Origin of the sequence: Streptomyces profundus, from assembly GCF_020740535.1 — a bacterium.
In the GTDB taxonomy this organism is placed as follows: Bacteria; Actinomycetota; Actinomycetes; order Streptomycetales; family Streptomycetaceae; genus Streptomyces; species Streptomyces profundus.
This window is the reverse complement of the sequence record NZ_CP082362.1, coordinates 4215702-4272001: the sequence shown is the minus strand read 5'-3', so window position 1 is coordinate 4272001 and position 56300 is coordinate 4215702. Positions and strand designations below refer to the sequence as shown.

50 protein-coding genes and 2 tRNA genes (1 of these 52 only partly in view) are annotated in these 56300 nt (G+C 72.8%); 22 read left to right on the top strand and 30 right to left on the bottom strand.

Features of this window, described 5'->3' with window-relative positions:
- Positions 1–796, top strand: the 3' portion of a protein-coding gene (locus K4G22_RS18925) for an RNA polymerase sigma factor SigF (RefSeq protein ID WP_228081471.1). Its footprint begins 104 nt before the window's first position; only the last 796 of its 900 coding nucleotides appear in the window; the start codon falls outside the window, past its left edge; it ends in the stop codon at positions 794–796.
- Positions 797–1035: 239 nt separating this feature from the next.
- On the opposite strand, the gene K4G22_RS18920 is transcribed toward K4G22_RS18925, so the two are convergent.
- On the bottom strand, positions 1036–1674 hold the full coding sequence (locus tag K4G22_RS18920) for a TetR family transcriptional regulator (RefSeq protein ID WP_228081470.1): 639 nt from the start codon (positions 1672–1674) through the stop codon (positions 1036–1038).
- A 126-nt stretch (positions 1675–1800) separates the two neighbouring features.
- Here K4G22_RS18920 and K4G22_RS18915 point away from each other — a divergent pair, with 126 nt between their 5' ends.
- From K4G22_RS18915 to K4G22_RS18905, 3 genes are all read left to right on the top strand, one after another.
- Positions 1801–2751, top strand: a complete 951-nt coding sequence (locus K4G22_RS18915) for a zinc-binding dehydrogenase (protein WP_228081469.1) — start codon at positions 1801–1803, stop codon at positions 2749–2751.
- An 84-nt stretch (positions 2752–2835) separates the two neighbouring features.
- On the top strand, positions 2836–3540 hold the full coding sequence (locus tag K4G22_RS18910; protein ID WP_228081468.1) for an MOSC domain-containing protein: 705 nt from the start codon (positions 2836–2838) through the stop codon (positions 3538–3540).
- Positions 3541–4052: 512 nt separating this feature from the next.
- Complete coding sequence (locus tag K4G22_RS18905; RefSeq protein WP_228081467.1) at positions 4053–4529, top strand: hypothetical protein; 477 nt, start codon at positions 4053–4055, stop codon at positions 4527–4529.
- Between the two features lie 22 nt (positions 4530–4551).
- Here K4G22_RS18905 and hutI read toward each other — a convergent pair whose 3' ends face one another.
- The 4 genes from hutI to hutU all read right to left on the bottom strand — a co-directional run bounded on the left by hutI (position 4552) and on the right by hutU (position 10161).
- Positions 4552–5721 (bottom strand): imidazolonepropionase, encoded by a 1170-nt coding sequence (hutI, locus tag K4G22_RS18900; protein ID WP_228081466.1) that lies wholly within the window; start codon positions 5719–5721, stop codon positions 4552–4554.
- Between the two features lie 107 nt (positions 5722–5828).
- Positions 5829–7181, bottom strand: a complete 1353-nt coding sequence (locus K4G22_RS18895; protein WP_228081465.1) for a formimidoylglutamate deiminase — start codon at positions 7179–7181, stop codon at positions 5829–5831.
- On the bottom strand, positions 7172–8428 hold the full coding sequence (locus K4G22_RS18890; protein ID WP_228081464.1) for an allantoate amidohydrolase: 1257 nt from the start codon (positions 8426–8428) through the stop codon (positions 7172–7174). Before K4G22_RS18890 ends, K4G22_RS18895 begins: the two co-directional genes overlap by 10 nt.
- Positions 8425–10161: a urocanate hydratase gene (hutU, locus tag K4G22_RS18885; protein WP_228081463.1), complete on the bottom strand. Its 1737-nt coding sequence runs from the start codon at positions 10159–10161 to the stop codon at positions 8425–8427. The genes K4G22_RS18890 and hutU overlap by 4 nt, the downstream gene beginning before the upstream one ends.
- Positions 10162–10322: 161 nt before the next feature.
- Between hutU and K4G22_RS18880 the strand changes: the two genes are divergently transcribed.
- Positions 10323–11630 (top strand): type III PLP-dependent enzyme domain-containing protein, encoded by a 1308-nt coding sequence (locus K4G22_RS18880; RefSeq protein WP_228081462.1) that lies wholly within the window; start codon positions 10323–10325, stop codon positions 11628–11630.
- A gap of 24 nt (positions 11631–11654) precedes the next feature.
- Here the strand turns inward: K4G22_RS18880 and K4G22_RS18875 are convergent, their stop codons facing one another.
- Positions 11655–12500: a MurR/RpiR family transcriptional regulator gene (locus K4G22_RS18875; protein WP_228081461.1), complete on the bottom strand. Its 846-nt coding sequence runs from the start codon at positions 12498–12500 to the stop codon at positions 11655–11657.
- Positions 12501–12627: 127 nt separating this feature from the next.
- Here K4G22_RS18875 and K4G22_RS18870 point away from each other — a divergent pair, with 127 nt between their 5' ends.
- The gene (locus tag K4G22_RS18870) at positions 12628–13065 is read left to right on the top strand and encodes a hypothetical protein (RefSeq protein WP_228081460.1); all 438 of its coding nucleotides are present in this window, start codon (positions 12628–12630) and stop codon (positions 13063–13065) included.
- 331 nt (positions 13066–13396) lie between these two features.
- Here K4G22_RS18870 and K4G22_RS18865 read toward each other — a convergent pair whose 3' ends face one another.
- On the bottom strand, positions 13397–14779 hold the full coding sequence (locus tag K4G22_RS18865; RefSeq protein WP_228081459.1) for a cystathionine beta-synthase: 1383 nt from the start codon (positions 14777–14779) through the stop codon (positions 13397–13399).
- 133 nt (positions 14780–14912) lie between these two features.
- Between K4G22_RS18865 and K4G22_RS18860 the strand changes: the two genes are divergently transcribed.
- The 9 genes from K4G22_RS18860 to K4G22_RS18820 all read left to right on the top strand — a co-directional run bounded on the left by K4G22_RS18860 (position 14913) and on the right by K4G22_RS18820 (position 25003).
- Positions 14913–15995 carry an SGNH/GDSL hydrolase family protein gene (locus K4G22_RS18860; RefSeq protein WP_228081458.1) on the top strand — a complete coding sequence of 361 codons (1083 nt, stop codon included), beginning with the start codon at positions 14913–14915 and terminating at the stop codon, positions 15993–15995.
- Between the two features lie 105 nt (positions 15996–16100).
- Positions 16101–17309: an acetyl-CoA C-acetyltransferase gene (locus K4G22_RS18855; RefSeq protein ID WP_228081457.1), complete on the top strand. Its 1209-nt coding sequence runs from the start codon at positions 16101–16103 to the stop codon at positions 17307–17309.
- A 266-nt stretch (positions 17310–17575) separates the two neighbouring features.
- Positions 17576–18502 carry a hypothetical protein gene (locus tag K4G22_RS18850; RefSeq protein ID WP_228081456.1) on the top strand — a complete coding sequence of 309 codons (927 nt, stop codon included), beginning with the start codon at positions 17576–17578 and terminating at the stop codon, positions 18500–18502.
- A gap of 52 nt (positions 18503–18554) precedes the next feature.
- Positions 18555–18881, top strand: coding sequence for a hypothetical protein (locus K4G22_RS18845; RefSeq protein WP_228081455.1), 327 nt, complete (start codon positions 18555–18557; stop codon positions 18879–18881).
- Positions 18882–19034: 153 nt separating this feature from the next.
- Entirely contained in the window at positions 19035–20156 is a 1122-nt protein-coding gene (locus K4G22_RS18840; RefSeq protein ID WP_322785110.1) for a FecCD family ABC transporter permease, read from the top strand.
- 19 nt (positions 20157–20175) lie between these two features.
- Entirely contained in the window at positions 20176–21222 is a 1047-nt protein-coding gene (locus K4G22_RS18835) for a FecCD family ABC transporter permease (protein ID WP_228081453.1), read from the top strand.
- A gap of 1 nt (position 21223) precedes the next feature.
- Positions 21224–22057: an ABC transporter ATP-binding protein gene (locus K4G22_RS18830; protein WP_228081452.1), complete on the top strand. Its 834-nt coding sequence runs from the start codon at positions 21224–21226 to the stop codon at positions 22055–22057.
- 43 nt (positions 22058–22100) lie between these two features.
- The gene (locus K4G22_RS18825) at positions 22101–23144 is read left to right on the top strand and encodes an iron-siderophore ABC transporter substrate-binding protein (RefSeq protein ID WP_228081451.1); all 1044 of its coding nucleotides are present in this window, start codon (positions 22101–22103) and stop codon (positions 23142–23144) included.
- Positions 23145–23155: 11 nt separating this feature from the next.
- The gene (locus K4G22_RS18820; protein WP_228081450.1) at positions 23156–25003 is read left to right on the top strand and encodes a S9 family peptidase; all 1848 of its coding nucleotides are present in this window, start codon (positions 23156–23158) and stop codon (positions 25001–25003) included.
- Between the two features lie 95 nt (positions 25004–25098).
- Here K4G22_RS18820 and K4G22_RS18815 read toward each other — a convergent pair whose 3' ends face one another.
- Positions 25099–25962, bottom strand: a complete 864-nt coding sequence (locus K4G22_RS18815; protein ID WP_228081449.1) for a Bax inhibitor-1/YccA family protein — start codon at positions 25960–25962, stop codon at positions 25099–25101.
- A 205-nt stretch (positions 25963–26167) separates the two neighbouring features.
- A tRNA-Leu gene (locus K4G22_RS18810) sits at positions 26168–26249 on the bottom strand.
- Between the two features lie 384 nt (positions 26250–26633).
- Between K4G22_RS18810 and K4G22_RS18805 the strand changes: the two genes are divergently transcribed.
- Positions 26634–27392 carry an ABC transporter ATP-binding protein gene (locus K4G22_RS18805; protein ID WP_228084149.1) on the top strand — a complete coding sequence of 253 codons (759 nt, stop codon included), beginning with the start codon at positions 26634–26636 and terminating at the stop codon, positions 27390–27392.
- A gap of 89 nt (positions 27393–27481) precedes the next feature.
- Here the strand turns inward: K4G22_RS18805 and K4G22_RS18800 are convergent, their stop codons facing one another.
- The 12 genes from K4G22_RS18800 to K4G22_RS18740 form a co-directional block, all read right to left on the bottom strand.
- A complete protein-coding gene (locus K4G22_RS18800) occupies positions 27482–28774 on the bottom strand; it encodes an SAM-dependent methyltransferase (RefSeq protein ID WP_228081448.1) in 1293 nt (430 codons plus the stop codon).
- A 214-nt stretch (positions 28775–28988) separates the two neighbouring features.
- Positions 28989–30407 carry an NAD(P)/FAD-dependent oxidoreductase gene (locus K4G22_RS18795; protein ID WP_228081447.1) on the bottom strand — a complete coding sequence of 473 codons (1419 nt, stop codon included), beginning with the start codon at positions 30405–30407 and terminating at the stop codon, positions 28989–28991.
- Between the two features lie 379 nt (positions 30408–30786).
- Positions 30787–31749, bottom strand: a complete 963-nt coding sequence (locus K4G22_RS18790; RefSeq protein WP_228081446.1) for a Ppx/GppA phosphatase family protein — start codon at positions 31747–31749, stop codon at positions 30787–30789.
- Positions 31746–32288 carry a DUF501 domain-containing protein gene (locus tag K4G22_RS18785; RefSeq protein ID WP_228081445.1) on the bottom strand — a complete coding sequence of 181 codons (543 nt, stop codon included), beginning with the start codon at positions 32286–32288 and terminating at the stop codon, positions 31746–31748. Before K4G22_RS18785 ends, K4G22_RS18790 begins: the two co-directional genes overlap by 4 nt.
- A gap of 58 nt (positions 32289–32346) precedes the next feature.
- A complete protein-coding gene (locus K4G22_RS18780) occupies positions 32347–32853 on the bottom strand; it encodes an FtsB family cell division protein (protein WP_228081444.1) in 507 nt (168 codons plus the stop codon).
- A 155-nt stretch (positions 32854–33008) separates the two neighbouring features.
- Positions 33009–34289: a phosphopyruvate hydratase gene (gene eno, locus K4G22_RS18775; RefSeq protein WP_228081443.1), complete on the bottom strand. Its 1281-nt coding sequence runs from the start codon at positions 34287–34289 to the stop codon at positions 33009–33011.
- A gap of 285 nt (positions 34290–34574) precedes the next feature.
- Positions 34575–35225 (bottom strand): LysM peptidoglycan-binding domain-containing protein, encoded by a 651-nt coding sequence (locus tag K4G22_RS18770; protein WP_228081442.1) that lies wholly within the window; start codon positions 35223–35225, stop codon positions 34575–34577.
- A 502-nt stretch (positions 35226–35727) separates the two neighbouring features.
- Positions 35728–36660, bottom strand: coding sequence for a LysM peptidoglycan-binding domain-containing protein (locus K4G22_RS31845; RefSeq protein WP_322785109.1), 933 nt, complete (start codon positions 36658–36660; stop codon positions 35728–35730).
- A gap of 102 nt (positions 36661–36762) precedes the next feature.
- Positions 36763–38016 carry a cytochrome P450 family protein gene (locus K4G22_RS18755; protein WP_228081441.1) on the bottom strand — a complete coding sequence of 418 codons (1254 nt, stop codon included), beginning with the start codon at positions 38014–38016 and terminating at the stop codon, positions 36763–36765.
- Entirely contained in the window at positions 38009–39394 is a 1386-nt protein-coding gene (locus tag K4G22_RS18750; RefSeq protein ID WP_228081440.1) for a sensor histidine kinase, read from the bottom strand. The genes K4G22_RS18755 and K4G22_RS18750 overlap by 8 nt, the downstream gene beginning before the upstream one ends.
- Before the next feature lie 83 nt (positions 39395–39477).
- Positions 39478–39855, bottom strand: coding sequence for a fluoride efflux transporter CrcB (crcB, locus tag K4G22_RS18745; RefSeq protein WP_228081439.1), 378 nt, complete (start codon positions 39853–39855; stop codon positions 39478–39480).
- Positions 39852–40361, bottom strand: a complete 510-nt coding sequence (locus K4G22_RS18740; protein ID WP_228081438.1) for a fluoride efflux transporter FluC — start codon at positions 40359–40361, stop codon at positions 39852–39854. Before K4G22_RS18740 ends, crcB begins: the two co-directional genes overlap by 4 nt.
- A gap of 261 nt (positions 40362–40622) precedes the next feature.
- On the opposite strand from K4G22_RS18740, the gene K4G22_RS18735 reads away from it, so the two are divergent.
- Positions 40623–40694 (top strand) — tRNA-Gln (locus K4G22_RS18735).
- A gap of 31 nt (positions 40695–40725) precedes the next feature.
- Here the strand turns inward: K4G22_RS18735 and mfd are convergent.
- Both mfd and K4G22_RS18725 read right to left on the bottom strand, forming a co-directional pair.
- Positions 40726–44271 carry a transcription-repair coupling factor gene (gene mfd, locus K4G22_RS18730; RefSeq protein ID WP_228081437.1) on the bottom strand — a complete coding sequence of 1182 codons (3546 nt, stop codon included), beginning with the start codon at positions 44269–44271 and terminating at the stop codon, positions 40726–40728.
- A gap of 90 nt (positions 44272–44361) precedes the next feature.
- A complete protein-coding gene (locus K4G22_RS18725) occupies positions 44362–44841 on the bottom strand; it encodes an OsmC family protein (RefSeq protein ID WP_228081436.1) in 480 nt (159 codons plus the stop codon).
- Positions 44842–45151: 310 nt separating this feature from the next.
- Here K4G22_RS18725 and K4G22_RS18720 point away from each other — a divergent pair, with 310 nt between their 5' ends.
- Complete coding sequence (locus K4G22_RS18720) at positions 45152–45805, top strand: HNH endonuclease family protein (protein WP_228081435.1); 654 nt, start codon at positions 45152–45154, stop codon at positions 45803–45805.
- A 368-nt stretch (positions 45806–46173) separates the two neighbouring features.
- On the top strand, positions 46174–46614 hold the full coding sequence (locus K4G22_RS18715) for a VOC family protein (RefSeq protein ID WP_228081434.1): 441 nt from the start codon (positions 46174–46176) through the stop codon (positions 46612–46614).
- Positions 46615–46638: 24 nt separating this feature from the next.
- On the opposite strand, the gene K4G22_RS18710 is transcribed toward K4G22_RS18715, so the two are convergent.
- Positions 46639–47466, bottom strand: coding sequence for an NAD(P)-dependent oxidoreductase (locus K4G22_RS18710; protein WP_425336801.1), 828 nt, complete (start codon positions 47464–47466; stop codon positions 46639–46641).
- A gap of 260 nt (positions 47467–47726) precedes the next feature.
- Here K4G22_RS18710 and K4G22_RS18705 point away from each other — a divergent pair, with 260 nt between their 5' ends.
- Entirely contained in the window at positions 47727–48017 is a 291-nt protein-coding gene (locus tag K4G22_RS18705) for a winged helix-turn-helix transcriptional regulator (protein ID WP_228084148.1), read from the top strand.
- Positions 48018–48046: 29 nt separating this feature from the next.
- On the opposite strand, the gene K4G22_RS18700 is transcribed toward K4G22_RS18705, so the two are convergent.
- From K4G22_RS18700 to K4G22_RS18685, 4 genes are all read right to left on the bottom strand, one after another.
- Positions 48047–48187 carry a hypothetical protein gene (locus tag K4G22_RS18700; protein WP_228081432.1) on the bottom strand — a complete coding sequence of 47 codons (141 nt, stop codon included), beginning with the start codon at positions 48185–48187 and terminating at the stop codon, positions 48047–48049.
- Positions 48188–48421: 234 nt separating this feature from the next.
- Positions 48422–49459, bottom strand: coding sequence for an acetylserotonin O-methyltransferase (locus K4G22_RS18695; protein WP_228081431.1), 1038 nt, complete (start codon positions 49457–49459; stop codon positions 48422–48424).
- A 132-nt stretch (positions 49460–49591) separates the two neighbouring features.
- A complete protein-coding gene (gene manD / locus K4G22_RS18690) occupies positions 49592–50845 on the bottom strand; it encodes a D-mannonate dehydratase ManD (RefSeq protein ID WP_425336719.1) in 1254 nt (417 codons plus the stop codon).
- 35 nt (positions 50846–50880) lie between these two features.
- The gene (locus K4G22_RS18685) at positions 50881–52923 is read right to left on the bottom strand and encodes a cellulase family glycosylhydrolase (protein WP_228081430.1); all 2043 of its coding nucleotides are present in this window, start codon (positions 52921–52923) and stop codon (positions 50881–50883) included.
- A 148-nt stretch (positions 52924–53071) separates the two neighbouring features.
- Here K4G22_RS18685 and K4G22_RS18680 point away from each other — a divergent pair, with 148 nt between their 5' ends.
- Complete coding sequence (locus K4G22_RS18680) at positions 53072–54163, top strand: LacI family DNA-binding transcriptional regulator (protein ID WP_228081429.1); 1092 nt, start codon at positions 53072–53074, stop codon at positions 54161–54163.
- A 916-nt stretch (positions 54164–55079) separates the two neighbouring features.
- Entirely contained in the window at positions 55080–55409 is a 330-nt protein-coding gene (locus K4G22_RS18675) for a hypothetical protein (RefSeq protein WP_228081428.1), read from the top strand.
- A gap of 23 nt (positions 55410–55432) precedes the next feature.
- Here K4G22_RS18675 and K4G22_RS18670 read toward each other — a convergent pair whose 3' ends face one another.
- The gene (locus K4G22_RS18670; protein WP_228081427.1) at positions 55433–55552 is read right to left on the bottom strand and encodes a DUF6126 family protein; all 120 of its coding nucleotides are present in this window, start codon (positions 55550–55552) and stop codon (positions 55433–55435) included.
- A 33-nt stretch (positions 55553–55585) separates the two neighbouring features.
- The gene (locus tag K4G22_RS18665) at positions 55586–56221 is read right to left on the bottom strand and encodes a helix-turn-helix domain-containing protein (RefSeq protein WP_228081426.1); all 636 of its coding nucleotides are present in this window, start codon (positions 56219–56221) and stop codon (positions 55586–55588) included.
- Between the last annotated feature and the right edge of the window lie 79 nt (positions 56222–56300).

The window sequence follows — 56300 nt, the reverse complement described above, 5'->3', positions numbered from 1 at the left end:
CCTGCCCGAGATCCCGCCCTTCGACGAGGTGGCGCCGCTGGACGCGCGTGAGCTGTCCAAGAGCCTCTTCGCCCGCATGGGGGACCTCGAAGAGGGCAGCCACGAGTACGCGTATGTGCGTAACACGCTGGTGGAACTCAACCTGGCACTGGTGAAGTTCGCCGCGGCCCGGTTCCGCTCCCGCAGCGAACCCATGGAAGACATCATCCAGGTCGGCACCATCGGTCTGATCAAGGCGATCGACCGCTTCGAGACCGACCGTGGCGTGGAGTTTCCCACCTTCGCGATGCCGACCATCGTCGGCGAGATCAAGCGTTTCTTCCGGGACACCTCCTGGTCGGTCCGGGTGCCCCGCCGCCTCCAGGAACTGCGCCTCGACCTGGCCAAGGCCGGCGACGAGCTGGCGCAGAAGCTGGACCGCTCACCGACCGTGGCCGAGCTGGCGACCCGCCTCGGCCTCTCCGAGGACGAGATCGTGGAGGGCATGGCGGCGTCCAACGCGTACACCGCCAGCTCCCTGGACGCCCAACCGGAAGAGGACGACGCCGAGGGCGCGCTGGCCGACCGGATCGGCTACGAGGACCACGGCCTGGAGGGCATCGAGTACATCGAGTCCCTCAAGCCGCTGATCGCGGAGCTCACACCGCGTGATCGCAAGATCCTCTCGCTGCGCTTCGTCGCGAACATGACGCAGTCCGAGATCGGTGAGGAGCTGGGCATCTCCCAGATGCACGTCTCCCGCCTGCTCGCCAGAACCCTGCGAAAACTACGCCGCGGCCTGATGGTCGAGGAGTGACAACCGCCCCCGGGGGCGCCTTGGCGGGGTGGGCATGGCCCGCCCCGGGGCGCCGCCCCGGGCGGAGCGGGCCGCCGCCGGCGGGGAACGCGGCGCGCGGACAAAGCGGCGTCGGCGGCAGGCAGCGGCCGGCGCCGCCGGGCGGCTGCCCGTCCGCCTCCTCCGCGCCCGTCTCTCCGGCTGGCCCCGTGTGTCGGGAGCTCCCGCCGCGCCCCGCGCCGGCGGCGCACCGCCGGAGGTCACGCCGAGGCGAGGGCCGCGACCTCGGGTAGGAGGGCGAAGGCGTGGCGGGCGCGCTGGAGCAGCCCCTCCCGGTCGTCCGGCCCCGGTTCGGCGCGGAGCCAGTCGTGGACCGCCCAACGCCAGGCGGACAGCATCAGCTCCAGGAGCAGCCGTAGGCGCACCTCCGCGTCCGGCCCCTCCTCCGGCCCTCGCGCCGTGACGCCCAGGACCCGATCGGTGGCCTCGGCGCAGTTCCGGAGGCTGTGGCCGGCCAGCGCCGGGGTGCGTTCGGCCAGCGTCCGGCTGTCGCGGAACCGCGCGGCCCAGCCCTCGTCCATGCTCGCGACGGTCGCGAACAACGCCCGTTGGTAGTCGGCGAACGGGGCGTCCCCCGCGGGCTGTCGCGCGAACACGTCGACATAGGTCGCCCACAGCTCCTGTTCGGGCGCGAGCGCGACATCCTCCTTGGAAGCGAAGTTCCGGAAGAAGGTTCGCTGGGAGATCTCGACCGCCTCCACCAGCTCGTCCAGCGTGGTCTCGGCGAACCCCCGGGTCGTGAACCTGCGCAGCGCCTCCGTCACCAACGCCTGCCGGGTGCGCAGCTTCTTGCGTTCGCGCAGGGTCGGCCGCCTCCCCGAACTCTCGTGTTCCGTCACGCGGGCAGCTTACCCAGCGCACCCAGCACCGAAAGCCGGCAGCACGCAAAGGCCACCTGCTCGCAAATGCCGGTCACCGGCACTATGGTGGCGAGCAGCACTCCACCGAACCCGAGGAGCCCCGCCGTGCGCGCCTGGACCATCGACCACAACGCCCCCGGGCAGCTGTCCCTCGCCGAGGTGCCCGACCCCGAACCGGCCCCGGACCAGGCCCTGATCAGGGTGGCGGCCTTCTCGCTCAACCACGGCGAGGTGGTGCATCTGGTGCCGAACGCGGAGCAGGGCACGGTGCCGGGCTGGGACGCGGCGGGCGTGGTGGTGCGCGCGGCCGAGGACGGCTCGGGCCCGCCGGTCGGATCCCGGGTCGTGTCGGTGGACGCCGACGGCGCGTGGGCCGAGCTGCGCGCCGTGCGCACGGACGCGGTCGGGGTCGTCCCCGACGATGTGGATCTGGGCGCGGTCAGCACCCTGCCGGTGGCCGCCGGTTCGGCGTTGCGGGGGCTGCGGCGGGTGGGGCCGATCCTGGGGCGGCGCGTGCTGGTGGCCGGCGCCGGCAGCGGGGTGGGCCGGTACGCCCTGCAGTTGGCGGCCCGAGGCGGTGCCGAGGTGGTCGCGAGCACCACCGACCCCGCCAAGGCGGACGCGCTGCGTGCGCTGGGCGCCACCGAGGTGGTCGTGGGCGCAGACGGGATCGAGGGGTTGACGCGGCCCGTGCACGGCGTGATCGATCTGGTGGGCGGCGACCATATGGTCGCGGCCTACCGGGTGTTGGCGCCCGGCGGGGTGCTGGTGGCCCTGGGGCACACGGCGGGGCGCGGCGAGTCGTTCCGGGTCGGGGACTTCGACGGGCCGCTCGGGCACGACCGGATGATCACCTCCTTCTTCCTGCTGGACGACAGGGTGGGTATCGCTGACGACCTCAGCTGGCTGGCCGGTCTGCTGGGGCGCGGCGAGCTCTCCGCCGGCATCGGGTGGCGCGGCGGCTGGGCGGAACTGGTCGAGGGAGCCGCCGCGTTGGCGGCGGGCAGGGTCCCCGGCAAGGCCGTGCTGGACATCGGCGCGGCTCCCACCGTCTGAGGTGCGGGGGCATCGGCCGAGCGGGGCGTCGAGCTCGGGAAATTCCGTGTGCGGGACGTCCAAGCGCGCGGTTAGGGTGCCGACATGCCCCTCCTGCTGAGCGTCAACCTGGGCCGTGCCGCGGCCGTCGCCGCGACGGACGCGCCGAGCGGCCTGACCGGCATCGACAAGCGGCCCACCGACGCCCCCGTGGCGGTGCGCGCGCCCGGGCCGAAGGGCACGGGCGGCAGTGGCCTCGACGGGGACGCGATCGCCGATCTGCGGCATCACGGCGGGGACGACCAGGCGGTGTACGCCTATGCCAGGGAGGACCTGGACCGCTGGGCCGCCGAGCTCGACCGCCCGCTCACCAACGGCGTCTTCGGCGAGAACCTGACCACCTCGGGCCTGGACGTGAACGACGCCCGGATCGGTGAACGCTGGCTCATCGGCGACACGTTGCTGATCGAGGCCACCGCCCCCCGCATCCCGTGTGCCACCTTCGCCGACTGGCTGGGCGAGCGGGGCTGGATCAAACGCTTCGCGGCCTCGGCCACGCCCGGCGCCTACTTCCGGGTGCTCCAGCCGGGAGTGGTCCGGGCCGGCGACCGCATCGAGGTGACCCACCGCCCGGAGCACGAGGTGTCCGTCGCCCTCGTCTTCCGGGCCATGCTGGGCGAATCGGAGCTGCGGCCCCGGATCGTGGCCGCCGGTCCCGCGCTCCCCGCCAGCCTGTATGCCAAGGCCAGGGCCTGGGCCGGGGAGACCAACCCGACGCCAGCGGAACGCCCGAGGCGCACGGGGGGCTGACGCCACGCGGGCGCTCACCACGCCGGCCGGCGGGCTGAAGAGCGGCCAGGGCAGTCGGACGGCGACAGCCGCGAGCGCGACCAGCAGGGCGTGGCGGGTCAGTGTGGTGGCGAGCCGGAGCAGGCCGATCGCCATGGCTCCCTGGCCGGGGCCGGCGACCGCGCTGGCGGACCAGATCCGCCAGAAGCAGGCGCCCGCGCCGGGGCGTTGCCGCCCCTCCGCACCGACCGCCGGAACCGTCCGGCACCTCTCATTTCGCATGGGACGCATTCTGCCGGCGACCACTGACAGTCACCCCTCGATCACCGCTCGACCATGGCTGACGCACGACCACATGGGCACGTCGAGGCGAAATGTGAAGGTCGGCGATGTGATCAGGTGAGACGGAAAAGCATATGGACACCGGGCGCACAATCGACAACGCTCAAAGCATGGCCCACCCCCCACCTTCATATACCGCACACTCGGCACACGCACCGCCGTCGAGTGCCCCGCCGGACTCGCTGGGGCTGTTGATCGTCTTCCTGGGGGCGTGCGTCACCCTGCCCGGCATGACGTCGTTGGCCTGGATCTCCATCGAGTTCGAGGAGGGGCACGCCGAGTTCACCCTCAACGAGGTCGCCAAGCTGCTGCCCAAGGCAGAAGGGGGCACGCTGGTCGGCGGGGTCGGCCACACCTATCTGCAGTACCTCAGCCTGCCCACCGCCCTGACCGCCGTCTTCGCGTCGCTCCGCGCCACCTGGCCACGGCACGGCGCGGCGCCCAGGCGGACGGCGCGGGTGGTCGCCATGGCGGCCTGCGTCCTCGGCCTGGTGGGGACGCTGGTGCTGGCCATCGCGCTCAACGGCCTCGGCGTGCGGGAGGGTTACTGGGTGTCGTGCGATATCGGCATGGCGCCCTGGGTGACGGGCGTCGGCCTGGGCACCATGCTGCTCGGCGTCTGTCTCGGCACCGGCCGCGGCCCGGCGGTCCAGGGAAGCCAGGCCTGACGCGGGGCGACTTCGAGCCTCCTCAGACGATTCGCGTGCCGTCCCGCCAGACCGCCGCCACCAGGGGGACGCCCGGCCGGTAGGCGAGGTGGACCGGCTCCGGCGCGTCCAGCAGCGCCAGATCGGCGCGACAGCCCGGCGCCAGCCGCCCGATGTCGGTGCGTTCCAGGGCCGCCGCTCCCCCGGCGGTGGCGGCCCAGAGCGCCTCGTCGGGGGTCATGCCCATCTCTCGGACCGCGACGGCCAGACAGAACGGCATGGAGCTGGTGAAGGACGAACCGGGGTTGCAGTCGGTGGCGATCGCGACCACGGCGCCTGCGTCCAGCAGCCTTCTGGCGTCCGGATAGGGCGCCCGGGTGGAGAACTCGCACCCGGGCAGCAGGGTGGCCACGGTCCGTCCCCGCGCGAGGGCGTCGACATCCGCGTCGGTGAGGTGGGTGCAGTGGTCCGCGGCGGCGGCGCCCAGTTCCACCGCGAGTTGGACGCCGGGGCCGTGGCCGAGTTGGTTGGCGTGCAGGCGGGGGCGCAGGCCACGGGCCTGGCCCGCGGTGAGCACGGCACGCGCCTGGTCGGCGTCGAAGGCGCCCTCCTCGCAGAAGGCGTCGATCCACCGGGCGTGGGGCGCGCAGGCGTCGAGCATCGGTCCGGTCACCAGGGCGACATAGCCGGCGGGGTCGTCGGCGTACTCGGGCGGCACGATATGGGCCCCCAGAAAGGTGACCTCGCGCAGTTGCCCGGCGGCGATCCGCAGCGCGCGGGCCTCGTCGGCGACGGTGAGCCCGTAGCCCGACTTGGTCTCCACCGTGGTGGTGCCCTGACGGGCCATCTCGGCGCGGAACAGGGCGAGCCGCCGGGCGAGTTCGGCGTCGTCGGCTTCCCGGGTGGCGGCGACCGTGGTGGCGATCCCGCCGGCGGCGTAGGGGCGCCCGGACATCCGGGCGTGGAACTCCGCGCCCCTCTCGCCGGCGAACAGCAGGTGGGAGTGGGAGTCCACGAAGCCGGGGATCACGGTGCGGCCCGCCGCGTCGAAGTGACTGTCAGTGGCGGGTGCTCTACTGGACGTACCGATCCAGGCGATGCGGTCTCCTTCGATCACGAGGGCCGCGTCCTGGATCTGGCCCAGTGGTCCGATGCCGAGGGAGGGGTCGTTGGTGACCAGGGTGTTGATATGGGTGATGGCGATGCTGGACATCTTCTGGCGCCTCCCGGTGCGCGTGGCTTCGGCGTGCGGCGGCGGTGCCGGGGCGACGGCGTGGCGGCCCGGTGGGGCCCGGGGTGTCGCCGCCGGCCCCGCCACGGTCAGAGGTTGGCGTGGACACCGGCGATGGCACGGCGCAGCGCGCGTGAGGTGTCGTGCACCAGCTGGTGGCTGCCATGGCGGACGATGTGCCGCCCGCCCACCACGGTGTGCCGCACATCGGCGGCGGTCGCCGCGAAGATCGCCGCCTGGACGGCGAGGCGGGGCGGCGGGCCCGCGGTGCGCACGGTGTCCAGGGAGATGGTGGCGAAGTCCGCGAGCGCCCCCGCCTCCAGCCGGCCGGCCTCGGGCCAGCCCAGGGCCGCGTGCCCCTGCTCGGTGGCGGCGCGCAGCAGTTGGTCGGCGGTGAAGTGTCCCCGGACGTGGCTGCGCAGGCGTTCGCCCGTCTCCAGGGCGCGCGCCTCCTCAAGGATGTCGATCACGGCATGGCTGTCGCTGCCCAGGCTCAACGGGCAGCCGGCGCCGCGCAGCTGGCCGGCCGGGCCGATGCCGTCCGCGAGGTCGCGTTCCGTGGTGGGGCACAGGCAGGCGCCGGTCCCGGCGCCGCCGAGCAGGGCCAGATCGCCCGGCTCCAGATGGGTCGCGTGCACGGCGGTGGTGCGTCGGGTCAACACGCCGTGGTCAGCGAGGAGTTGGGTGGGGGTGCGGCCATGTGCCGCCTGGCACTCCTCGTTCTCCCTGGGCTGTTCGGAGAGGTGGACATGCAGTGGGCGCTCCCGCTGGGCGGCCCAGTCGGCCACGGTGGCCAGGGCCTCGGCGGGAACGGCCCGCACCGAGTGGATGGCCGCCCCGATCCGGGCGACATCGGTGCCGCGCAGCGCTTCGGCGCGATCCGCCCAGGCATCCGCCGTCCGGTCGGAGAAGCGCAGTTGGGAGCGGCTCGGGGGCTGGCCGAAGCCGGCGGCCAGATAGCAGGTGTCGAGGAGGGTGATACGGATGCCGGCGTCGGCCGCCGCCGCGATCAGGGCCTCGCCCATGGCGTTGGGGTTCCCGTAGGGCGTGCCGTCCCGCTGGTGGTGCAGGTAGTGGAACTCGCCCACGCAGGTGATGCCGGCCAGGGCCATCTCGGCGTACACGGCGCGGGCCAGGGCGTGGTAGCCGTCGGGGTCCAGCAGAGAGGAGAGTTCGTACATGGCGTTGCGCCAGGTCCAGAAGGTGCCGGCGCCGACCTGGGCGCTGGCGCGCAGGGCGCGGTGGAAGGCGTGGCTGTGCACGTTGGCGAGGCCGGGGATGGTGAGACCGCGCAGCGAGACGGCGCCGACGGGCGGTGCCGGCACGCCGGGGCGCACCTCCGTGATGGTGCCGTCGACGGCCGTGGCGATCACCACGCCCGGCTCCACCACGCCGCCGAGCGAAGCGTGTTCGGCCCAGTACGTCTGCGCGGTCAGCGACATACCAATCCCTCCAACACCTCGGCGAGCGCGGCGACTCCGGCCACGCAGTCCTGTTGGTCGGCGTGCTCCGCCGGCGCGTGGGAGACCCCGGTCGGATTGCGCACATAGAGCATGGCCGTGGGCAGCACGGCGGAGAGGATGCCGGCGTCGTGCCCCGCCCCGGTGGGGAGCACGGGCGCGTCGTCCAGGAGGGCGGCGAGGCTGTCCCGAAGCGCCGGGGAGAAGCGCTGCGCGCCGGTGTGGGACTCCCTGGTCACGCCCAGCCGCACGCCGTCCCTGCCGGCCCGGTTCCTGGCGGTCTCCTCGATGGCGGCGACCAGTTGCTCCAGGGCGTCGGCCTCGGGCGCCCGCGCGTCCAGCCAGCCGGTCACCTGGGACGGGATCGCGTTGACCCCGCCCGGCTCCACGGCGACCTTGCCGAAGGTGGCGAGGGCGCCGCCGAGCCTGGCGCGCTTGCGGGCGGCCAGCACGGTGTGCGCATAGGTCAGCATGGGGTCCCTGCGGTCCACCAGGCGCGTGGTGCCCGCGTGGTTGGCCTCGCCGTGGAAGTCGAACCGCCAGCGGCCATGCGGCCAGATCAGCGAGCCGACGCCCACCGCCCGGTCCACATCGGCCAGCGCCCGCCCCTGTTCGACATGGAGCTCGATGAACACCCCGATCCGGGCGAGGCGTTCGGGGTCGGGCCCGATCCCGGCCGGATCGTGTCCGGCGGCGCTCATGGCGTCGGCCAGGCTGGTCCCTCCCGCGTCCCGCAGCGCCCGGGCCCGCTCGGGCTCCAGCGCGCCCACGGCCAGCCGGGAGCCGACACAGGCCACCCCGAACCTGGCGCCCTCCTCGTCGGCGAAGGCCACCACGCCCAGCGGCCTGCGGCCGGTGCGTCCCCGGGCCCGCAGCACGTCCAGCGCGGCGAACGCCGAGGCCACGCCGAGCGGGCCGTCGAAGGCGCCGCCGTCCGGCACCGAGTCCAGATGGGAGCCGGTGACCACGGCGTCGCCCAGCGCCGGATCGCCCAGCCACGCCCACTGGTTGCCGTTGCGGTCCACCTCGTGGGCCAGTCCGCGCGCCTCCGCCTGGGCGCGGAACCAGGCGCGCAGCTCCGCGTCCGCCGCCGTCCAGGCGTAGCGGCGGTAGCCGCCGGTCGTCGGATGCCGTCCGATGGGGGCGAGCCCCTCCCACAGCGCGGCGAACGCCTCGGCGCCCGAGTCGGCCCGGGCCCCCGCGCCCTCGGCGGGCCGCGCCGCCGTCATCGCGCCGCCCCGGCCGGCCGATCCGGCTGGTCAGCCGGCGGCGCGGTCTCCCGCATCGGCACGCGCACCCCGTCCCGTTCGGCGACCTCCTCGGCCCGCTCGTACCCGGCGTCGACATGGCGGATGACGCCCATGCCCGGGTCGTTGGTGAGGACCCGGTGGAGCTTCTCCCCGGCCAGCCGGGTGCCGTCGGCCACGGTGACCTGCCCCGCGTGCAGGGAGCGCCCCATGCCCACGCCGCCGCCGTGGTGCAGCGAGACCCAGGAGGCCCCGGAGGCGACGTTGACCATCGCGTTGAGCATGGGCCAGTCGGCGATGGCGTCCGAGCCGTCGAGCATCCCCTCGGTCTCCCGATAGGGCGAGGCGACCGAGCCGCAGTCCAGATGGTCCCTGCCGATCACCACCGGCGCCGCCAACTCGCCCGAGGCGACCATCTCGTTGAACCGCTCCCCCGCCTTGGCGCGTTCGCCGTGTCCCAGCCAGCAGATCCGCGCCGGCAGCCCCTGGAAGCGCACCCGCTCCCCCGCCAGCCGCAGCCAGCGGGCGAGGGACTCGTTCTCGGGGAAGAGGTCGAGCACCGCGCGGTCCGTCTTGGCGATGTCCCCGGGGTCACCGCTCAGCGCGGCCCAGCGGAACGGCCCCTGCCCCTCGCAGAACAGCGGCCTGATGTAGGCGGGGACAAACCCGGGGAAGGCGAAGGCCCTCTCGTACCCGGCGAGTTGGGCCTCCCCCCGGATGGAGTTGCCGTAGTCGAAGACCTCGGCGCCCGCGTCCTGGAAGCCGACCATGGCCGCCACATGACGGGCCATCGACTCCCTGGCCCGCTCGGTGAACTCGGCCGGGCGCCGGGCGGCGAGGTCCGCCATCTCCGAGAGCTCGACGCCGGAGGGAAGGTAGCTCAACGGGTCGTGGGCGCTCGTCTGGTCGGTGACGATGTCGACCGGCGCCCCCATCGAGAGCACCTGCGGCAGCACGTCGGCCGCGTTCCCCAGCAGCCCGATGGAGAGCGCCCTGCGCTCCTGCCGCGCCCGCTCGGCCAGCGACAGCGCCTCGTCCAGGGAGGTGGCCTCGACATCGAGGAAGCCGTGCTCGATGCGCCGGACGATGGCCCTGGGGTCGCAGTCCACGCAGAGCGCGACCCCGCCGTTCATGGTCACCGCGAGCGGCTGGGCGCCGCCCATGCCGCCCAGCCCGGCGGTGAGCGTGAGGGTGCCGGCGAGGCTGCCGCCGAACCGCTTGGCGGCCACGGCGGCGAACGTCTCGTAGGTGCCCTGGAGGATGCCCTGGGTGCCGATGTAGATCCAGGAGCCGGCCGTCATCTGCCCGTACATGGTGAGGCCGAGCCGCTCCAGGCGGCGGAACTCCTCCCAGTTGGCCCAGTCCCCGACCAGGTTCGAGTTGGCGATCAGCACCCTGGGGGCCCACTCGTGGGTGGTCAGCACGCCCACCGGCCGGCCCGACTGCACCAGCAGCGTCTCGTCGTCCCGCAGGGTGCGCAGGGTGGCCACGATGGCGTCGAAGGAGCGCCAGTCCCTGGCGGCCTTCCCCGTTCCGCCGTACACCACCAGCTGGTCCGGGTGTTCGGCCACCTCGGGGTCGAGGTTGTTCTGCAACATGCGGAGCGCGGCCTCCTGGGGCCAGCCCCGCGCCGAGAGCCGGGTCCCGGTGGCCGCGCGTACGGGTCTGGGCCCCGTTGGTCGCTTCGACTCCGCCGATGCCGCTGGTCCTGCCATGACCCACGCCTCCCCGATGTGGTCGGGATATTCACCCACTCTAAGGCTGAATACTTTCAGTCAGCAATTGTCCGTGACCGCCCGGGGTTCGGCCCGTCGTGGTCCGCTCCGTCCCGTTGTGCTCCCTGCCGCCACGCCGCCCGGCGTGTTTCGCTGGACGTATGGAGCCTCCGAGCCGACGCGACCACGCCGTACGGGCCCTGCTCGCCCACGGCCTTCTCACCGACGACCAGCCCCTGGCCGCCCTGCTCGACCTCAGGAGCGTCCAGGAGACCACCACCGCTCTCCATGCTGCCTTCGATGCGGTCACCGCGCCCGGTCAGCCGGTCCTGCACACCTTCGCGGTCAAGGCCGGCACCCTGGTGCCGGTGCTGCGCCTGCTGGACGGGTTCGGCATCGGCAGCGAGGTGGCCAGCCTCGGAGAGCTGGCCCTGGCCCAGCGCGCCGGGCTCGCCCCCGACCGCATCGTGCTCGACTCGCCCGCCAAGACCGAGACGGAGCTGCGTCAGGCGCTGCGCCTCGGCATCGCCATGAACGCCGACAACCCGCAGGAACTCGCCCGGCTGGACGCCCTGCTGCCGGCGCACCCTGGACACGGTCCGCTGGGCCTGCGGATCAACCCGCAGCTGGGCGGCGGCACCATCGACGCGATGAGCACCGCGACCGCGACCAGCAAGTTCGGCATCGCGCTGCGCGATCCGGGAGCGCGCGACTGGGTGGTGCGCGCCTTCCTCGACCGCCCCTGGCTGACCCGGCTGCACTGCCACGTGGGCTCGCAGGGCATGGCCCTCGCCCGGATGGCCGAGGGCGTGCGGGAGAGCTACGAACTGGCCGAGGAGGTCAACGCCGCGGCCGGCGAGCGACGGATCGACACCCTGGACATCGGCGGCGGGCTGCCCGTCAACTTCGACTCCGACGAGGTCACGCCCAGCTTCGCCGAGTACGCCCGCCTGTTGCGGGACACCGTCCCCGGGCTGTTCGACGGCCGCTACGGACTGGTCACCGAGTTCGGCCGGTCGCTGCTGGCCAAGGCGGGCGCGGTGGTGGCCAGGGTCGAGTACACCAAGGAGGCCGGCGGGCGCCCGATCGCGGTCACGCACGCCGGCGCGCAGGTCGCGGTGCGCACCGTGTTCGCGCCGGCCTCCTGGCCGCTGCGGGTGGCCGTCTACGACGCGAAGGGCGAGCCCGGCGCCGGGCCGATCCAGCGTCAGGACGTCGCGGGGCCCTGCTGCTTCGCCGGCGACCTGGTCGCCATCGACCGTCCGCTGCCCCGGCTGCGCCCCGGCGATCTGGTGGCCCTGCTGGACACCGGCGCCTACTACTTCTCCACCCCGTTCGGCTACAACGCGCTGCCGCGACCCGCCGTCTACGGCTTCACCGTGGACGGCGCGGGGCCCGCCGTGTTCACGCCGCTGCGGCGCGCGCAGACCCTGGAGGAGCTCGTCGAGGAGTCCGGCGGATCGCTGTAGGCCCGAACGCAGCGGCGGGGGGCGTCAGTCCCAGAAGACCCGCCGGTCGGCCGCCCTGGCGTCGAAGCGCTCAAGACGGGTCTGGGCGGCCGGCAGCGCGTCGCACATCGCCTCGAGCAACGCGCGCCCCAGCAGCATCGGCGCGCAGGCCGTGTCGAACGAGAGCGCGGTGCTCACCGGGGCGGTGAACAGCAGATCCGAAGGATCGGCGACGGGCGCCAACACGCTGTCCGCCACCGTCACCAGGGCGAGCCCCGAGGCCCGCGCCACCGCCAGGGCCTCGACCAGCTCGCGCGGGTAGCGGGGCAGCGCGAAGCACAGCAGCGCCGTGGCCCCGGCGTCGGCCGCCTGCTCGATGCGGTCCGCCAGCAGCGAGCCGCCCTGGTCCAGCAGGCGCACATCCGGATGCACCTTGGCCGCGAAGTAGGCGAAGCCACCCGCCTCCGCCGAGGCGGCGCGCAGCCCCAGCACCGGCAGCGGCCGGGACGCCGCGAGCAGCCGGCCGGCGCGCTCAAGGCGCTCCGGATCCCCGAGCCAGGACACCAGCCGCCGCAGCTGCTCGATCTCGGCGAGCACCGCCTGCTGGTAGACGTTCGGCTCGGCGCCGTCCCGCCCGGCGGCGCCGCCCCGGCCGTCGCGCAGCGCCTCGCGCAGCCGCCGCCTGAGCGCCGGATAGCCATCGAAGCCGAGCGCCACGGCGAACCGGGTGACCGAGGGCTGGCTCACCCCCGCCAGCTCGGCCAACTCGACGCTGGACAGGAACGGCGCCTCCTCGGCCCGCCGCACGACCACCTGCGCGATGCGCCGTTGGGTCGGGGTCAGCCGATGCCCGTCGAACAGCCCTGCCAAGCGCGCGCTCGCCTCACTCACCGCGTCAGTCTAGGCAGCGGCACCGACAGCGGGCCCGGGCGTCGGCGGCGGCCTCGGGGTGGCCCACGGGACGAATGGGGGGTTACCCCTAGTGCGGGCCGGCCGCGAGGCGCCGTAGCGTGGCCGTATGACGAGTGGGCGCGATCCGGAGCTGAACCGAGACACCGACCTGAAAAGGGATCTCGAAGCCGCCGTGCAGACGCGTAGGGAGCTGGGCGAGGGGTACGAGTCCGAGCTGGTGGACTCGTTCCTGGAGAAGGTCGAGCAGCGCATCGACAGCACGGTGGACAAGCGGGTGCGACGTCAGGTCGCCGAGCAGCAGATGGTGATCGCGAGGGGCGGCCGGCCCCCCGGCAGCGTCGACACGCAGGGCCCGGGCGTCGCCTTCGGCCTCGCGGCGCTCTCCCTGGTGCTGGCCATCCCGCTGTCCGCCATCGCCGCGGCCCAGACCGGTCTCGCCGGCCTTCTGGTCTGCTGGACGGGCGTGGTCGGCGTCAACGCCTGCTTCCTGGGGCACTCCATGCTGCGCGGGGGCGAGGAGCAGAAGAAGTCCGACTGGGACTAGCCCACGGGGCCCCACGGGGCCCTGCGGGGCCCACGGGCCGGGGAAGTGGTGTGCGGGGACCGCCGCACCCCGGCACGAGGCCGAGGGCGGGACGACGGCGGTCCCCGCAGGGACACGGGCCGGGTCGGGGCCTCGTGTCCGGGCGACCAGGGAGGTCCGGGAGCCGCTCCGGAGGTCCTTGGTGCCGACACCAAGAACTCTGCCGGAGCGGTGTTAACGACGCGTTGCCCGGCCGTGACACTTCGGGTTCCGTTGGGCGACCAGGCGCGCGGCGGCCTCGGCGGCCTCCGGCGAGGCCCCGCTCCGCGCGCCCGTCGGCGGCGTGCCCCGCTCAGCTCTTCCCGGCCAGGAACGCGAGCAGGTCCTGGCGGCTGACCACCCCGGCCGGCTTGCCGTCCACCAGCACCACGGCGGCGTCCGCGTCCTGCAGGGTGGCCATCAGGTCGGCGATCGGCTCGCCCGAGCCGACATGCGGCAGCGGTGCGCTCAGATGCTTGTCCAGCTGGTCGTCCAGGGCGGCCCGCTGGGCGAACAGCGCGTCCAGCAGCTCCCGTTCGACGACCGAGCCGACGATCTCGGCGGCCATCACATCGGGGTGCCCCGCCCCCGGCTTGACCACCGGCATCTGGGAGACGCCGTACTCGCGCAGCACCTCGATCGCCTCGCCCACCGTCTCGTCCGGGTGCATGTGCACCAGGGACGGAAGGCCGCCGTCCTTGCCGCGCAGCACGTCGGCGACGCGGGTGGCCGGCTCGCCGCCCTCAAGGAAGCCGTAGTCGGCCATCCACTCGTCGTTGAAGATCTTGCTCAGATAGCCGCGCCCGCTGTCCGGCAGGAGCACCACCACCACATCGTCGGGACCGAGCCGGCTGGCCACCTCCAGCGCGCCCACCACGGCCATCCCGCAGGAGCCGCCGACCAGCAGGCCCTCCTCGCGGGCCAGCCGGCGGGTCATCTGGAAGGAGTCCTTGTCCGAGACGGCGACGATCTCGTCCGCGACCCCACGGTCGTAGGCGTCGGGCCAGAAGTCCTCGCCGACGCCCTCGACCAGGTAGGGCCGGCCCGATCCGCCGGAGTAGACCGAGCCCTCCGGATCGGCGCCGACCACCCGCACCCGTCCCTCGCTGACCTCCTTGAGGTAGCGACCGGTGCCCGAGATGGTGCCGCCGGTGCCGACGCCGGCGACGAAGTGGGTGATCCGGCCCTCGGTCTGGGTCCAGAGCTCGGGGCCCGTGGTCTCGTAGTGGGAACGGGGGTTGTCCGGATTGCTGTACTGGTCCGGCTTCCAGGCTCCCGGGGTCTCCCTGACCAGCCGGTCCGACACGTTGTAGTAGGAGTCAGGGTGTTCGGGGTCGACCGCGGTGGGGCAGACCACCACGTCGGCGCCGTAGGCCCGCAGCACGTTGATCTTGTCGGTGGAGACCTTGTCCGGGCAGACGAAGACGCAGTGGTAGCCCTTCCGTTGGGCCACGATGGCCAGTCCGACGCCGGTGTTGCCCGAGGTGGGCTCCACGATCACGCCTCCGGGGCGCAGGGCTCCCGAGCGTTCGGCGGCCTCGATCATCCGCACGGCGATCCGGTCCTTCACCGACCCGCCGGGATTGAAGTACTCGACCTTCGCGAGCACGGTGGCCTCGATGCCCTCGGTCACTCGGTTGAGTCTGACCAGCGGGGTGTTGCCGATCAGTTCGATCATCGACTCGTGATACTGCACCTGGGTCTCCGCATATCAGGGGGGTTCTTCCGCTGTTGACGGCGATGGAACAGCACCCTATTGCGTTGCGCGGCGGGTCGTGTTGGGCACCACACAAGTGACGGGGTGCGACGACGAGAGGCAGTTGCCAGGAATGTCCAGGGCGCGGGTGGCACGAAGAATCGCGACGGCTGCGGCCTACGGGGGCGGCGGCATCAGCCTGCTGGGGGGCGCGGCCGTGGGGCTGCTGCTCACCGAGGCGCGGTACGCCAGGCGGCAGGTGGTCGACGGAGCCGGCAGCGACGAACCGCCGGTGGCCGACGGCGTGTACGGCACGGCCTTCGCCCCGTCGAACGGCGTGCCCTGGCGGCTGGCCATCCTGGGCGACTCCACGGCCGCCGGGCTCGGCGTCGACCAGGCGCGCCAGACGCCGGGGGCGCTGTTGGCCTCGGGCCTGGCCGCCGTCTCCGAGCGTCCGGTCGAACTGCACAGCGTGGCGCTCTCCGGGGCCAGGTCCCACGATCTGGAGCGTCAGGTGTCGCTGCTGCTCACGGAGCCGGGGCGGGCCCCGGTGCCGGATGTGAGCGTGGTGATGATCGGCGCCAACGACATCACCGGGCGGGTCTCGCCGGCGCAGTCGGTGCGCCATCTCTCCGACGCGGTCTCCCGGTTGCGCACCGCCGGCTGTCAGGTGGTGGTGGGCACCTGCCCGGATCTGGGTTCGGTCGAGCCGGTCGGGCAGCCGTTGCGCTGGGTGGCCCGGCGGCTCTGCCGGCAGTTGGCCGCGGCCCAGACCATCGCGGTGGTGGAGCTCGGAGGGCGCACGGTCTCGCTGGGCACGCTGCTGGGCCCCGAGTTCGCCGCCTATCCGCGCGAGTTGTTCGGCCCGGACCGCTACCACCCGTCGGCGGCCGGCTACGCCACCGCGGCTATGGCCGTACTGCCCACGCTCTGCGCCGCGTTGGGCGTCTGGCCGGAGGAGCGGCGCCCGGGGCTGCCGCGCCGCGAGCGGCTGCTCCCGGTGGATCGGGCGGCGGCGCGCGCGGTGCTCGAAGGGGGCACGGAGGTCAGCTCGGCGGAGCGCGGCAACCGACGCGCGCCCTGGGCGCTCCTCAAGCGCCACCGCCGGCGCGCGCTGCCCCAGGAGGCGCCCGAGGGCGTGCGGGAGCCCGGTGGGGCGAGCGAGACGGCGTCGCGGGCGCGCGGGACGGGACGGAGCCGGCAGGCGAGCCCGTGACAGGGCGACTACCTGCGGGTAACTTCGGGGGAGGGCGCGCCACACCGGCACCCGCCCGTCTCGCCACACCGTCCCGCGGAGGACGGTCCGTCCCCGGAGGAAGCCGTGCCCGAAGCAGTCATCGTCTCAGCGGCCCGCTCGCCCATCGGACGCGCGGCCAAGGGCTCGCTCAAGGAGTTGCGCCCGGATGACCTGACGGCGCAGGTGGTGCGCGCCGCGCTGGATCAGGTGCCCCAGCTGGATCCGGCCGATATCGACGATCTGATGCTCGGCTGCGGCACCCCCTCCGGCGAGCAGGGAAGCAACCTCGGCCGGGTGGTGGCCGTCCAGCTCGGGCTCGACCGGCTGCCCGGCTGCACCATCACCCGCTACTGCGCCTCCTCGCTCCAGACCACCCGGATGGCGATGCACGCGATCCGGGCCGGCGAGGGCGACGTCTTCGTCTCGGCCGGCGTCGAGACGGTCTCCCGGCTGGTCAGGGAGGCTCCCGAGACGCACAACCCGCTCTTCGCCGAGGCCGAGGCCCGCACCGCGCGGCGCGCCGAGCACGGCGGCGAGGGCTGGCACGATCCGCGCGAGGACGGCCAACTGCCCGACGTCTACGTCGCGATGGGGCAGACGGCGGAGAACCTCGCCCGCCACAAGGGGATCAGCCGCGCCGAGATGGACGCCTTCGGGGTGCGCTCGCAGAACCTCGCCGAGCGCGCCATCGCCGACGGCTTCTGGCAGCGGGAGATCACCCCGGTCACCACCCCGGACGGCACGGTGGTCAGCGCGGACGACGGCCCGCGCGCCGGGGTCACGCTGGACGCGGTCGCCGCGCTGCGGCCCGTCTTCCGCCCGGACGGCCTGGTCACGGCCGGCAACTGCTGCCCGCTGAACGACGGGGCGGCGGCCCTGGTGGTGATGTCCGACACCAGGGCCAGGGAGCTGGGCATCACACCGCTGGCCCGGGTGGTCGCCACGGGCGTCTCCGGGCTCTCGCCCGAGATCATGGGTCTTGGGCCGGTCGAGGCGTCCCGACGCGCGCTGGCCAACGCCGGGCTGACGGTCGACGACATCGATCTGGTGGAGATCAACGAGGCGTTCGCCGCGCAGGTGATCCCCTCCTACCGCGAGCTCGGCATCGACATCGACCGGCTCAACGTGAACGGTGGCGCCATCGCCGTCGGCCACCCGTTCGGCATGACGGGCGCCCGGATCACCTCCACGTTGATCAACTCGCTGAGCTGGCACGACAAGCAGTTCGGTCTTGAGACCATGTGCGTGGGGGGCGGGCAGGGCATGGCCATGGTGCTGGAGCGCCTCAGCTGACCCAGGCGCCCCTCCAGAGCACTCCGCCGGGGGGCGCACGCCGGCGTAAGGGCGTCCGCCGGTCGGTATATCCGGGCGATACCGAAGCGGGCCCGGGATGTGATCCACGCCGGTCCACGCGATGGAATCGCAGGTCAGGGACTTCAGGGGGGCGCGTAAAGGACCAAATACCTGTCCACTTCATGACGTTTTGCACTGCACGCCGTGTCCGCGCCCCGGAAACCTGGGATAAGAAGTCAGGGACCAACAGCACTGGGAGCGAGTCCGTGAGCGCCATATCCGTCATCCTGCTGGTGACCTCAGGCACCGCCGTAGCCCTGGGCGCCCTGGCCCTGTACACCGTGCGCGCGCTGCGCGAGGAGGTGGCCGAGCTGCGCTCCGAAGTGGCCGTCGGCCAGGCCGGGGTGCCGGAGGCGAGAGCGGAGTTGCCACCCGAGCAGATCCGGGGTGCCGTCGCCAGGGCGCTGGCCGACGAGCGGGAGCGCGAGCTGGCCGAGGCCCGGGCGTACTGGGCCGAGCAGGACGCCAAGGAGGATCAGGGCCCGGGGTCGCTGCTGGCCGGCCGGGGCCTGAGCTATGTGGTGGCCGACGCGGACGAGGAGCTGCTGGACGCGCTGCTGGAGCGCTATCTGCTGAGCGACTCCGCGCTGCCGCCGAACGCCGGCGAGGGCGCCGTCTTCATCCCGCGCCAGGAGGACGAGGGACCCCTGGACGCCGGGGAGGGCCTCGTCGAGCCGCCGCCGCAGTCGCCGCGCGACCAGGACGGCGAGGAGTCGCCCGAGCTGGCCGCCGCCCGCCGCCGGCACCCCTCGCACCCCGGCTTCACGCTCTCGGGGGAGCCCGTGGACCGCTCCGCGTCGGGTGGGCGTCCGCGCCCCCACGATCCGGGGTACACGGCCGACCGGCTCTCCCGGCTCGCCGAGTCCCGCGTCCCGCTGACCGATGTGCGTCCCGGGCCGCTGGGCACGTTGGACGTGTTCCTCTTCGCCGACGGCACCACGCTCTGCCTCAGCCCCAGCCACCAGGAGGCCGCCGAACGGCTGGCCGAATCCCTGCGCTGCGGCGAACCCCCGGTGCTGATGGGCGGCTCCGCCGTCTCGGGCGCCTACACGCTGACGTTCTCCTGCGGCGACGAGGAGAACGTCTACCTGCTGGCCGACCGCGTGGTGGCCTCGTCCAAGGCCGGCGACTGACGGGGGCCCGGCTCGTGGGATGCTCCGACCCCACGAGGGCGGGGAAGCGATCATGACCACGGTGGACACGGGCCAGCTGGAAGCGGCGCTGGAGCGGGCCGTCGAGCGGGTGCGGCGGCTGCCGGAGAGCCGCCTGCGGCGCGGCGCGGCGGCCGAGGGCCGGGCGCTGGCCGACGAACTCACCCGCAGGGCCCAGCTGCTGGAGCGCCCCTACGGCGGAACCCGGCGCGTCCCCGACGCCGGCCCGTGGGCGGTGGGCGACCAGATCGCGGTGACGGGCCACGATCTCGCCCGCGCCATCCAGCAGGCGCCGGACGAGGGCCGCGCCCGGCGCGAACTGGCCGAGGCGCTGGCGGTGTTGGCGGCGTTCCACGTCTGAGGCCCGCGCGACGAAAACCCGGCAGCCTGGGCACTCCGCCCCAAACCCCCTCACCGGTTGTTCACTTACGCGAAGCACCGGCGCTGCGACACCCCGGCGGAGCCGTTAAGGTAAGCCTTGCCTTAACTCTGTTTCAACCGGGGGGACTAGCGCATGTGCGCTGTGGGGGATCGCGACATGCCGGCGCGGCCGGCGCGCCCCGCCCAGACGGCAGCCGCTGAGAAGACTCTCCAAACGCGAAGTCCGCGAAGAACCCCACCGACGCGAAGAACCCCACCGACGCGAAGTGCCCGCGTCATCGGCCTGCTCCTCGGGCTGCTGCTGCTACCGGCCCTGCTGGCCTGCGGCCTGATGGTGGGCAGCGAGTTCATCGGCCCCGGCACCGTCTGGCAGGCGCTGGCCGGCGCCGAGGACACCGTCCAGCACGCGCGGGTCAGCGGCATCCGGCTGCCCCGCCTCGCCCTCGCGATGACCGTGGGCGCCGCGCTGGCCACGGCCGGGGCGCTGATGCAGGCCGTCACCCGCAACCCGCTGGCCGACCCCGGCATCCTCGGGGTGAACGCCGGCGCCTGTCTGGCGGTGGTGACCGCCATCCTGGCGTTCGGCGTCGCCACCCCCGCCGGCTATGTGTGGTTCGCGTTCGGCGGCGCGGCGTTGGCCGCCGTCGCGGTCTACGCCGTCGGCGCCGCCGGGGCGGGCGGCATGACGCCGGTCAAGGTCACCCTGGCGGGCGCGGTGCTGGCCGCGCTCTTCTCCTCGGTGACCTCGACGATCCTGGTGCTCGACCAACGGAGCCTGGACCAGATGCGGTTCTGGATGGTCGGCTCCCTCGCGGGGCGCGGCCTCGATGTGCTCTGGCCGGTCCTGCCCCATGTGCTGCTGGGTCTGGTGATCGCCGCCGGCGCGGCCCGCGCGGTGAACGTGTTGGTGCTCGGTGAGGACCAGGCGCGGGCGCTGGGCCTGCGGGTGGCGCGGCTGCGGCTGCTGCTGGCGGTGGCCGTGGTGCTGCTGGCCGGCGGCGCGGTCGCCCTGGCCGGCCCGATCGCGTTCGTCGGCCTGGTGGTGCCGCACATGGCGCGGCTGGTCACCGGCAACGACTACCGCTGGCTGCTCGCCTACTGCGCGCTCTACGGCGCGGCCCTGATGGTGGCCGCCGACATCGTCGCGCGGTCGCTGCTGGCCCCCCGGGAGATCCTCGTCGGCGTCTGCACGGCGGTGGTCGGCGCCCCGGTCTTCCTGCTTCTCGCCCGGCGCCGCCGCCTGGTGGCGACCTGACGGATGGAGAGGTGAAGCGATGAACCGTCCGCTCGTTCTGCGTCTCGGCCGCGCGGGGGGCCTCTCCCGCCGGCTCCGCCCCAGGGCGCTGCTGGTCGTCGGCTGCGCCGTGCCGCTGCTCTGCCTGACCGCCCTGTACGGGGTGACGCTGGGCGCGCCGCGCCTCGACCTGGGCGATGTGGTGCGCACGCTGACCGGCGGCGGCGACGCCGGGGAGCGGCTGGTGGTCTGGGAGTTCGTGCTGCCCCGGGTGCTCTGCGCGCTGGCGGTCGGCGCGGCCCTGGGGCTCTCGGGGGCGCTCTTCCAGAGCTTCGCCCGCAATCCGCTGGTCTCCCCCGACATCCTCGGCGTCAACAGCGGCGCGGCCCTGGTCGCGGTGGGCTTCCTCGTGCTCTTCGGCGGCTCCTGGTCAAGCCTGCCCTATGGCGCCTTCCTCGGCGCGCTGCTCGCCGCGCTGCTGGTGGTGCTCTGCTCGCGTGGCCGTGGCCTGTCGCCCTACCGTCTGGTGCTGGTCGGGATCGGCGTCGACGCGCTGTGCCGGGCTGGCGTCGCCTTCACCCTGGTCCAGGGCGATATCGAGCAGGTGCAGGCCGCCACGGTGTGGATGATCGGCTCGCTCTACGGGGCTGACTCCGACCGGGCGCTCTTCCTCGGCGTCACGCTGGCCCTGCTGGTGCCGCTCGCGCTGGCGCTGCGCCGGCCGCTGGTGGCGCTCCGCCTCGGCGAGGAGGCGGCCCGTTCCGTCGGGGTGCGGACCACCGCCACCCGGGCCGCGGCGCTGGTCACCGCGACGCTGCTGGCCGCGGGGGCGGTGGCGGTCTGCGGGCCGATCGCCTTTGTGGCCTTTCTGGCGCCGCATCTGGCGCGGCGGCTGTGCCGGGCGGACACCCCCGAGGTGCTGCCGGTGGCCATGGCGGTCGGCGCGGCGCTGGTGCTGGGCTCCGACCTGATCGCCCAACACGCCTTCCCGGTGACCCTTCCGCTGGGCGTGGTCACCCCGCTGCTGGGCGGCCCCTACTTCCTCTATCTGCTGATCCGAGCCAACCGCCATGGGGAGGTGGCCTGACATGGGCCTGCTTGAGGTGCGTGAGGCGAGCGTCGCCTACGAGGGCGCGCCGGTGATCGACGGTCTCGACCTGACGATCCCGCCGGGTCGTATCACGGCGCTCGTCGGCCCCAACGGCTGTGGCAAGTCGACCCTGCTGCGGGCGCTCGCACGGCTCCAGCGCCCGACCGCCGGCACGGTCCTGCTCGACGGACGCTCCATCTGGCGGCTGCCGCCCAAGGAACTGGCCCGTCAGGTCGGCCTGCTGGCGCAGAGCCCGGCGACGCCCACCGGGCTGCTGGTGGAGGACCTGGTGGCCAGGGGCCGCTATCCGCACCAGAGTTGGCTGGCGCAGTGGTCGGAGCGGGACGAGGCGGCGGTGGCCGGGGCGCTGCGCGACACCGGCGCCGAATCGCTGCGCGGGCGCTATGTGGACGAGCTGTCCGGCGGCCAGCGGCAGCGGGTGTGGATCGCCATGGCGATCGCGCAGGAGACCGATGTGCTGCTGCTGGACGAGCCCACCACCTATCTGGACGTGGCGTACCAGGTGGAGATCATGGAGCTGCTCGAAGAGCTGCACGACCGGGGCGACCGCACCATCGTGGTCGTGCTGCACGACCTCAACCAGGCGTGCCGGCACGCCCACCACCTGGTGGCGCTGCGGGACGGCCAGGTGCTGGCCGAGGGTGCTCCCGAGACCGTGGTCACCGAGGACTTCGTCCAAACGGTCTTCGACCTGGACTGTCGCATCCTGACCGATCCGGTGACCGGCCGCCCGCTGTTCGTACCCGAACGCCGCCGACCCGGCCGGACCGTGCCCGGCGACGCCGCCGGCGCCGTCGAGGAGCTCTCGTGACGGCCGCGCCCCCCTTCCGTCCCCCTACGACCAAGGAGAACCCATGTCCAGTGCCGCCACCCCGTCCCGACCGTCCGGAGGCCGCCGCGCCCGCCGGCTGGTCGTCGGCCTCTCCTTCCTGGCCCTGCTGGGCGCCGCCGGCTGCTCGGGCTCCGACGACGACAACGGCTCCGACACCGACACCACCGCGGAGGGCTCCTCGGACGACGCCTCGTCGTCGGTGCGGGACATCGAGCACGCCCTTGGCGTCGCCGAGGACGTGCCGGCCCAGCCGACCAGGGTCGTCGCGCTCGACCCCTACTTCTCGCTTCCCACGGCGGCCCTCGGCGACGTCGAGATCGTCGGCACCTCGCACCTCCCGTTCGGCGACCCGCACCCGCCGTTCGTCAACGCGGCGCGGGTCGAGGGCACCGAGAACGTCGGCTGGTTCACCGAGTTGGACATCGCCGGCATCCACGCGCTGGAGCCGGATCTGATCGTGGGCGTCGAGTCGTTCGTCGAGCCCGTCCACGACGAGCTGTCCGCCATCGCCCCGACCGTCGCGCTGCCGCTCGACCACGCCAACTGGGAGGAGACGGTCCGGCTCGCCGCCGACGCGATGGGCATCTCGGAGGCGGTCGAGGTGGCGCTGGCCGACTACGCGGCCCGTACCGAGGAGATGGCGGCGCGGCTGGCGGACACCGGGGTCACCGACGAGCCGGTCACCGTGCTCCAGTTCCGCTCGGTCGAGGACATCCGCGTCTACACCGACCACTGCTCCACCCGCGTCCTGGGCGACCTGGGCTTCACCCTCCAGGGCGCCGACGAGACCCCGGAGGGGGAGAACGCGCTCCAGGTCGGCGCCGAGCAGCTGACCCAGGCGGACTCCAGCTTCGTCTTCTACCTGATCGGCGCCGCCGGCAGCAATCCGGAGGACGCCGAGGCCGCGTTCGACACCGTCTCGGCCCAGCCGCTCTGGGAGCGCCTCGGCGCCGTCGAGCGCGGCGACACGGCGGTCGTCTCCACGGACTGGTGGTTCAACTGCGGATCGCCGCAGGCCAACCAGCTGATCCTGGACGATGTCGAAACGACGTTGCTCGGCCAGTGAGGACTCCGACCGTGACCCTGCCCACCGCCCTCCCGCCGGCGCCCACCGGCACCGATGTGACCGCCGGGCTCCTCGCCCGGCTGGCCGAGGTCGGCCCGCCGGCGCTCTCGCCCGACGGCGCCTCGGTCTGCGCCCTCATCGACCGGGGCGGCCGTCGGGAGGTGCGCTGGCACGGCCCCTCCGGACCGCCCGAGGGCCGGGCGCTGGCCACGAACGTCCTGGACGTCCAGCCGCGTTGGCTGCCGGACGGGCGGCTCGCCTGGCTCGCGGCCGGCCCGTCGGGCGAGGCCGTCCTGACACTGGCCGGCCCGCCCGGCGGCCCGCACACCGAGCACCGGCTGCCGTTCCCCACCGGGGAGCTCGGCCAGCTGCACCCCACGGCCACGGCCTGCCTGCTGCTGCGCCGCGCGGCGGGACGCGGCCGGGTGGTGTCCGTCGATCAACACACCGGCGCCTGCCGGGAGATCAGCGGCGACGACCTCGATGTGCGGGATCTCGCCGCCGCACCGGACGGCGGGGTGGTGGTGGTCGCGCACCTCGCGCACCAGGCCGACCAGGCCGACCAGGCCGGCCCCGCGCTGTTGCGGCTGCTCCCCGGAGGGCCGGAGCTCCTCTCCGCCGAGGCCCGCGCGCCCGGCAGCCGGGAACGGCTGCTCGACCTGTCGGCCGACGGACGCCGCGTGCTCTACGGGCACGACGACGGGGACGGCCGCTGTTCCCTGTGGTGGCACGATCTCGCCACCGGCGAGGGCCGGCCGGTGCCCGACGTGGGCCCCGGCACCGTGCTGGCGGCCCGCTGGTGCGGCGACGACGTCCTGGTCCAGGCGTTCCACCGGGTCCGTGGCGTGCTGCGCCAGGTGCCCCCGCCCAACCGGACGGGGGCGCGCGCCGGGGGCGCGCGGGAGCTTGTGGAGACCGGCTGTGCGTACCCCGGGTTCGATGTGGCGCCGGAGAGCGGCACGATCGCCTTCCGGGCACAGCGCCCCACCGCGCCGCCGGAGCTCTGGAGCCTCTCCCTCGACCGCCCCACGGCCCGCCGGGTCTCCCGGACGCATCCGCCGCTGCGGACCGAGCGGCTGGGACGGGTCGCGGAGATCCACTGGCCGGGCGCCAGGGACGGACGACGCGTCGACGGGCTGCTGATCCGGCCGTCGGACGCGCCGCCCGACCTGGCGCTGCCCACGGTGGTGCTGCTGCACGGCGGCCCGCACCACCACTGGCACCACGGCTGGCACGGCTCCTGGAGCGACTGGGGCCAGCTGCTCGCCGCCCGGGGCTTCGCGGTGCTCTGCCCGAACGTCCGGGGCTCGACCGGCCGGGACTGGGCGTACACCCACGCCGTCCGTGGCGATCTGGCCGAGCTGCCGCTCGCCGACACCCTGGCCGGCGTCGACCAGCTGGTGGCCGCTGGCCTCGCCGATCCGGCGCGTCTCGGCGTGGGCGGCTGGAGCTACGGGGCCTATCTGGCGGGCTGGGCGCTGACCCGCACCAACCGCTTCCGGGCCGCGGCCATCGGCGCGGGCATCTACGACATGGCGGCGCTGGTCCGCAGCCCCCGCCTCGGGCCCGCCTGGCGCGGGTTCTTCCCCGGCGCCGACCTCAGCGACGACGCGCCCTACGACGCCGTCTCACCACTGCACAGGGCCGTTGGGGCCAGCACGGCGACCCTGCTGGTGCACGGCACCGAGGACAGCAAGGTCGAGGTGGGCCACAGCCGGCGGATGCACCGCGCGCTGTCGGCGGCCGGGGCCACCACCCGGCTCGTGGAGCTGGCCGGCGAGGGCCACACCATCCAGGACGAGGAGAGCCGGCTGCGCCTGCTGTCCGAGGTCGAGGAGTGGTTCACCACCCATCTGTGACCGGGCCCCCGGAACGGCGCCGGGCCCCCACGAGTTCTCTCGTCGGGGCCCGGCGCCGTTGGCGTCCCACCGCCGAAAGACGCGGTGGGGGGTGCTCAGTCGCCCTGGAGGATGGCGATCAGCCGCAGGAACTCCAGGTAGATCCAGACCAGGGTCAGGGTCAGGCCGAAGGCGGCCAGCCAGGACTCCTTCTCCGGGGCGCCGTAGGCGATGCCGTCCTCGACCATCTTGAAGTCGAGGGCGAGGAAGCAGGCGCCCAGGATGATGCCGATGACGCCGAAGGCGACACCGAGCATCCCGTCGCGCAGGCCCAGGCCGTTGCCGCCACCGATCATCAGGACGATCAGGTTGACCGCGGAGAGCAGGACGAAGCCCAGCGCGGCGGCGAGTACGAACTGGGTGAAGCGCGCGGTGACGCGGATGATGCGCTGCTTGTACATGAACAGCACACCGGCGAAGACGGCCATCGTGCCGATCACCGCCTGCATGGCGGCGCCGGGGGCGGCGGCGTTGATCGCGCTGCTGATCGCGCCGAGGAAGAGGCCCTCGGTGACGGCGTAGGCCAGGATCAGCGGCGGCGAGGGCTCACGCTTGAACGACTGCCAGAGGCCGAGGCCCATGGCCACCAGGGCGAAGACGATGCCCAGGCCAAGCGGCAGGTCGGCGACCCAGGCCACAGCGGCGGCGGCGACCACCGTGCCCAACGTGATCGCGGTGCGCGAGACGACACTGTCGATCGTCATCACGCCAGGACGGGTGGGCGTAACGGGGGCGTATCCGCCGTCGGGGCCCACCTGCGGCTGCGGCGCATACGGGTTCCCCGGCTGCGGCGCGTACGGGTTGGCGGGGCTCCCCGCGTGCGGATTCCCGGTCTGCGGCTGCGGTCCGGCGTTGAAGCCGGCGTAGCCGCCGTCCCGACTGAACCCCCGACGCGTGAAGACCGGGTTGCTGCTCCTCATCTCACTCCTCCATGGCCGCACGGCACGGCTTTGCCTACCAGAGTAATGCGTTAGCAAAGTCCGCACGGTAGTGCACCCTGGGAAACTACTGGAAGAGCCTCGTTGTTCCCACCCCTCGATGAAGCCCGCTCGCCCCTCAGGGGAGCCGGGCCCGCGCGGTACCGCGCTCGGCGAGCGGCGCGACGGGGCCGGGGAAGGCTCTGGGTGCCCGGAGCCGGACTTGAACCGGCACGGCCCTAAGGCCAGCGAGTTTTAAGCTCACCGTGTCTGCATTCCACCATCCGGGCACAGATCCCCCAGCCGTACCGGGCGCCAACGCGCCTTGGGATTCCTCCGAGCTTATCCGCCGGATTCGACCCGAACACCGGTGCCCCAGAGCGATGTTGTCTGATTTTATGAGCTGCTGACGGCGCGTCAGCGTTCGATGACGCGCTTACAGGCGCCTTTCGGGGAGCGAGCCCTACGAGGGGTGATCGAGGAATGACGCAAATCAACCCTCCGCATCCTTGCGCGCACTCAGGGACATCTCCTCCTCAAGTAGGACGGCCACGCGCACCGATCCCTCCGAGGAAGGGGAAGAACCCGACGACCGGAGGGATCACGAACGCGAGGTTTCGGACCAGGATGGAGAAGTCCTTCCCCCGTCCAGGCTGGAGTACGCCGTGCCACCGATCGAGCCCGCCCAGCACACCGATTCGACCGACGCGGTGGCGGCTCGCGCCATCGGTCTGACCAAGGTCTACGGCACCGACGAGACCCGGGTGCTCGCCCTCGACCAGGTCGATGTCGCCTTCCGCAAGGCCGAGTTCACCGCGATCATGGGGCCCTCGGGCTCAGGCAAGTCCACCCTGATGCACTGCATGGCCGGGCTCGACTCCATATCCGCCGGCTCGGCCCGGCTCGGCGACACCGAGCTGACCGGCCTCAGCGACCAACGGCTCACCCGGCTGCGCAGGGACCGCGTCGGCTTCGTCTTCCAGACGTTCAACCTGCTGCCCACGCTCAACGCCCTGGAGAACATCACGCTGCCGATGGGGATCGCCGGCACCAAGCCGGACGCCGAGTGGCTGGACACGGTGATCACCACGGTGGGCCTCTCCGGGCGGCTGAAACACCGCCCCGCACAGCTCTCCGGCGGCCAGCAGCAGCGGGTGGCGGTGGCCAGGGCGCTGGCCGGCCGGCCCGAGATCGTCTTCGGCGACGAGCCGACCGGCAACCTCGACTCCCGCGCCGGCGCCGAGATCCTCGGCTTTCTGCGCAACTCCGTGCGGGAGTTGGGGCAGACGGTGGTGATGGTCACCCACGACCCGGTGGCCGCCGGCTACGCGGACCGGGCGGTCTTCCTCGCCGACGGCCGGGTGGTGGACGACATGGCACGGCCCTCGGCGGAGAGGGTGCTGGAACATATGAAGCGGAACGACGCACCCTAGTTGTATCGCCCTGTGCGGTTGGGGACGCGGCGAGGGCCGCGCCAGCTGACGGGCGGCCCCCGCGTCGTTCCCCGTCGTCCCCTGTCGCGCTAGGAGGTGAGCTCCACCCAGGACCGGGGCCGCAGCGGGAGCCCCGCGGCGCCGCTGTCCGCGACGCGCACGGCCAGCACCTGGTTGACGCCGATCCGGCCGCGCTCGAACTGGAGGGCCGAGGCCGCCATGTAGAGCCGCCAGATCCTGGCCCGGCCCGGGCTGGTGAGGCGGACGGCCTGCTCCCAGCCCTGCTCCAGATTGCGCACCCAGCGGCGCAGCGTCAACGCGTAGTGCTCGCGCAGCGACTCGACATCGCGCACCTCAAGACCCGCCCGCTCCAGCTGGGCCACCGTGCGGCCGACCGGCGCCAGCTCGCCGTCGGGGAACACATAGGCGTCGATGAACGGGTCGATCCGGTAGGACGCCTCGTCGCCGATCGGGCGGCGGGCGATCTGGTGGTTGAGCAGCCGCCCGCCGGGACGCAGCAGCCGGAAGAGCCGCCCGGCGTAGTCCTGGTAGCGGGCGGCGCCCACATGCTCGGCCATCCCGACCGAGGCGATCGCGTCGAACGGGCCGTCCGTCACCTGGCGGTAGTCCTGCACCCGGATCTCCACCCGGTCGGTGAGGTCCTCCTTGGCCACCCGCTCCCTGGCGTACTCGGCCTGTTCCACGGAGAGGGTCACCCCGACCGCGCGCACCCCGTGGTGCTGGGCGGCGTGCAGCACCAACGAACCCCAGCCGCAGCCCACGTCGAGCAGCCGCTGGCCCTCGCGCAGGCCCAGCTTGCGGCAGATCAGATCGAGCTTCGCGGCCTGGGCGTCCTGGAGATCGTCCGTGGTCGGGCCCCAGACCGCGCAGGAGTAGACCATGGAGGGGCCGAGCACCAGCTCGTAGAAGTCGTTGCCCACGTCGTAGTGGTGGCTGATGGCCCGGCGGTCGCGACGCTGGCTGTGGGCCAGCCCTGGGCGCCGCCCGCGGTCCTCCTCGCGCGGCGGACGCACCGGGAGGGGCAGCGGACCGGCGAGCGACAGCGCCTCGGGGAGCGCGGCCAGCAGCCTGGTGCGGGGCACCGAGGAGCCGTCGGCGCGGTCCCAGACGACATCGGCCAGCACGCTCAGCGCCTGGTAGAGGTCGCCCTCGACATCGATGTCGCCGGCCACCCAGGCGCGGGCCAGGCCGAGTTCGCCCGGCCGGTAGAGGAGCCGCCGCAGCGCGCGGCGACTGCGCACCACCAGGACGGGGCCCTCGGTGGGGCCGGCCTCGCTGCCGTCCCAGGCCCGCAGGCGGAGGGGCGGGGGAGAGCCGAGCACGTACTCGGTCAGAGCGGCGAGCCGGGGAGCGACACCCATGAGTCAAACCTCCACAGATCGGATGAACAGCCCACGATTACCTTGGGGTCTCGATAGCCGTGAACGTCGCCGATCCGCCGTCGATTCCGGGGATTTCGCCCGCAACGGACCTTCATTGGGCCGCCCGGCCCTATCCGGGCCCCGACATGCCGCCGGGGCGGGTGGCCGACCGTCGGTCGTCCACCCGCCCCGGGGTACGCGCTGTGCGCCGAGGTCAGCCCGCCTTGGCGGCGGAACCCTCCTTGACCCGCTCGACCCGCTCGACGCTGTCGCGCCGCTCGACGGGACGGGCCGCCGGCGCGGGGGCCGCCGCCTCGTGGAACTCGTCGCGCGGGTGCTCCATGGCGCCCAGCGAGACGACCTCACGCTTGAGGAAGAGTCCGAGCGTCCAGTCGGCGAAGACCCGGATCTTGCGGTTCCAGGTGGGCACCGCCATGCCGTGGTAGCCACGGTGCAGATACCAGCCGAGCCGGCCACGGAAGCGGAACGAGAGCGGGCCGAGCTTGATCATGGCCACGCCCTTGCGCAGGCCGAGCCCGGCGACCGCGCCCATGCTCGCGTGCTTGTACTCCTGCTGCGGGAAGCCGCGCAGCCCGGAGATCACGTTGTCCCCGAGCACCTTGGCCTGCCGCAGGGCGTGTTGGGCGTTCGGCGGGCACCAGGCGTTCTCGACGCCGGCCTCGCGCGAGGCCAGGTCGGGCACCTGCGCGTTGTCGCCGGCCGACCAGATGTGGGTGGTGCCCCTCACCTGGAGGGTGGGCTCGGTGTCCACATGGCCGCGCGGGCCCAGCGGGAGGCCGAACTCGGCCAGCGCCGGGTTCGGCTTGACGCCCGCCGTCCAGACCAGGGTGTTGGAGTCCACCTCGGTGCCGTCGCTCAGCACCACATGACCGTCCACGCAGGAGGTGAGCGAGGTCTTCAGATGCACCTCGATGCCGCGCTGCCTCAGGTGCTCAAGGCCCCACTCGCCCAGCTTGGGCCCGACCTCGGGGAGGATCCGGTCCGCCACGTCGACCAGCAGGAAGCGCAGGTCGGACGGCTTGATGTTCGGGTAGTAGCGGGTGGCGTCCCGCGCGAGGTCCTCGACCTCACCGATGGTCTCGGCGCCGGCGAAGCCGCCACCGACGAAGACGAAGGTCAGCGCCTTGCGGCGGATCTCCTCGTCGGTGGTGGAGTCGGCCTTGTCCAGCTGTTCGAGCACATGGTTGCGCAGGCCGATCGCCTCCTCCACCCCCTTCATGCCGATGCCCTGCTCGGCGAGCCCGGGGATCGGGAAGGTGCGGGAGACGGCGCCGAGCGCCACCACCAGGTAGTCGAAGGGGACCTCGTACGCCGAACCGACGTGCGGCGCCACGGTGGCGACCTGGCGGTCCTGGTCGATGGAGGTGACACGGCCGGTGAGAACCTCGGCCTTCGGCAGCACCCGACGCAGAGGCACCACGACGTGCCGCGGGGAGATGCTGCCAGCCGCGGCCTCGGGGAGGAAGGGCTGGTAGGTCATGTACGAGCGAGGATCGACGACGGTGACGGTGGCCTCGCCGTACCGCATCTTCTTCAGGATGCGACGGGCCGCGTACAGGCCGACGTAACCCCCGCCTACGACGAGGATGCGCGGACGCTCCGTGGTGCTCATGCCATCGAGTATCCACCCACCCCCGGGGGGTGGCTCGTGAGGCCCTTCACAAGCACTTGGGCCGTTTCTGCTACACTTCGCGCCCACATTTTCCCGCTGGCCCCACGGTCCCCTCCCGGAACGGCCCATCGAAGGCCGAAAAGGGTCGACTCACAAGGGAACGTTCCAGGTGGAGAGGGCTCCCGACCGGAGGCAGCGGAGGCGGGCCACCACCCGCTCCCCCACGGCCCCGCGCCGCCCCGACCCGACGCATGGACCGTGCGAGGCGGCGCCCACACCCTTTCGAGCCCCCTTGGACCCGCTCCGGCGAGCCAGCCATGTGAATTACTTCACGAACTTTTCGACGCCCCCTCGCCGGCCGGCCCTCGACGGCGGCTGGCTAGCGGCTGACGACGTTCCAGAGGATGCCGTCCAGGATGTCGTGCTCGGAGACCGTGACCCGCTCCACGCCCGCCCGTTCCATGATCCGCAGCAGCACCAGCGCGCCGGCGCCGATCACGTCGATCCGGCCCGGGTGCATGGCGGGCACCAGGGCCCGCTCGGCGTGGGTGGCCGCCAGCAGCCACTCCGTGACGGACCTGACCTGGTCGAGGTCGAGCACCGCGTGATGGATCGCGGCGGGGTCGTAACCGGGCAGCTCAAGCGCCATGGCCGCCACCGTCGTCACCGACCCCGCGAGCCCGACCAGGGTCCTGGCCCGCTCCAACGGGACGCGTTCGGCGGCGAGTTCCAGGGCGGCGTCGATATCGGCCACGATCGCCGCGCGCTCCGCCGCACTCGGCGGGTCGGCCACCGTGCCGTCCCCGGACGTCAGATGGCGCTCTGTCAGCCGCACACAGCCGATGTCCACGCTGCGCGCCGCGTCGACCCGGTCGGCGCCCAGCACGAACTCCGTCGAGCCACCGCCGATGTCCACGACCAGGAAGGGACCGGCCGCCTCGGGACGACCGGCCAGCTCCTTGGTGGCGCCTGTGAACGAGAGCGCGGCCTCCTCGTCCCCGGTGATCACCTCGGGCAGCACGCCCAGGATCTCCTTGACGCCCCGGACGAAGTCCTCGCGGTTCTCCGCGTCCCTGGACGCGGAGGTGGCCACGAAGCGCAGCCGGTCGGGCGTGACCCCGTGCGCGGCGATCGCCTCGGCGTAGCGTCGGCAGGCGGCGAACGTGCGCTCCAGCGCCTCGGGCGCCAGCCTGCCCGTGCGGTCGACGCCCTGCCCGAGCCGGACGATCTCCATCCGCCGGTCGCGGTCGACCAGTTCGCCCGTGTCCGGGTCGGCGTCCGCGATCAGCAGCCTGATGGAGTTGGTGCCGCAGTCGACCGCGGCGGCGGTCCGGACGCTCATGCGCGCTCTCCTCGCACCGGTGCCTGAACGGCGTTCGCCCCGGACCCGCCCTGCTCGGCGCCCACGCAGCGCCCCGCGCGCCACCACTCGGGCAGCATCGCCAACGCCTCGTCACCCAGCGGGTTGACGCCAGGCCCGGCGACCAGCGAGTGCGCCACCAGCACATGCAGGCACTTCACCCGATCCGGCATCCCGCCGGCGCTCGGGAACCCCGCCAGCACCTCGATCGCGTCCCGGCGCGCCAGATAGTCCTCGTGCGCCTTCCGGTAGGCCGCCGCCAGCTCGGGATCGGCGGCCAGCCGCGCGGTCATCTCCCGCATCACGCCGTTGGCCTCCAGGGTCCCGATGGCGGAGGCGGCGCGCGGGCAGGTCAGGTAGTAGACGGTGGGGAACGGGGAGCCGTCCGGCAGCCGGGGCGCCGTCTCCACCACGTCGGGGTTCCCGCAGGGGCAGCGGTGGGCGATCGCGCGCAGTCCGCGCGGGGGCCGGCCGAGCTGCTCCTCGATCGCCAGGACGTCGGTCGGACTTGGGGTTTCCACGAGCGAACTCTCTTTACGAAGCGTCAACGGGCACTGTGGGGGGCGCGCGCCCCACGGCTCACCTGGGCTGGTCGGCCCGGTCGATGCCGTCCCAGAGATTCTGATGCCACGGACGGGGCGCCGACGACCCCCGGGTGCGCAGCCGTTCGTCGGATTCGCCGCCGGACTCGTCCGGCAGCAGATAGCCGATCTCGCCCGGGCGCACATAGCGCAGCCGCTCCCTGGCCTGACGCTCCACATAGGCGTCGTCCTGCCAGCGGGCCTTGGCGTCCCGCAGCTCCTCGACCCGGTCCGCGGCCTCCTCGGCCTGCCGACGCTGGTCGGCGATCTCCGAGCGCTGCTGCACGTACTGCCGCAGCGGATAGGCGAGCGCCACGACCAGCGAGCAGACCACCAACGCCAGCAGCGCGGCCCGGCCGGTGAGCCGGTTGCGCCGGGGCGGACCACCGGGCTGTCTCGGCCCGGCGAGGCGGCGGCTCTGCGCCCGGTAGACCCGGGCGGCGGCCTGCTCGCCCAGTGCCCTCAGCCGAGTGGCGGTGGAGAACCGGTCCCGCTGCGCGGCCACATCGCCTCCCTCTCACCCGCTGCCTGGCTGCCACGACACGTCCCCGCCACCGTACGGGACGGATGGCGGGGACACGGTCAGGTGGCCGACCGAAGCGCGCGGAAGTCCACCCGAGCAGGAGCGCGGGGCCGGCTCGGCCCCGCGGTCGCGTGGCCTCAGCCGCGGAAGCGTGGGAAGGCGGCGCGGCCGGCGTAGACCGCGGCGTCGTCCAGGATCTCCTCGATGCGCAGCAGCTGGTTGTACTTGGCGACGCGCTCGGAGCGGGCCGGGGCGCCGGTCTTGATCTGGCCGCAGTTGGTGGCGACGGCGAGGTCGGCGATGGTGACGTCCTCGGTCTCGCCGGAGCGGTGCGACATCATGCACTTGAAGCCGTTGCGCTGCGCCAGCTCCATGGCGTCCAGCGTCTCGGTGAGCGAACCGATCTGGTTCACCTTCACCAGCAGCGCGTTGGCGGCGTCGGTGTCGATGCCGCGCTGGAGGCGCTCCGGGTTGGTGACGAACAGGTCGTCGCCGACGATCTGCACCTTCTCGCCGAGCCGGCCGGTCAGCGTCTGCCAGCCCTCCCAGTCCTCCTCGGCCAGCGGGTCCTCGATGGAGACCAGCGGGTAGGCGTCGACCAGCTCCTCGTAGTAGGAGGTCAGCTGCTCGGCACTGAGCTTGTTGCCCTCCAGCGTGTAGGCGCCGTCCGAGTACAGCTCGGTGGCGGCGACGTCGAGGGCCAGCGCGATGTCCTGGCCGGGGGTGTAACCGGCCTTCTGGATGGCCTCGACGATCAGGTCGAGCGCCTCGCGGTTGGAGGAGAGGTTCGGCGCGAAGCCGCCCTCGTCGCCGAGGCCGGTGCCCAGGCCGCGCTCCTTGAGGACCTTCTTGAGCGTGTGGTACGTCTCGGCGCCCCAGCGGACCGCCTCGGAGAAGGACTCGGCGCCGATCGGCGCGATCATGAACTCCTGGATGTCCACGTTGGAGTCGGCGTGCGCGCCGCCGTTCAGGATGTTCATCATCGGCACCGGCAGCAGGTGCGCGTTGGGGCCGCCGAGGTAGCGGAAGAGCAGCAGGTCGCGGGACTCGGAGGCGGCGTGCGCCACGGCCAGGGAGACGCCCAGGATGGCGTTGGCGCCGAGCGAGGACTTGTCGGGCGTCGCGTCCAGATCGAACATCGCCTGGTCGATCAGCCGCTGCTCGGTGGCGTCGTAGCCGACCAGCTCGGGGCCGATCTGCTCGATGACGGCGAGCACCGCCTTCTCCACACCCTTGCCGAGGTAACGGCTGGCGTCGCCGTCGCGCAGCTCAAGGGCCTCGAAGGCGCCCGTGGAGGCGCCGGACGGGACCGCGGCGCGGCCGGTGGAACCGTCGTCGAGGCCGACCTCGACCTCGACCGTGGGGTTCCCTCGCGAGTCCAGGATCTCGCGGGCTACGACGACGTCGATGGACGGCACGAGGTTCTCCTTTGGTCAGAGTTGGTCAGGGTGACGTGACCCTGGCTGTGTCTGTTGTCTGGCGTCTGGCTGTCATGGGGACAACCCCCTGAGCCTAACCGGCTCCCGGCCCCACCCCATCCGCCAGCACGCCCCAATCGCCGTCCGGCACGTCAAACGCGCAGTTCAGCCTGGGCGTCCACGCGGGAAAGCTTTTTGTTTAACCGTTGAAGAAAAGCGGGTGCCGGGCCGGTGAACGGGGCTCCCCGCACCGGCCCGGCACCCTTCGGTCCTGGCGCTGTCGCGTCAGACCGCGAGCTTCTGACCCGGGAGGATCAGGTTGGGGTCCTCGCCGACGACGTCCACGTTGTCGGCCCAGACCTGGCGCCAGACGGTGTCGTGCTCCTCGGCGATCGAGGAGAGCGTGTCTCCCTTCACCACGGTGTAGGTCGCGCCGTCCGTCGCGCGCGGCTCGACCTCGGGGGCGGGCGCCGGCTCAGGCTCGGGCTCGGGGGCCGCCTCGGGCTCGGGGGCCGGCGCCGACTGGCCGCCGCTGGTGTCGAGTTCGGGGGCGGGGCCGCCGGAGCTGAGCCCGGCCTGGGCGCCGCAGGTCGGCCAGGCGCCGGGGCCCTGCATGGCGAGCAGTTGCTCGGCGGCGGAGATCTGCTGCTCCTTGGTGGCCTGGTCGGCACGCGCGGCGTACTGGGTGCCGCCGGCCGCCTCCCAGCTGGACTGGGAGAACTGCAGGCCGCCGTAGTAGCCGTTGCCCGTGTTGATGGACCAGTCCCCGCCGGACTCGCACTGGGCGACGGCGTCCCAGGTGTCGACGGAGGCGGCCGAGGCGCCGGTGGCGCCGACCAGGGGCAGCGCGACGGCGGCACCGGTGACGCCGGCGGCTGCGGCTATGCGGGTGGGGGTGCTGGGACGGCGGTGCCGCCCCTTGCCGGAGAACAGCATGGACGTTCCTTCTCACCGGACGCCTACGAGGTCAGCTGTCGGGTTCGGGACTGGTGAGTCGCCCGGCCGGCAGGGCGGTTGACGCCGCCCGTCGGCTTCACCCCAAGCCGTCCCGGTACGGGTTCGTTCCGGGCCGGCGGACACGAGCGGCCATGGGCGGCCGGGTTCGTGGTGGGTCCCCCGCTCCTGTCTGCGGTGGTGCGCGATGGTGGTCCCCGGGCCGGCGACAGGATTTGGCGTAACGCCCCAGGCGCCCGGCGGAAAACCGGGCGAGGGGACACTAAACACACCTCAACTAACGATTCAAGAACGATGAAGATCGCCAGATCGACCCAACTTGACCGATTTTGACCAAGGAACGCCGCCTTATCGCAGGTCAGCCGCTCAACGGACAGGAGGGAGATGCGGGACAAGCACGACCGAAAGGGAGAGGAGCGTCACATCTTCGGCACCCCGGACGGGACCGCGAAGCGGTCGCGAAGTGACCCCGGACGAGCCGGCCTTAACGGCTCGCCGTGCTCAAGTCCAGCCGCTGCCCGGGAAGAATATAGTCCGGGTCGTCCCCAATGACCGATTCGTTCGCCTGGTAGAGGACGGTCCATCCGCCCGAAACACCCTGTTCCAGGGCGATATGGGAGAGCGTGTCGCCGGGCAGCACGCGGTACTCGCCGTCGGACGGTCTCGCCCGCTCGTCCAGCCCGTCCTCCTCGCGGTCGCCCCGATCTCCCCTGGCCTGCTCGGACCCCCGCTCGGCATCCCGCTCCGCCGCCCCGGTCTCCGCCGGATCCGGATCGCCACGGTGCCGGCCCGAACCCTCGGCCTCCGGCTGCTCCTCGGCCTCGCGTTCGTCCGTCGCGCCCTCGGCCGGCTCCTCCTCCGGCCGGTCCCCGGCGTCCGGCGCCTCCTCGACCGGCTCCGGCTCGGGGGTGACATCGCCCGGGCGGTCCTCATCGCCGGCCTCGGCGGACGACTCCTCGGGCGAGGCGCCGATCTCCTCCTCCGCCTGGGCCTCCTCGGCCTCCTCGGCCCGGTCTATCTCCTCGCGCTTCTCCTGGCGGTACTCCTGCCACACGCCCGAGGCCACCCCGCAACCCGGCAGCGCCCCCATCCGCATGTCGGCGACCAGCCGTTCGGCCACGGAGATCTGCTGCACCCGGCTGGCGAGGTCGGGCCGGATGGCGAACTCCAGGCCGCCGTACGCCTCCCACTGGTCCAGCGTCAACTGGAAGCCGCCGTACATGCCGTTGCCCTCGTTGGCGCTCCATCGGCCGCCGGACTCGCACTCGGCCGCTCGGTCCCAGGCGTCGTCGCTGACGGCGGAGGCGGACGCGGCGGTCAGCAGCGGCATGGCGATGCCGGCGCCGGTGACGCCCGCTGCGACGATAAAGGCAGGAGCCTGCCGTGGGCGACGATGACGACCTGTCCCGGAGCGCATCTGCGGACCCTCCCAAGCGAACACTGTTGCGGATGAGGGGAACCTAGCCGTCCGCACGGCACGATCACAAGCCGATCCCACGCAGATCACGTACAGATCACACTACTGACGCTCCGTCACTCGTTCCGGTGTGAACTCCACGGGCAGCGAACGGAGCCCACGCATGATCAGCCCACCGCGCCAGCGGAGTTCGGGCGCCTCGCTGGCCAGACGGAGATCGGGCAGCCGCCGCAACAGCACCGAGAGCGCCGTGCGCCCCTCGGCTCTGGCCAGGGGCGCGCCCAGACAGTAGTGGATGCCGTGGCCGTAGCCGAGATGGGGGTTGTCGGTGCGCGTGAGGTCCAGGGCGTCGGGGTCGGCGAAACGCGCCGGATCCCGGTCCGCTGCCGCCAGCACGACCAGCACCGGCTCGCCCACCGCGATCCGCTGACCGCCCAGGACGAGCGGCTCGGTGGCGAACCGCCAGGTCGCCAGCTCCACCGGGCCGTCGTAGCGGAGCAACTCCTCCACCGCCGTGGCCAACAGCCCCTCGTCGCCCTCGGCCGCCGCCCGCCGCAGCAGGGCGAGTTGGTCGGGGTCGCGGAGCAACGCGTACACCCCGTTGCCGATCAGGTTGACCGTGGTCTCGAAGCCGGCGAACAACAGGATGAAGGCCATCGCCGCGGCCTCCTCCTCGGTGAGCTGCTCCCCGTGGTCCGAGGCGCGGATCAGCGCGGAGATCAGGTCGTCGCCCGGCTCCCGGCGCTTCCGCCCGATCAGCTCGGCGAGATATCCGCGCATCCGCTTGACCGCGCGCCCCACCCCGCCGCGCTTCCCCGTGGTGTGCAGCATCATCCCGGCCCAGGAGCGGAAGTCGTCCTGATCCTCGGGCGGTACGCCCAGCAGATCGCAGATGGCGTAGATCGGCAGCGGAAAGGCGAACTCGTCGATCAGATCGGCCGAGCCGCGGGCCGCGAAGCCGTCCACCAGCCGCTCGGTCAACTCCCGCACCCTCGGCTCGAAGGCGGCGACCCCGCGCGGCGTGAACGCCTTGGAGACCAGCCGCCGCAGCCGGGTGTGGTCGGGCGGGTCGATGTTGAGCAGATGCGTCATCAGCCCGGCGCCGCGCTCGCCCGGGATGCCGACCCGCCCCGAGGCGTGCTCCTCCGCCTGGTGACGGCGCGGGTTCTTGCTGAGCCGGGGATCGGCGAGCGCGGCCCTGGCGTCCCGGTAGCGGGTCACCAGCCAGGCGTCCACCCCGCTGGGCAACGTCGCCCGGTGCACCGGCGCGTTCTCCCGCAGCCAGGCGTACGCCGGATAGGGATCTGCCACGAAACCCGGCGCGAACAGGCCGGGCGCGGCATCGTGCTCAGCCACCCGCCCGCTCCTCCTCTGCGCCGGGGATGACCGCCGAGACGCGGAAGCCGCCCTCGTCCGTCGGCCCCGAGACAAAGCCGCCGCCCAGCGCGGTCACCCGCTCCCGCATGCCCACCAGGCCGTTCCCGCCGCTCGGCAGCCTCGCCTCGTGCGGCGCCCGGACGCCGTCCGCCGGCGCCTCGTTGCGCACCTGCACGGCCACCTCGCCGTCCCGGTGCGCCAGCCGCACCCAGGCGGCTGCCCCGGCGGCGTGCTTGTGCACATTGGTCAGCGCCTCCTGGACCACCCGGTAGGCGGTCGACTCCACCTGCTCCGGATAGGGCCTCGGCTCGCCCTCGACGGCCAGCTCCACCGTCATGCCGGCCGCACGTGACTCCTCGACCAGGGCCGTCAACCCGGTGAGCCGAGGCCCGCCGGCGCCGCCGTTGTCACCGGCCGAGGGCCGCCGCTCCCGGCCCGCGCCCGCGGCGATCTCCGCCAGCCGGGAGGACGCCTGGGACGACGGCGAGGCGTCGGAGGACGACTCCTCGGGCGAGGGGCCGGCCCGTTCGACGACCTTGTCCGCCGCGCGCAGCACGCCCAGCATGGTGCGCAGCTCGGTCAGCGCCTGCCGGCCCATGTCCCCGATCAGCGCGGCGTTCCTGGCGGCCTTCTCCGGATCCTTGGGCGCCACCGCCTGGACGGCCGCCGCGTGCACCACCATCAGGCTCACCCGGTGGGCCACCACGTCGTGCATCTCCCTGGCGATCCTGCGCCGCTCCTCGCCACGCGCCCACTCGGCCCGCTCCTCGGCCCGGTCGGCCAGCAGCCCCAGCTCCCGCTCCAGGCCGAGCGCGCGATCCCGCAGCGTCTCCACCAGCCGGCGTCTCGCCCGGACATACATCCCCAGCAGCACCGGAGGCACCACCGTGGCCACGCCGAACAGCACGGCCACCAGCGGCCGGAACCACACCGGGACGGCCTGCTCCCTGATCGCCGGATCGTTGTCCAGCAGGAGGTAGGTGACGATGATCATGCCCAGGCCCTCCATGCAGGCCAGGGCCCCGATCACCCGACGCGGCGCGTCCGTGGTGGCCAGCGTGTAGAGGCCGACCAGCGCCAGCATCCCGCCCATGTTCGCCGGCAGCACCGCGATCGCGATCAGGATCACGGCCAGCGGCCAGCGGCGGCGCAGCAGCAGCGTGAGCCCGGCCACCACCCCCGGCACCACCACCAGGCCGACCGGCAGCCCGGTGTTGTCGGCGAAGACCACCCCCTGCATCGCGCACTCGGCGGCCGAGAGCAACGCGAGCCCCGCGTCCAGCGCCACCCCGCGCCGCCGCGTCCACCACAACAGCGAGAAGTCGCTTCCCGCCATGGGCGCCCCCTTCGCATCCATGAAGACCAGCCTACGGGCGGGAGGCCAGTGGGTTTCCCGGCGGGCGGAAAGCCCGGCGCCGCCCGTGTCGGAACGGGCCCGGCTCAGCCCCAGCAGAGGCGGCCCAGCGCGTGCCCGGCGAAGGCGGCTGTGAACCCGGCCCCGACGGAGCCCAGCACATAGCCGGCCGCGATCCGTCCCGCGCCGGTCTCCACCAGCCGCAGCGCCTCGTAGGAGAAGGTGGAGTACGTGGTCAGCGCGCCGCAGAGGCCGGTGCCCAGCAGCAGCCCGAGCCGCTCCCCCGTGGCCCCGGCGAGCGCGGCGCCGGCCAGCAGGCCGAGGACCAGCGAACCCACCACGTTGACCAGGAAGGTGCCCCAGGGGACGGGCGAGTCGCGGCGGGCCCTGATCGCGCGGTCCACCCCGTAGCGAAGCGGTGCTCCCACCGCTCCCCCCAGTGCGACCAGCAGATAGTCCGTCATCGGCGCTCCTTCGCGCGCATCGCCCGGCGTGCGAGCACCGGGCGTAGCGCCCGGCGTGCGCCCCAGGCGCCCACCGTCACGGCGATCAGGGCGGCGGCGACCGTGCCGGCGAGCACGCCGAGACCGGCCCAGGCGCTGCCGTCGGCGAACAGGCCGCGCGCGTCCACGGCGTAGGTGGAGAAGGTGGTGAAGCCGCCGAGCAGCCCGGTGCCGGCGAACGGGCGCAGCAGTGGGCGCGCCGACCACAGCTCGGTGGCCGCGACCAGCAGGCAGCCGATCAGCAGGCAACCCACCGCGTTCACGGCGAGGGTGGTCCAGGGGAAGGCGCCGGGCGCGGTCGGCCACAGCCGTCCGGCGCCGAACCTGGCCAGCGCGCCCAGGGCGCCGCCGGCGGCGACCGCGCCGTAGCCGGCGAGCGTCCCGGCCCGCGACACGGGCGGTTCGAGCGGGACGTCCGGGTCGACGGGCTCGGGGTCCTGCGGCCCGTTCCGCAATGGATCGGTCATCGACGGTCACTCTCCCTACACGTTCGGTATCCGAACCCGCCGCCGAGGCGGGCGCGTCCTGTCACGCGTAGGGACCGTTGTCGGCGTCGTCGCCGCGGTTCGTCGGGGGGAGGGCCCCACCTCCCCGGGCCCGCCGCCGGCGGACCCGCACCCACTCTACGGCGATACGGGGTATGCCGTCGCGAGGGAGCCCCGAGGGCTGGCATAGTGTGGGGGTCGATCGGGCGTCATCCGCCTCTGGCGGCCCCGGTGACGCACCATTCCCCTGTGGTGTAATCGGCAGCACATGCGACTTTGACTCGCATTGTCCAGGTTCGAGTCCTGGCGGGGGAGCCCACCAGGCGCTGTACGCCTCGTCAGGCGGTCAGCTCCCCGGGATCGTGGTGAGGAACTCCCCGGTCCAGGCGAGCAGTTCCCTCCCCGTCAACGGCTTGCCGCCGACCCGCGCCGTGGTCGGCCTGGGCACCAGCAGCTGGTTGGTGCCCCGCTTGACCACCGATCCCGGGTAGACCCGGTTCAGCCGCAGCTCCTGGGACTCCCGCAGCTCGACGGGCGAGAACCTGATCCTGCTGCCCTGGAGCGTGATGTCGCCGACCCCGCAGGCCCTGGCCAGCATCCGCAGCCCGGCCACCAGCAGCAGGTTCTCCACCGGCTCGGGCAGCGGGCCGTAGCGGTCGGCCAGCTCCTCCCGGACGGCGCGGATCTCGTCCTCGGTGTTGGCGGCGGCGATCGCCCGGTACGCCTGGAGCCGCAGCCGCTCCCCCGGCGCGTACTCGTGCGGCACATGCGCGTCCACCGGCAGCTCGATCTTCACTTCGAGCGGCGCCTCCTCCGGCTCGCCGCCGCCCGCCTCCAACGCCGCCCGGTAGTCCGCGACCGCCTCGCCGACCATGCGCACATAGAGGTCGAAGCCCACGCCCGCGATATGCCCCGACTGCTCGCCGCCCAGCAGGTTGCCGGCGCCCCTGATCTCCAGGTCCTTCATCGCCACATACATGCCGGCACCCATCTCGGTGTGCTGCGCGATGGTGGCCAGCCGCTCGTGCGCGGTCTCCGTCAGCGGCTTCTCCGGCGGATAGAGGAAGTAGGCGTAGCCGCGCTCCCGACCCCGGCCGACCCGGCCGCGCAGCTGGTGCAGCTGGGAGAGGCCGAAGGTGTCGCCGCGCTCGACGACCAGGGTGTTCGCGTTGGAGATGTCGATCCCCGACTCGACGATGGTGGTGGACACCAGCACATCGAACTTCTTCTCCCAGAAGTCCACCACGACCCGCTCAAGCGCGGTCTCGCCCATCTGGCCGTGTGCCGTCGCGATCCGCGCCTCCGGCACGATCTGGCGCAGCTTGGCGGCCACCCGGTCGATCGAGTCCACCCGGTTGTGGATGTAGAAGACCTGCCCCTCGCGCAGCAGCTCCCGCCGGATCGCCGCGCCGATCTGCCGTTCCTCGTAGGGGCCGACGAACGTCAACACCGGATGACGTTCCTCCGGCGGCGTGGTGATGGTGGACATCTCCCTGATGCCGGTCACCGCCATCTCCAGCGTGCGCGGAATGGGCGTCGCCGACATCGTCAGCACGTCCACGTTGGCGCGCAGCTTCTTCAGCTGCTCCTTGTGCTCCACGCCGAACCGCTGTTCCTCGTCCACGATCACGAGGCCGAGGTCCTTGAACGTGACCTCGGAGGAGAACAGCCGATGGGTGCCGATGACCACGTCGACCGTGCCGTCCCGCAGGCTCTCCAGCGTCGCCTTGGCGTCCGCGTCCGACTGGAAGCGGCTCAACGGGCGCACGTTCACCGGGAACTGGGCGTAACGCTCCGAGAAGGTGCCGAAGTGCTGCTGCACCAGCAGCGTGGTGGGCACCAGCACCGCCACCTGCTTGCCGTCCTGCACCGCCTTGAACGCGGCGCGCACCGCGATCTCCGTCTTGCCGTAGCCGACGTCGCCGCAGATCAGCCGGTCCATCGGGACCGAGCGCTCCATGTCCTCCTTGACCTCGCCGATGGTGGTCAGCTGGTCGGGGGTCTCGGCGTAGGGGAACGCGTCCTCCAGCTCGCGCTGCCAGGGCGTGTCCCCGCCGAAGGCGTGACCCGGGGCCGCCATCCGCGCCGAGTAGAGCTTGATCAGGTCGGCCGCGATCTCCTTGACGGCCTTCTTGGCGCGCGCCTTGGTCTTGGTCCAGTCCGCGCCGCCGAGCCGGTGCAGCGTCGGGGCCTCGCCACCGACGTACTTGGTCACCTGGTCCAGCTGGTCCGTCGGCACGAAGAGCCGGTCGCCCGGCTGCCCCCGCTTCGCCGGGGCGTACTCGACCAGCAGGTACTCGCGGGTGGCGCCCTGCACGGTGCGCTGCGCCATCTCCACGTAGCGGCCCACGCCGTGCTGCTCGTGCACGATGTAGTCGCCGGGCTCCAGGCTCAGCGGGTCGAGCGCCTTGCGACGGCGCGCCGGCATCCGCGCGCCCTCCCGGCCGGCGGCGCGCTGCCCCGTGAGGTCCGTCTCGGTCAGCACGGCGAGCCGGGATCCCGGCACCAGGAAGCCGTGTTCGAGCGCGCCACAGGAGACATGGACGACGGCCGGTTCAATCTCGCCGGTCAGCGCCGGGTCGAGGCGGGCGGGGATGCCCTCGCCGCCGAGGACCTCGACGGTGCGGGCGGCCGGGCCGTGCGCCTCGGTCAGATAGACGACGCGCCAGCCGTCGGCCAGCCAGCCCTTGGTGTCGGCCAGCGCCCGGGAGACGTCCCCCCGGTAGCTCTCCGGGGCGCGCAGCCCCAGCCTGACCGTGTCCGTGTCCAGCTCCTCGTCCGGCGAGAACGGTGAGACCGTCCACCACGGCAGGCCCAACTCCCGGGCGTGCGCGCGCACGTCGGCGATCCCACGGAGGCTGGCCGCGCCCACGTCGATCGGCGCCCTGCCGCTGTCCGCCATCGCGGCGGCGGCCCAGGACGCCTGGAGGAACTCCTGGCTGGTGGCCACCAGATCGGACGCGCGCGAGCGCACCCGCTCCGGATCGCAGACCAGCACCGTGCTGCCGGCCGGCAACACGTCGAGCAGCAGCTCCATCTCGTCCACCAGCACGGGGGCCAGCGACTCCATGCCCTCGACCGCCACCCCCTCGGCGATCTTGCTCAGCAGCTCGTCCAGCTCGGGGTGTTCGACGGCCAGCTCGGCCGCCCGCCGGCGCACCTCGTCGGTGAGCAGCAGCTCACGACAGGGCGGCGCCCACAGGCCGTGCTCGGCGATCTCCAGGGACCGCTGGTCGGCGACCTTGAAATAACGAATCTCCTCGACCTCGTCGCCCCAGAACTCCACCCGCAGCGGATGCTCCTCGGTGGGCGGGAAGACATCGAGGATGCCGCCGCGCACGGCGAACTCACCGCGCTTCTCCACCAGTTCGACCCGGGTGTAGGCGGCTGCCGCCAGCGCGGCGGTGAGCTCCGTCAGATCGGCGCTCTGGCCGTTCCGCAGGGCGACGGGCTCCAGATCGCCGAGCCCCGCCACCTGCGGCTGAAGCACCGAGCGCACCGGCGCCACCACGACCGAGACGGGCCCGGAACCGGGATCGTCCGAGCGGGGGTGCGCCAGCCGGCGGAGCACCGCCAGCCGACGGCCGACGGTGTCGGCGCGCGGCGAGAGCCGCTCGTGCGGGAGCGTCTCCCAGGAAGGGAACTCGACCACCCCGTCCTCGGGCAGCAGCGAGCGCAGCGCGGCGGCCAGGTCCTCGGCCTCCCGCCCGGTGGCCGTCACGGCGAGCACGGTCCGCTTGGCGGCGCGCGCCAGCGCGGCCACGGCCAGCGGCCTGGCGGCCGGCGGCCCCACCAGGTCGACGGCGGGGTGGCCGACGTCTCCCGCCGAGGTCAGCGCCTCGGCGAAGGCGGGCTCCTGGGTGACGGCGTCAAGCAGGCCGTGCAGGGTCATGAGGGTTCCATCCCGGTGAGCGGGCAACGCGAAGCACCCGGCACGCGTCGCGGGCCGGGGACCTTCCAGGGTACGCGTGCCGCCGGACGGTCAGCTCCCGGCCACGGTGACCGTGGGCAGATGCCGCACCGGAAAGTTGACCGACCGGGCGATGAAGCAGTCCCGGTGGGCGTCCTCGTGCAGTGCGGTGGCCAGATCGATCATGCCGGGCTCGGCCACCGTCACCACGGGACGCAAGCGCACCTCGGCGAACTCGCCGCGCCCGGCCGTCTCCCGCATCGTGCCCTCGGCGGCGTCCCGGTACTCAAGCACCCTGACCCGCTTCAGGGAGCAGAGCGCCAGATAGGTCAGCATGTGGCACTGGGAGAGCGAGCCCACCAGCAGTTCCTCGGGATTCCACCGCTCCGGGTCGCCGACGAACGCCGGATCGGCGCTGGCCTCGATCACCGGCTTCCCCTCGACCACCACCTGATGGTCCCGCCGAAACCCCCGGTACCCCGCCGTCCCCTCCCCCGTGTTGCCCGTCCAGCTGACGTCCACCCGATACCGGTGTTCGCGCGGCTCCCGCATCCTCCATGACCTCCTCGGTCGGCTTCCTCTGTCCCACGTGTGGTGGCTGACGCCACGTCCCAGTGTGCGCCCGCACGCCCCTGACGGCCCGGCGCGCCCTCCACACCTCGTGCACACACCCCCCACTTCCGGCACTCCCGGCGCGCGACCGCCCCGCGGTGGTGACGATGTTCCACCGTCCAACACCTGACGTGTCCATGCCCTCAACTTGTAACCTGTGGCATGCCGTGCGGAAACGTTCAGGCAGCACCCTGGGAGCCGCCGAACGCATCCGCCCAGCCGAAACCACCCCCACACCAAGGGAGTTCGCGTGCTTCGCACCTCCAGCGTCTACGCGCGTCGCCGACTTTCCCTGTTGGCCGCGCTCACCGGACTGATATCCCTGGCGGCCCTGTTCACCGGCCCCTCGGCACAGGCCGCCCTCCCCACCCCCATCGCCGCGTCAACCGCGCGCACCTACCTCTCCCAACTGACGGTCGCCACCGAGGACCGCACCGGCTACAACCGCGACCTCTTCCCCCACTGGAGCAACCAGGGCAACAACTGCAACACGCGCGAGGTCATCCTCCAGCGCGACGGCAGCAACGTCGTGACGGATCCCAGCTGCGCGGCGACCAGCGGCAGTTGGTACTCCCCCTACGACGGCGCCACCTGGACCGCCGCGTCCGACGTGGACATCGACCACCTGGTGCCGCTGGCCGAGGCATGGGACTCGGGCGCCGACTCCTGGACCACGGCACGCCGCGAGGCGTTCGCCAACGACCTCACCCGGCCGCAACTGCTCGCGGTCACCGACAACGTCAACCAGTCCAAGGGCGACAGGGACCCGGCCGAGTGGCTGCCGCCGCGCGGCGCCTACCACTGCGTCTACGCCAGGGCGTGGGTGCAGGTGAAGCACTACTACGGGCTCTCGGTCGACTCGGCGGAGAAGAGCGCGCTGAGCGGCATCCTCAACGGCTGCTGACCCGGGCCGCGTCGGCGCGTCACGGTGGCACGGGCCCCGGAGCGCGCCGACGACGCCCGTCCGTCCGTCGCGGGCCGGGCCGGCGGCCTGCCGACGGTAACGGTCCGTCCCCCCGGCTCGAAGTCCGCGAGGGACCGCGCCGGACGCTCGCGCCGCGCCCACCGACCGCTCACCCCGTCGCCGAACCGCACGGCTCCGACCGTCGGTTCGGGTCTTCCGCGCCGGGCGGACCGGTAAGGCGGCGCGGGCGGGGGCCCCGGCGGACGGGGGCCCGGCCGCCGTGCCGGAGTGACATTCGAGGCCATGGGATCAGCCATGCACTCCGTCACCCAAAGCCACTGTCAGTAGCTCAGGGTAATCTTCTCGGCATGGAACAGCGACTCAGTCTGATCACCCTGGGCGTGGCCGATGTGGCCCGCGCCCGTTCGTTCTACGAGAGCCTCGGTTGGCGCGGCCAGGAGACGCAGGAGACGGTCTTCTTCCAGGCCGGAGGGATGGCCCTGGTGCTTTGGGGCCGGGCCGAGGCGGCTGCGGACAACGGCCTCGCGGACACGCCGGTGCCGGCCGGCGGGTTCGGTGGGATCGGCCTGGCCCACAATGTCCGCTCCTCCTCGGAGGTGGACGCGGTGCTGACCGCGGCCGAGCGGGCCGGCGCCCGGATCACCAGCCCGGCGGCGCCCACCTTCTACGGCGGATACGCCGGCTCCTTCACCGATCCGGACGGCCATCCGTGGGAGATCGCCCACAACCCGGCCTTCGCGCTCTCCCCCGACGGCTCCCTCACCGTCCCCGAACTCGGCGCGGGGTAGCGGCTGATGGCCGTGAGCCAGCGATCAGCTCCGCAGCAGTTCGACGAGCTGAGCGCCGTCCCCTTCGCCCTGGCCGGCGGCGACGCCTCGCGCCATCAGGGCGGCGAAGGGGGCCAACAGCTCGGTGCTGACGCCCTGTTGCTCGGCGGTGCCGAGCAGGGTGGCATTGCCGACCGACTGCATCTCCAGATTCGCCGACACCTCGGTCTCGTATACGCCGCTCTCCAGCTGCTTCGCCGTCGCGTGCGCCGCCGGCGCCATGGCCACCAGCCACTCCACCAGCGATCCGGCGAAGCCCGTCGCCGGGATGTCCTCGCCGTGGATCAGGGCGAACGCGTGGGTCATCCCGGCGAACATCCCGTTCATCGCGCTCAGCAGGGCCACATCGTGGAGCGCGGCGAAGCCGGCGTCCGATCCGACATAGCGCGCGCCGGTCGGCGCGGTGAGCGTCGCCCGGTGGGCCTCGAAGAGGTCGGCGGAGCCGCTGTAGAAGACATAGCCGCCGGACTCCGGCACCCCGATCATCGGCGGGATCGCCATGATGCCGCCGTCCAGGAAACGGGCCTGCCGCTCCTGGGCCCACGCGGCGCGGGCGCGCCCCTCGGCCGGCGTGCCGGTGGTGAGGTTCACCAGATCGCGGCCGACCAGGTCGGCGCCCGCCAGCGTCTCGCTCACGGAGGCGTCGTCCAACAGGCAGAGGACCACGAGGTCGTTGGCCTCGACCGCCTCGGCGGCGCTGGCCACGACGACGGCGCCCTCGGCGGCCAGCGCCTCGGCTCGCGCGGGCGTCCTGTTCCACACGGTCAGCGGGTGCCCGGCGCGCAGCCAGGCCCGCCCGAGCGCGGTGCCCATGGCGCCGAGGCCCAGCAGGGAGAGGGAGCCGGGAGACGCGGCGGGGGAATCCGAGCGGTCCGCGTCGGCAGCGGAGGGGGATGGGGAAATGAAACGGTTCGTGGCACTGTTCGTCATGGCACTCAGGCTTGTCCTGGCCAGGAGAATGAACAAGTACGCACTTCGGAGTGGGTGCTTACCCCCAGGTGAGCGAGCAGCTAGGAGGGCTGTCCTTGACGACCACACCGCGCCCCCGGTACTCCTGCGGCATCGATGCCGCGATGGATGTCATCGGCGGCAAGTGGAAGGTGCTGATCCTCTGGGCCCTGGACGAGCGGCCCTGCCGGTTCGGCGAGCTGCGACGCGCCATCCCGGGCGTCACGGAGAAGGTTCTCGCCTCCCATCTGCGGGAGTTGGAGGCCGACGGCATCATCCATCGCGAGGATCGGGGCGAGGTGCCCCCGCATGTGGTCTACTCGCTCACGGCCCTGGGCCAGAGCCTCAACGCGGCGCTGGCGCCGCTCGGCGACTGGGGTCAGGAACATGTCCTGGGCGGCGCGCCGCACCGCTGACGCGGCCGGCCGGCGGCCCGTTGGCCGGCCTACCAGGCCCGGGGGAACACGCAGCGCGCGGCGGCGGCGCAGTAGAAGCCGCGTCCGCAGCAGTGCCAACAGCCGTGCGGGGCGGCCACCCCCTGGGCCTGCCCCGACTCCGCGATATACAGCGTCTCGCGGATCTCCACGCGCTGTCCGTTGCATGCCTGACACTGCCGGTGCGGCCCCCCGCAGTCGTCCCCAGCGACGCCCATCCCACTCCCATGTCGAGCCCAGGTTGCGCGTCCCGTCACAACCACGGCACTCAACGTTACCTGCCCCGCGGGTCCGTCGCCCCGGGGGCGGGGGGATGCCGGTCTTCGACCGGCGCCGCCCCCGGCTCCCCGGGCCGGTGGCGGCGTGGCCCGGGCGCCGACGCGCTCTCACCCCGCCACGGGTGCGGCCTCGATCAGGGAGAAGGTGCTGGGCGGCGGGAGTTGGGCCAGGCTGGAGAGCCGGAAGCCGGCTCGGGCGAGCAGCGCCTCGAAGTCCTCGCGGGTGCGCTCCATCCCCCCGAGGTTGACCAGCATGTTGAGGTCGCTCAGATACCACCCGGCCCCACCCGGCTGTGCGATGGGCGGCAGCACGGGCTCGACAAGCAGCACCCGGCCGTCGGACGGCAGCACCTTCCGGCAGTTGCCGAGCAGGGTGGCGGAGCGGTCGTCGTCCCAGTCGTGGAGGACGCTCTTGAGCAGATAGAGGTCACCCCCCTCGGGCACCGAGGCGAAGAAGTCGCCGGTCACCGCCGAGAAGCGGCTCCCCACTCCGGCCCGCTCCATCGTCGCCGCCGCCTGCGCCAGCCCGCGCGGGGTGTCGTGGACGACGCCCCGCAGGGTCGGGTGGGCGCGGAGCACCTCGGCGAGCAGGGTGCCGTCGCCGCCGCCCACATCCACCACCGTGTGGAAGCGGGCGAAGTCATAGGCGCCCGGCAGCACGGCGGCGGTCGTGCGGGTGCCCTCGCTCATGGAGGCGTTGAAGGCCGCCGAAAGCTCCGGGCGTTCCTCCAGGTACTCGAAGAAGCCCTTGCCGAAGACCTGCTCGAACGCGGGCTCGCCGGTGCGCACGCTGTCGGCGAGGCGCTCCCAGGAGCGGACCATCAGCGGGTCGGTGAAGACGGTGGCGATCGTCTTGAACGAGCCGGGGTGGTCGGCCGCCAGCACCCGCCCGGTGGGCGTCGCCCGGAAGACCCCTGGCCGCACCTCCTCGACCAGCTCCAGGCCCGCCATGGCACGCAACAGTCGCAGCAGGGAGCGGGGTTGGACCGCGCAGTCGGCGGCCAGCGCCTCGACGGCGCGTTCCTCGTCGCCCAGCGCGTCCACCACGCCCAGCCGGGCCGCGGCGCCCACGGTGCCGGCGACCATGGTGCCGAAGACCAGCCGCATCACCGTCCGGCGCTCCTCGCCGCCCTTGACGTCCGCCATGGGAAACCTCTTCCTGTCGGAGGTAGGTTAGCCTCACCTAACTACCCTGCCCCGTCAAGGGTGTTGCCCCCAGCACGGTGGGGCCGGCGGTCGCGCTCGACCACCGGCCCCACCGCGGGCACCGCAGAACGGCTACCAGTCGTGAACGGTTCCGTCGAGCAGTCGGTTCACCGGCAGATAGGCGGGCGCGTAGGGGAAGCCCGCCGCCGCCTCGTCGTCCAATTCCACGCCCAGGCCGGGGTTCTCGCCCGGGTGCAGCAGCCCGTCGACAAAGGTGTAGGAGGTGCGGAAGACCTCAAGGGTGCGCGGGTCGTGGCGCATGTACTCCTGGATGCCGAAGTTGTGGATGGCGATGTCCAGATGGAGCGCCGCCGCCATGCCGACCGGCGAGATGTCCGTCGGCCCGTGGATACCGGACTTGGCGCCGTACACCGCCGCCAGGTCCAGCAGCTTCTTCATGGCCGTGATGCCGCCCGTGTGGGTGACGGCGGAGCGCACATAGTCGATCAGCCGCTCGCTGAGCAACGTGGTGTAGTCGTGAACGGAGTTGAAGACCTCGCCGATCGCCAACGGGGTGGTGGTGTGCTGGCGGATCAGCCGCAGCGCGGCCTGGTCCTCGCCGGGGGTGGCGTCCTCCAGCCAGAACAGGTCATAGGGCTCCAGGGCCTTGCCCAGCTTGGCGGCCTGGATCGGCGTCATCCGGTGGTGGCCGTCGTGCAGCAGCGGCAGCTCGGGGCCGAACTCGTTGCGTACCGCCTCGAAGACGGTCGGCAGATGGCGCAGATAGGCCCGGGTGTCCCAGGCCTCCTGGACGGGGAGCGCGGTGCGGCGCGCGGGCTCGTAGTCGTAGCGCTCCCCGTCGCCGGCCGTGGAGGTCGCCACCCCGTAGACGGAGTCCAGGCCGGGGATGCCCGTCTGGATCCGGATGGCGCGGAACCCCTCGTCGAGGTGCGCCCTGATGGAGTCGAACAGCTCGGGTATGTCCCGCCCCGAGGCGTGGCCGTAGGCGAGCGCGCCGGTTCGCGAGGCGCCGCCGAGGAGTTGGTAGAGCGGCATCCCCGCCGCCTTGGCCTTGATGTCCCACAGGGCCATGTCCACGGCGGCGATGGCGGCCATGGTGACGGGGCCGCGTCGCCAGTAGGCGCCACGGTAGAGGTACTGCCAGGTGTCCTCGATCCGGCCCGCGTCGCGACCGATCAACAACGGAGCGACATGGTCACGGAGATAGCTCTCCACGGCCAGTTCACGCCCGTTGAGGGTGGCGTCACCGAGCCCCGTCAACCCGTCAGCCGTGGTGATCCGCAACGTGACGAAGTTGCGCCCCGGGCTGGTGACGATGGTCTCGGCCGACTCGATCCGCAGCGGCGACCGCTCGGTTGTCTGCATGGTTTCGCGCCTTCCCAATCCTCCGGTTGCCCTGCTCAGCTCGTCGCACGGTCGTCGACTTCCCCGAGTTCGGCTATCACCACACCATAGGTCGGCAGTTCGATCGTGGTCAGTTTCTCGCCCTCAAGGTCCCGCAGGGAGCCGGCGACCATGGTGGGCGTGACGCTGAGCGGTGCCGCGTGCTGGCTGACGAACCACACATAGGACCGTCCCTCCTCGTGCACCATCCGCGCCACCAACACCCGGGGATCGTCCACCGACACCTCGGGTACCACCCCGGCCTCGGCTGCCAACGCCGCGTAGAGCCGCCAGGTGGGCTCCGGGTTGACCCGGGGCGTGACCGCCGCCATGTGCTCGACCGGGTAGGTGGACAGCACCAGTTGACCGGCGCCGTGGCGACGGCGCAGCAGTGCGGGACGGCCGTGCGCGTCGGTGGCCACCACCTCGGCGCCGTCCGGCTCGACCGGCAGATAGGAGCGCGAGTTCTCGGTGCCGGCGACGGTGAACGTCAGCCGCTCGCCGGCCCTGATGGTGCCGAAGTCGCGCTGGAAGGTGAGGACCAGCTCCTCGTCCTCGATGGGCTCGGTCAGGCCGTAGCGCAGCTTCTTGACCACGCCGAAGGTCTCGTCCAACTTCGGCCACCACGGGCCGCGTTGCACGCCGTGCTCACCGGTGAAGAAGGAGGCGTAGACGGTGGCGCCCGCCTCCGCGCGCCGGACCAGATGACGCCAGCCGCCGGCGGTCAGCTGCTTGGCCGAGGGCAGCAGATAGAGCGAGCAGTCGTCCGGCAGCCCGTCCGCCTCGCGGGCCACGCCGACCGGCAGGTCCGCCTCGCGGGCGGCGACATACGCCTGCCGGGTGTGGTTCAGCACACTGCTGGCGTCCTCGGGCTGCGTGAACGGGTACATCTTCTCCAGGAACGAGGAGACGACGAGCGCCACCCGGGTGTCCTGGCGGTGCAGCCGGCCGAAGTCGACCCGGGCCAGCAGCTCGGTGAACCGCTTGACCTCACGCAGCTGCTCCTTGGGACGCCCCGCCTCGTCGGTGATGCCGAAATGCATCTCGAAGGGATGGTGGCTGTACGGTTCCTGGTCCCAGAGGGCGTCGTAGTCCGTGTTGTTCCAGGGCATCCAGCCGGTGGCACCGGCCAGCAGGGTGTTGTGCAGGATCTGCCGGTAGTAGTGTGCGGCGTTCTCCTCGGAGACATAGTCCGAGGTCACGCCGAACTCCTCCATGATCACCGGCTTTCCGCCGATGTCCAGCAGCTCGCAGACGAAGGCGGCGCCCAGGTGCTGGCGCACCGGGTCCGTCTCCATCCGGTAGACATGCGGGCCGTGGAAGTCGATCAGCGGCTCCAGATCGCGCACCCGGAAACCGTTGTCGGCACCGGTCATCTCCACGCCCCAGGCGCCGTCGCCGATGGAGACCGGCTGCCGGGCCCCCGTCCCCCTGATGGCGTTCACCAGGGTCTTCGCCCAGGCCGTGACGGTGGTGGCGTCCAGGGTGCCGATGCCACGGGACCGCCAGTCGCCGTAGATCGGGATCTCGTTGGTGAGCAGCCAGCCGGCGACCGCCGGGTGGTCCTTCCAGCGCTGGGTCAACTCGCGGACGTACCACTCCTGTTGCGCGACGAACGAGGCGTCGCCGAAGATGTCGCGCCCACCGCGCCAGACCGGGTCCCAGTTCTGCCCCGACATGTGACCGACGATGAAGGTGGGGATGGTGTGCATCCCCTGGGCCTGGTGCCGGTCCAGGAAATCGTCGTAGTGGGCCAGCATCTCGGGGTCGAGGGTGTTCTCGGCCGGCATGAAGTCGGGCCAGAAGAAGAACGAGCGGGTCAGCGTGATGCCGTGCTCCCGCATCACCTTCAACTCCTCGTCCACCACCTCGGGGCGGTAGTCCCGCCACATCAGCGGGCCGCCGGTGCGGGACCAGTAGTTCACGCCGATCCAGATGGTGGCCTCGCCTTCCTCCTGACCGCCTTCCTGGCCGCCTTCCCGGCCGACGGATGGCTGGCCGCCGCTGGGCACGCTGGTGGTCTGCGGGGTGGTGCGGAGCTTGGCCGCGTTGCGCCTCATCGCCTGGTTCCTCTGCTCGGGGCCGCTGTGTGGCCCCTCAGGTATATCGTTTTACTAGTTGGCTGTCGAGAGATTGAGTGAGCGGACTTGCCGCGCTACCATGCGGTACTCCTCAGTCCGTGCAACGTTTTCTCGTAACGTTCTCCCGATGGGTCAGGTCCAGCACTTGGCGGCACAGAAGAACCCCGGACGCGGGCGAAGGTCCGACAAGCCGACGATCGCCGATGTGGCGGCCCTGGCCGGCGTCTCGGTCTCGGCCGTCTCCAAGGTGGTCAACAACCGGCCCGGGATCTCGGCGCCCACCCGGCAACGGGTGCTGGACGCGGCGGACAAGCTGCGTTGGTCGCCGTCCGCCACGGCGGTGGCCCTGCGCGGCGCGCGGACCAAGGCCATCGGCATGGTCGCCGGCCGGTCGGCCGACGTCCTGGCCACCGACCCGCACTTCTCGGTGCTGATCTCCGGCATCGAGAGCGAACTCGCCCCGGCGGACTACGGTTTGCTGCTGCATATCGTCGGCGAGGAGCCGGGCGCGGAGGAGCGGGCCTACCGCCGGCTGGCCGAGGAACGGCGGGTCGACGGGGTGATCCTCACCGAGAGCCGGGTCGGCGACGGCAGGTTCGAGCTGCTCCGCCAGCTCCAACTGCCGGCGGTGCTCGTCGGCACGCCCTGGCGCGACGACCCCGTCCCCTCCGTCCGATCCGGCGGCGAACAGGACGCCGGGATCAGGGCGGCCGTCGACCACCTGGCGGACCTCGGCCACCGCCGCGTCGCCTATGTCTCGGGCCCAGAAGACCGGGTGCACACCGTATTCCGCCGCCGGGTCTTCGAATCCGCCCTGGCCGAACGGGGGTTGCGGCCGGCCCGGATCATGGTCTCGGACTTCACCGCGGACGCGGCGGTACGGGCGGTGCGGGAACTGCTCTCCGGAGCGGAGCCGGAACGCCGGCCGACGGCGGTGCTCTTCGCCAACGACACGATGGCCGTGGCCGGCATGAGCGAGGCGCGCCGGCTGGGCTTCGAGGTGCCCCGCGACCTCTCCGTCATCGGCTACGACGACCTGCCCATAGGGGAGTTGGTCCACCCCCGGCTGACCACCATCGCCCAGGACCTCAGCCAACTTGGCCGCGCGGCGGCGGCCACGATGTTCGCCATCCTGAACGGTTCCGCGGAGTCCGCTGGCGCGGAGGCCCCGAAAGTACGCCAGCCGACCCTGATCATCCGCGAATCCACGGCGTCCTGACGCCGGACGGGCGTGAACGGCGTCCTCACGCCGGACCGGCCTGAACGGACCGAGCGCGGGCCCCGGCCGGCAGCGCTCCGCGCCCCGCAGGCTCAGACGGACCGAAAGCACACCACCCACCGCGCGATGCCCTCACGCCCGACCGGCGTGAACGGACCAAACGCAGGCCCCGGCCGGGAGCGCTCCGCGCCCCACAGGCACAGACGGACCGAAAGCACACCACCCACCGCGCGGCGTCCTCACGCCGGACCGGCCTGAACGAACCAAACACGGGCTCCAGCCGGGACCGCTCCGCGCCCCACAGGCACAGACGGACCGAAAGCACACCACCCACCGCGCGGCGTCCCCACGCCGGACCGGCGTGAACGGCGTCCTCACGCCCGACCGGCGTGAACGGACCAAACGCGGGCCCCGGCCGGGACCGCTCCGCGCCCCACAGGCACAGACGGACCGAAAGCACACCACCCACCGCGCGGCGTCCCCACGCCCGACCGGCCTGAACGAACCAAACACGGGCCCCAGCCGGGAGCGCTCCGCGCCCCACAGGCACAGACGGACCGAAAGCACACCACCCACCGCGCGGCGTCCCCACGCCCGACCGGCCTGAACGGACCAAACGCGGGCTTCGGCCGGGACCGCTCCGCGCCCCACAGGCACAGACGGACCGAAAGCACACCACCCACCGCGCGGCGTCCTCACGCCGGACCGGCGTGAGCGGACCGAGCGCGGGCCGCGGCCTGGCCGGGCCGTTGACGCGGAGCGGGGTGGAAGCGCGGCCGTTGAGCGTGTTGTGGCTCGACGCGTGGGTTTCGCCCGGTCGGGTCGCGGTGGGGGGGCTGGCGCAGGGGGAAGAGAACCGGGGGGTGGCTGGTCGGCGTCTACCGGGTGTTCGGGTAGGGCGGTGTTGGGAGGGCTCATGGGTACGGTCGCGGAGCGCTCCCGCGGTGTGGGGTTGGCCCTGGCCGGGGTGGGGGCGGTGTCGTCGGCGCTGTTGGCGGGGCCGCGCGCCGCGTTCAGTCTGGACGGCGGTTTCGAGCACCACGCCCGTGATCTGAGCGTGCCGCTCGTCGTGCTCGCCTGCGCGCTCTTTCCCGCGCTCGCCTGGGCGCTGGCCTGCCGGCTCGGGTCGCGGCCTTCGGTCGCTCTGGTCGTCGCCCTCGCGGCGCTCGGCCTCGGGCTGTGGGGTGCCCTGGAGTGGTGGTCACCGCGCCAGCACCCGGATCCCGGCTATGGGCCGGGCATCTGACCGCGCCCTTCCCCGTGTGGCGGCTACTTGCCGACGGTGAAGAGGAGAACGAGGAAGCCCGCGAGGATATGGCCCACGAGGCCGTAGAGGAGGACCCGGATCCACAGGCCCCGGGGAATGGTGTCCTTGCGCATGTCTGGCATGACCGGGTTCTCCTTCGAACAGGTTCGGGCGGCTCAGTGGCGGGGTTCGCCCAGGCACAGTTCGGCGTCGGCGCTGCGCAGCAGCGTGTGCACGAAGAGCAGTTCGGCGCCCCGGGCGGTGGCGGCACGGATGCGGTGCGGGGTCAGGGAGTCGAAGTGGGCGCTGTCCCCCGCGTCGAGGGTGTGCTCGAAGTCGCCGAGGGAGAGCAGCAGTCGGCCGGACAGGACGTGCAGCCACTCCTCGCCCGGGTGCACCCGGACCAGGTCGCTCTGGCCGCCGCCGGCCGGGACGCTCACGCGCAGCGCGTGCATGGCGCGGCCGGGGGCGCCGGCCTGCCGGTAGGACCAGCCGCCGACCTCCTGGGGCACCGCCTCGCCGGCGCGGATGACGGGGTCGGGAAGGGCGGCGGTCTCGCCGAGCAGGCCGGAGACGGTGGTGCCGTAGATCCGGGCGAGGCCGAGCAGCACGGGGAGCGACGGCTGCCGATGGCCCGTCTCCAGTCGGGAGAGGTGCGCGGGCGACAGCTGCGCCCTCTGGGCCGCGGCCTCCAGGGTCAGCCCGGCGTGGCGGCGCAGTTCCCGCAGCCGGGGCGAGATGACGGGCAGCTCACGCGCGGCGACCGAAGCGGAGGCCGAGGGGTCGGGGAAGCCGGAGGAGCCAGGGGGCATACCCACGATTGAGCCACGCCTCTTCCCTCTGAGGCAAATTACTTGCCTTGGAGGCAAGGAACGTACGGCTCGGGGCCGC

Coding starts and splice junctions, on each gene's coding strand:
- K4G22_RS18910 (WP_228081468.1), top strand. CDS start 2,836: ATGCCCCTCCTGCTGAGCGTCAACCTGGGCCGTGCCGCGGCCGTCGCC.
- hutI (WP_228081466.1), bottom strand. CDS start 5,721: ATGTCCAGCATCGCCATCACCCATATCAACACCCTGGTCACCAACGAC.
- K4G22_RS18895 (WP_228081465.1), bottom strand. CDS start 7,181: ATGTCGCTGACCGCGCAGACGTACTGGGCCGAACACGCTTCGCTCGGC.
- K4G22_RS18890 (WP_228081464.1), bottom strand. CDS start 8,428: ATGACGGCGGCGCGGCCCGCCGAGGGCGCGGGGGCCCGGGCCGACTCG.
- hutU (WP_228081463.1), bottom strand. CDS start 10,161: ATGGCAGGACCAGCGGCATCGGCGGAGTCGAAGCGACCAACGGGGCCC.
- K4G22_RS18880 (WP_228081462.1), top strand. CDS start 10,323: ATGGAGCCTCCGAGCCGACGCGACCACGCCGTACGGGCCCTGCTCGCC.
- K4G22_RS18870 (WP_228081460.1), top strand. CDS start 12,628: ATGACGAGTGGGCGCGATCCGGAGCTGAACCGAGACACCGACCTGAAA.
- K4G22_RS18860 (WP_228081458.1), top strand. CDS start 14,913: ATGTCCAGGGCGCGGGTGGCACGAAGAATCGCGACGGCTGCGGCCTAC.
- K4G22_RS18845 (WP_228081455.1), top strand. CDS start 18,555: ATGACCACGGTGGACACGGGCCAGCTGGAAGCGGCGCTGGAGCGGGCC.
- K4G22_RS18840 (WP_322785110.1), top strand. CDS start 19,035: ATGTGCGCTGTGGGGGATCGCGACATGCCGGCGCGGCCGGCGCGCCCC.
- K4G22_RS18835 (WP_228081453.1), top strand. CDS start 20,176: ATGAACCGTCCGCTCGTTCTGCGTCTCGGCCGCGCGGGGGGCCTCTCC.
- K4G22_RS18830 (WP_228081452.1), top strand. CDS start 21,224: ATGGGCCTGCTTGAGGTGCGTGAGGCGAGCGTCGCCTACGAGGGCGCG.
- K4G22_RS18825 (WP_228081451.1), top strand. CDS start 22,101: ATGTCCAGTGCCGCCACCCCGTCCCGACCGTCCGGAGGCCGCCGCGCC.
- K4G22_RS18815 (WP_228081449.1), bottom strand. CDS start 25,962: ATGAGGAGCAGCAACCCGGTCTTCACGCGTCGGGGGTTCAGTCGGGAC.
- K4G22_RS18800 (WP_228081448.1), bottom strand. CDS start 28,774: ATGGGTGTCGCTCCCCGGCTCGCCGCTCTGACCGAGTACGTGCTCGGC.
- K4G22_RS18795 (WP_228081447.1), bottom strand. CDS start 30,407: ATGAGCACCACGGAGCGTCCGCGCATCCTCGTCGTAGGCGGGGGTTAC.
- K4G22_RS18790 (WP_228081446.1), bottom strand. CDS start 31,749: ATGAGCGTCCGGACCGCCGCCGCGGTCGACTGCGGCACCAACTCCATC.
- K4G22_RS18770 (WP_228081442.1), bottom strand. CDS start 35,225: ATGCTGTTCTCCGGCAAGGGGCGGCACCGCCGTCCCAGCACCCCCACC.
- K4G22_RS31845 (WP_322785109.1), bottom strand. CDS start 36,660: ATGCGCTCCGGGACAGGTCGTCATCGTCGCCCACGGCAGGCTCCTGCC.
- K4G22_RS18750 (WP_228081440.1), bottom strand. CDS start 39,394: ATGGATGCGAAGGGGGCGCCCATGGCGGGAAGCGACTTCTCGCTGTTG.
- crcB (WP_228081439.1), bottom strand. CDS start 39,855: ATGACGGACTATCTGCTGGTCGCACTGGGGGGAGCGGTGGGAGCACCG.
- K4G22_RS18740 (WP_228081438.1), bottom strand. CDS start 40,361: ATGACCGATCCATTGCGGAACGGGCCGCAGGACCCCGAGCCCGTCGAC.
- mfd (WP_228081437.1), bottom strand. CDS start 44,271: ATGACCCTGCACGGCCTGCTTGACGCCGTCACCCAGGAGCCCGCCTTC.
- K4G22_RS18725 (WP_228081436.1), bottom strand. CDS start 44,841: ATGCGGGAGCCGCGCGAACACCGGTATCGGGTGGACGTCAGCTGGACG.
- K4G22_RS18715 (WP_228081434.1), top strand. CDS start 46,174: ATGGAACAGCGACTCAGTCTGATCACCCTGGGCGTGGCCGATGTGGCC.
- K4G22_RS18710 (WP_425336801.1), bottom strand. CDS start 47,466: ATGGGCACCGCGCTCGGGCGGGCCTGGCTGCGCGCCGGGCACCCGCTG.
- K4G22_RS18705 (WP_228084148.1), top strand. CDS start 47,727: ATGGATGTCATCGGCGGCAAGTGGAAGGTGCTGATCCTCTGGGCCCTG.
- K4G22_RS18695 (WP_228081431.1), bottom strand. CDS start 49,459: ATGGCGGACGTCAAGGGCGGCGAGGAGCGCCGGACGGTGATGCGGCTG.
- manD (WP_425336719.1), bottom strand. CDS start 50,845: ATGCAGACAACCGAGCGGTCGCCGCTGCGGATCGAGTCGGCCGAGACC.
- K4G22_RS18685 (WP_228081430.1), bottom strand. CDS start 52,923: ATGAGGCGCAACGCGGCCAAGCTCCGCACCACCCCGCAGACCACCAGC.
- K4G22_RS18680 (WP_228081429.1), top strand. CDS start 53,072: ATGGGTCAGGTCCAGCACTTGGCGGCACAGAAGAACCCCGGACGCGGG.
- K4G22_RS18675 (WP_228081428.1), top strand. CDS start 55,080: ATGGGTACGGTCGCGGAGCGCTCCCGCGGTGTGGGGTTGGCCCTGGCC.
- K4G22_RS18670 (WP_228081427.1), bottom strand. CDS start 55,552: ATGCCAGACATGCGCAAGGACACCATTCCCCGGGGCCTGTGGATCCGG.
- K4G22_RS18665 (WP_228081426.1), bottom strand. CDS start 56,221: ATGCCCCCTGGCTCCTCCGGCTTCCCCGACCCCTCGGCCTCCGCTTCG.